This window comes from Phenylobacterium sp., assembly GCF_036677185.1.
Taxonomy (GTDB): domain Bacteria; phylum Pseudomonadota; class Alphaproteobacteria; order Caulobacterales; family Caulobacteraceae; genus Phenylobacterium.
Genome location: NZ_JAKFEN010000042.1, coordinates 167,143 through 222,845, shown reverse-complemented (window position 1 = coordinate 222,845; position 55,703 = coordinate 167,143). Strand labels below are relative to the sequence as shown.

The following is a 55,703-nucleotide window of genomic DNA, read 5'->3' as shown; positions in this document are numbered from 1 at the left end:
GAAAGCCCCCAACAATCGCCTGACTTATCGGTGAGGTGTTCACTGACACAAAGCTCTTCGTCGAGACGACCTCCGTCCTCGTCCGCCAAGTTGCGCCAGTACGCCGAGTTACGGAAAAGCCAACTCGAACGCCTGGAAGGAAGGTTTTAGAGAACGTGCCCAAGTGTACGACGTTTCCAATATCGTCCAATGACAACAACGTGGGGATTTCTTCGCTGTGATACCTAAAAATGCGATAGGCGGCATCTTCCCAAATGGTGATCCGGTGCCGGTCTGCGACATCTAGGAGTTCCTTTCGAGCCTCGACCGTAAGGCAAACGCCGGTTGGATTGGCGAAGTCGGGGATGACGTAGAACGCCAGACGGTCAAGCCCCGTGGACCGGGCGCGAGCGGCGGTGGCGGCGAGCATCGCGCCTGGCGCCTCGGTCGCGGGGAACGTGAAAAGAGGGACGCCAGCAGCCTCGGCTGCGCCAGCAAGTCCGACATAGGTCGGCTCCATCGCAATCACACCGCCGCCAGCACGACGAAGATTCAGCAACTCTATGAGCACGGCTTCTTGAAAGCCGTTCGTTACAACACAGTCAGCCGCATCGACCTCGACACCCTCTTGGGTGCGAAGGTGTTTGGCCACGAGGTCTGTTATCACGCCACTCGTATTTCCGTATTGTCCGATTGTCGCCCAACCCGCCGCCGCATCATCGCCCCGCAGGCTTACGTACTTGTCGAGCCAGTAATGACACAGTTCGGTGGAAAGCAGGTGATCTGGAGGACGCCCCGCCGCGAGCGACACCGCATTAGGGTAACTCTCCGACGCCTCGTTTAGGAAGCGCATGGCGTCTAGCGTGTTCGTGGTCGCGCTTCGTCGGGCCTTGGCGAGCGTGTCCTTGAGCTTCTGATGCTGCCCCTTCTGGTCGCCGTCTATCATCGACATGAACCCTCCGGTTTGTGATCAGGTCGCCCCGACGCGGCCTCAATGGAGGCGCCACGCCCGCCATTTGCGACTAGACATCGGTGGCTGATCTCGGCTGGATCGGAGAAGCCTGCGAGCGCCATACTCGTGGAAAGTTCTGACCTGAACAGTTCGAGGACCGCGCGCGCTCCGCGTTCACCTCTGGCGGCCAGGCCATATAGCATTGGTCTTCCAACCAGGACGGCGTCCGCACCCAACGCAAGGGCCCTGATGACGTCGTCTCCGCATCGGACGCCGCTATCTAGAAGGACCCGCGCTTTGCCGCGCACCGCACTGGCGATTTCCGGGAGAACGCTCAATGAAGCCGGAGCCGCATCGAGTTGCCGGCCGCCATGATTTGACACGACGATTCCATCCACTCCGACCCCTGCGGCGGTTTCGGCGTCCTGGACGTCCAAGATGCCCTTCAAAACAAGGGGCCCTTTCCAGATGTCTCGTATGCGAGCGACATCGTCCCACACGAGCGAGCTGTCGAATTTTCTACTGAGCAATCGTTGCTTCCGACCGGCGTCAGCTGAGTCGTCACCGGTTAGGGGCATTGCGGCCGACCAGCCCCGAGCGCGTAACTGTTGCGCGGCCCAAATTGGGCGCGAGATGGAGTCCGCCACGATGCGAGGTGTGAACTTGAGCGGAAACGACAGGCCGCTTTTAAGATCGCGCAAACGCCGGCCCCCGACCGGCACATCTACGGTGAGCATGAGCACGGGACATTCCGCGGCCTTAGCCCGAGCAATGTGCTGGAGCGCCAGTTCACGCTCCACGATGTACAGTTGAAACCAAGGTGGCTTCGTTGAGGCGCGAACGACCTCTTCGATCGTCGCGTTTGCCGCCGTTGAGAGGATGAAGCGCGTGCCTGCGGCGACAGCGGCTCTCGCAAGCTGTTCGTCCCCCCGTGGCCGCAAGATCCCATTCAATCCGGTCGGGGCGACCAAGACGGGCATGGAAAGCTCTTCGCCAAACAACCGGACACCGGTGGTTCGATGCGACACATCCCGCATCGCCCTTGGTGTGATTGCCCAATCTTCAAACGCCAATCGATTTCGTCGGATGGCGGTTTCGGCCCCGGCGCCGCCCTCCACATAATCGAAGAGGAAGCCCGGTAGCCGCCGTGCGGCAGCCGTCCGCCAATCCCAAATGGAATGAAGTTCGCGCAAAGCCGTGATCGCCTAACCGTACGAGGGGCCGGCGACGGGCTCATGCACATATGAGGCCTCGAAGGCCAGGCATGACGCCTGCGAGCGCCGGTACGGCAATGAACAACGGGCGCGCATGAATTGGCCTCAGAACGTGATTGAATCGCGGCGGCGATCGCGCGGTGCCGATCTCCCTATACGTCAGCGATGATGCGCGACAGTCAACCAAAACGTAAGCGCGCGATCTCTTGCCCGCTATGCGATAGGTATGCATTAATAGCCGCGCGAGGCGGCCATAGACCCGATGGTTGGCGTTCCAAGGCCCCGCCGCGGACTAGGTATGATTGAGCGCAGTGGGGGCGTGTTGGAAGGCTCTGGGTTGTGGCTTATAGCGCTCACATTGACAGTCGCGCCGGAGATTGGATTGGCTCAAACGCCTGGGGCATCCGGTGTTTCCGGTCCCTCCGACCAGGGCAGCGGCTCTGCGCAGCAGCGCCCTGCGCCGAACCACGCGCCTGAGGACGGTTTGGCCGTTGAAGGGGTGACGGTGATGGCTCCCACCAGCGGGCTGCAAACATCGATCGACCGACGAAGCTACGACATCACGAAGGATCTCGGCACCGTGTCCGGATCCATAGCCGATGCGCTTCGAAACGTACCGTCGGTCGAAGTGGACCTGCAAGGTGGCCTAACGTTGAGAGGGGACCCTAGCGTTACGATTCTGGTTGACGGAAAACCATCCAACACCTTTGCTGGCCCTGGCCGCGCAGAAGCGTTGCAGCAGCTTCCCGCGGACCAGATCGAGCGCGTCGAGGTGATCACAAACCCCTCTGCAGCGCTGGATCCCAGCGGTTCGGCCGGCATCATCAACCTAATCACCAAGAAGAGCCGGGGAGGGGGGCTGACAGGCTCGACCTATGTCACGGCAGGTAGCGCGGGGCTAAAACGAGTCGGCGTGAGCTTCGGCTACAACACAAAGACGGTGTCCCTCTCGGGAAGTGTGTCAGGCAACCACCAGAACGCGAAATCAACCGTCAGCGAAATCCGTACTGCGCCGGATCCGACAGGCGCCAGTATTTTTAAGAGCATCGTTGGCACGACCGCGAGCAGCCTCATCCGCGGGCCGTCAGCCCAGCTCTCGCTCGACTACACGTTAAGCCCGATGACGCACCTAACGGCGCAAGGCCAATATAGTGAGGCGTTGCGCCACGTAACATCCTTCAACGACTTCGTGGACGATAGCGCGGGCGTGGAGCCGGATGAGTTCCTGAGCCAACTCGCTTCGCGGCGCTATATAGCGCGGAATGCAACCCTTTCGGCTGGAATTCGTCGCCGTTTCCCAGGCGACGATCATGTATTGTCGGTAGATCTGATCGGCAACAAATCAACGCACCTGGACCGCACGGTCGCAACCGCTATTCGCTCGGTCCCGCCTACTGATGATCCCTTTGAGACGGTGTTGAGCGCTCCCTCATTGCGTCGTGCCGATCTTAGGGTCGCCTATTCCCGCCCCATGTCGGGCGATGCGGTGCTGAAGTCCGGCTACGAGCTGAGGCGCGAGAACAACGACTACGGGTATCGCGTGGCCCGCGGCCCAGCGCCGGACTCGCTAGCGCCCGATCCGCTCGTGAGCAACGACTTCGCATTCCGGCAGACCATTAATTCGGCCTACACAACCTACGAGCGGCCCATCGGCGATCTTGAGGTTCAAGCGGGTCTTCGCCTCGAGAGCGTTCGCACCAACCTCCATCAGCGCACTCTAGGCCGACGGTACGACACTCGATACTTCGACGTATATCCAAGCTTGCATCTGAGCTACCGGCTCGATGATCTTCGCCAGCTCACAGCCAGCTATAGCGAGCGTGTGCAACGCCCGCCGCCGGCGCTGCTCAATCCTTTTCCCATCTATGCGAATCCAAAGACCTTGCAGCAAGGCGATCCGACGCTGCAGGCCATTGACACGCGCTCCGTCGAGGTGGGTTACGAGATGCGTCAAGGCCAGACCTATCATCTTGCAACACTGTATCGCCGCCAGATCGATGGCGATTTCGGGTCCGTCGTCCAGGACCTGGGGAATGGCGTCTTTCAGTACACCTACCGCGCGTTCGGCGAGAGCCGTACGACGGGCTTGGAACTCGTCGCAAATAGACGACTGACGTCGCAGCTCACCTACAGCGCCAGCGTCAATGCGCAATGGCGCGAACTCGATACGGCGAACCTCGGCGTCGGCGGAAAACGGTCAGCCTTCACAATGTCAGGCCGCGCGAATTTCGACTACCAGGCCTCGCCGGATGACCTTGTGCAAATCAACCTTGTCGCCACGGGAAAGAGATTGGTGGCGCAGGGCTATACCGAGCCCACCTGGACGGTGAATTTTGGGTGGCGTCACAAGTTCAACGACCGTGTCACGGCTGTTCTTTCGGTGCAGGATCTCTTCGCAACAAGCCGGGCCCGTCGGATTTTCGAGACACCCACGCTCCGCGGGAGCGTGACCAACGAGGCCGTGACCCGAGCCGTCCTCCTGCGTCTGGACTATCGTTTCGGCGGCCCGGGACCCAGGCGCGAAACCGGCTTCGAATATGGCGCCGGCGCTCCAGCCACACCATGACGTTCCGCCTCCCGTCCACCCAGGCGCCGGTCGCGCCGCCGGTCGCCAGCGCGCCGAGCCAAACGGCAAGCATGGAACCGATTTCAGCGCTGCATCGGCTAGTCACATCCGTTGCACCCGAAAGAGCCGCGGTCGGGATCGCATCGGAAAGTGTAGAGAGCGACTTAGTTTACGCCGAGGAATTGGCGTTTGTGGAGAAGGCGGTTCCGGCACGCAGAAGAGAATTCGTGGGGGGCCGGGCGGCCGCCCGTCACGCGCTGGCGCAACTGGGCTGCCCTCGATCGCCGATCCTAGTGGGCGAAGGCCGTGAGCCATGCTGGCCTCGGGGCTACGTTGGAAGTATCTCACACTGCGAGAAGCTGTGCTGCGCCGTCACTGCAAATGTGGCGGACTGGATGGGGGTTGGGATCGATGTGGAAGTCACGGGAGGCGTGTCTCCCGAATTATATAGTATATTATTCTCGCAAGAAGAATTGGAGCACATCTCCAAATTACCGAATATTTCTGGTGTGCACTGGCCGACAATAGGCTTTAGCGCAAAGGAATCTTTCTACAAATGCTACTTCCCACTCATTCGTGAGCGGATCGATTTTCTGGACGCTGTGCTTCACATCGAGGCGAATAGCGCTCAATCTTCAGGGTCATTTCAAGTCTATACGCGAAATGGATTGACGCGTTTGGATCCTGAACTGCGAAGCACTGGGCGATGGGCCGCCGGAATCGAGCTCTCCGTTACGGCGTACTCTGTACAATAGCGTCTGAAATACATGATAGTATTCCGATCGGTTGAAGTGTCGGCGTGAGTTCGCCTAGCGAAACCTCTGTACAAGTATGCAAGATCAGCGGGCACTCTGTGGAGTCAAAAATGGAATTGCTCAAACCTGCTGATGGCGCGCCTATCGGCAGGGTAATATTCGCCCCATATGCGGGCTCAAGCTGCTACGCCTACTATGGGATAGCGAACACTCTTCCGGCTCGCGTTGAATGTCTTGGTTTTGACTACCCCGGGCGACTGACGCGCCCGTCGGAGGCGTTCGTTTCCGATATTCAAACTTTGGGGACGGAGTTCGCCGAGGTCATTTCCCGCGATGTGAGCATACCTACCGTGTTGTTCGGGCACAGCATGGGCGCGTTTGTCGCGTATGAGGCCGCTAGTCGGCTGGCGGGGGTCCGCGATCAGCACATAGCCGCCGTCATACTGTCCTGTCAGAGACCTCCCCAGGCGGCCTCGAAGCCTCCTTATCTCCACGAAATGGGCGATGAGGATCTAGTCGAAGAGCTAAGGCGTATGGGCGGGGTTCCGGACGACGTAATAGAAGACATAGACGCCTTAAAATATCTTGCGCCCATACTGCGAAGCGATTCGCTCGCATGTGCTACATACAAAAATGTACGCGAAAGGGTTCTACCTTGTCCAATTCATCTATATTACGGAGATGAAGACGAAAGCTTTTCTGAGGAAAATATTGCGCAGTGGTCATCTCTAACGGGTGGCGGCGTTAAGGCGCGCATTTTCGGCGGTGGACACTTTTACTTCAAGGGTTCCTACAAGAATTTCGTCGTGGCGCTCAACGAAGATGTGGCGGCGTCGTTTCGCGGACACTAGCTTCACCAAGAAAATACGGGCGCTATGACGGTCTCTTGCGTGCGAAGCCGCCCGCTCGGAGTTCCACCCGTCGCCGAAGGGGCTGGCGGCGACACTTGTCGGACGCCGCCGGATCTTCCGACGTCTTTCTGAGATTTTGGACGGCCTCTTCCAGGCGGGCGTTCAGCATCGGTCCTCGATCTGGATTCTGCATTGATCGGAGCAAGGCGATCATAGCCTTACGCTTGTCGACCGGCTCCCGCATCATCTCGACTCCTTCCGCCAGCAGAGGCGCAGCGCCACGACCTCTCGGCAGGCGCGAGGCAAGAGATTCTTGATCTGTACCTTCGCGACCATCAGATCCACGCCAATTATCCAGGTGCATCTCGACTAATGGGATTGGCTTCGTTGGCCAACCATGCTTACGACTTCTAGAACAAAAACGGAATCCTTGCGAGGCGTTGATGCGCATTATCGGACTGGATCCCGGTCTTCGCCGTACCGGCTGGGGGATAATTGACACGGACGGCCTGCGTTTGTCCTACGTCGCGAGCGGTGTCATAGCGCCCTCAGATAGGCTTCCGTTCTCCGATCGCTTGTTATGCCTGTTTGAGGAGACGTCGAAGTTCGTGACGCGGTACGTGCCGCAGGAAGCTGCGATCGAGGAGACTTTCGTAAGCACGAACGCCTCCTCAACGCTCAAGCTCGGACATGCTCGCGCAGCCGCAATGATCGCACCGGCGAAGCTTGGACTTCCAGTCTACGAGTACGCAGCCAGAATGGTGAAGAAAGCGATTGTCGGCACGGGCGCGGCCGACAAGTCACAGATAGTCTTTATGATTCGCCGCCTACTGCCGCTCGCCGGCGTGACGCAAACGGATGAGGCTGATGCCTTGGCGGTCGCCATCACTCACGCCCACTCTCGAAGCGCGGCCGTCAGAAGATAGGCGCCGGTCCGGAGTAGCGAACGAGCCGCGCGCCTCGGCTGGGCGTGGATGTAGCGAGGTCGAACTCGCGAGGGAGCTGGCCAGCGCTCTCCACTTGCATGTCGTTTGCGATTGACGCACTGGTTGTGAAGGCCGGTTCGCCTTTGCTGCCGGCTCATTAAGCTGGAGGCCTCGATGCGATTTCTGGTGTCATTTGCCGCATTGGGCCTGGCTGTGTCGCTAGCGGCTTGCGAGACAACGCCAAACCCGACCCCTACATGTACGCGTAACATTCAGGAGCAGAACGACGCGTTCGGGGCTCTGGTAGACAAGCGATTTGGGAAGTCGCCTCTCGGCTATGATATCAGAATGAAAGCGCCTCGCGTCAAGGATGAGCGTGGCAATCTCATCCTTGAGGGAATAAAAATCTATGCCTTGACCAAACCTTACCTCGGTGAACCTCGGGACGCCTACAAGCTCACCGCTGTACTGCATCCTTGTACGCTGACGGTGTTGAAGTCGTCGGAGCCCAGAGGTTGGAATGCCCGCGTCAAGAAGGCCGGGGGGCGGATTGAGCGAGATGATGTTGAATTAGAGACTCCGCCGGACAACGGTTCCACATCCAAATCCTGACGAGTTTTGGCTGGGCCGGCGCTACGCCGCAATCGCGCGGCTGGCCCTTAGCGCTGCCAGCGGAGGATCTCGGCGAGGGGCTGGGTCAGGGCCGATTGGAAGTGACGTGGTCACCTTCGCCGAATGCAGATCACGGGCAGAATTGTTGCGGACGGTGTCTTGGGCGGCGTCCTCAGCTTCCCAAGCTGGAAATGATGCGTTTCTCGGTCAGCCTAACTCTCGGGCTGCCATTTGCGCGAGCGCCGCCGGACGCTGATCAGATGGCAATCGTGCTGGAATCACGTCTGAGTTCATAATCCTTTGCGCCTCCGTTTCGCTGATCACGCTGCCCCATTCGACCGGTTTGAAGCCAATGAGCGGGTAGTGCGTCCATGCGCCCGTCTTCCTGCTCCAGACCTCTTGGGGGAAGCCCTCTGCGAAGCCGCGAAACAGCGCCCCGTCATGCTCGATGTAGACCATGGATCATCCTACTTCCCGCGCTTGTCTGTCGGCGGTCTGCCGCGCCCACTCCTTGGCGTCGGCGTCGCACCTGATGTCTCATCCAACTGCCGCTCCAGAACGGCCAATTCCTGCCTCAGCGCTTCTCGCTTCGCTTCCAGCGCCGCACGTTCCTCCACCTCCTTCGCCCGAGCGGAACGATCGTCGTCCCTTGAGGCGGCGTACTCGATTGTGGATCCGTGAAGTCGGCCTTCGATCCACCTCTCCGCCTCTGACCGCGGATAGCGAATCCGGTTTCCGAAACGAAGAAATCGCGGACCTGGCTCACGCGCGTCGCATCGCCAGTTCGCCAAGGTCTTCGTGGAAACCGAGTGATCCAGGAGCTCTACGAGTTCGTTCGCGGTGAGATACTTCGAGGCGCCGGGCAACGCGTTGCACTCCTAGTTGGGTGGATTGGCGGGAAGGTCGAGGCGTTTTCGGGCCCTCAATGATCCCTAGTATGCCCGCATGTTCCTAAAATGGGAACGGCAAAAAACCAGCGCAGTCCATGGGAGCCGAGAGGGGGCGGCTTCCATGGAGCGAAGTTGGGTCAGCTCAGCCGCGTACCGCGTCATCATCGACCAGCTAATCGCCGCTCGCGAGGGACAGGGCGTTGGCCAGCGCGAGCTCGCGCGCCGCCTTGGCAAGCATCCGTCCTGGCTCAACAAGATTGAGCGCCTGGAGCGCCGGCTGGACCTGTTGGAGTTCATCGCCATCGCCCGAGCGATCGGCCTGAGCCCATCTGAGTTTGTCGCTCGGATCGACGGCGACTTGCCGGCGGACCTCCAAGTTTAGCCGGGACGCGGCGGCCCTGTTCGGAGTAGGTGCGCACGGGACGTGTGCGTCGATGCTTCGCCCGACGGCCCGCCAGCGGCGGGGAGCCGGTGACCAAATATCAGCGAGTGTGGGTCGGCTTTGGGCTCCAAGGGGAAGTTCAGAAGGTCCGCTATGCGGCATTACGCCAGGCACCGGCCATCAACGTGAACTCCTGACTCGTAGGCGACGTTGCGAAGATCCGGTTGTTGGTGTCGGCTCGGGCGCACTGATGGAGCTGAGGAGATGACCTCCGCTCCACTTTCAAGTTCTGCGTTGCTTCCATGGGAGTGCCACCGCCCCTGGATGTCGCGCCTGCCCCAAAGGTTGGGCTGGCAAGAATTGGCGCGCGACGGCGGGACTTGAACCCGCGACCTTCCTGCCCATACATCTGGCGTGCGACCGACCAGTGCATGTCGAAAACAGGAGCTCTATCCGGCTGAGCTACGCCGCGATCTTTTGGAGGGGAGGGCTGGGCCCTCCCCGTCGACTGCAAATTGGCTCGCGGCGGCGGGACTCGAACCCGCGACCTCCCTGCCCATGACGCGGTCGAGCGACCAACCAGCGCATGTCGAAAACAGGGGCTCTATCCAGCTGAGCTACGCCGCGATGGGGGGCTCCTAGGTGACCAGCTTCAGCTTGGGCTTCGGCGCGCCCTTCCGCGTGGCCTTGATCTTGGCGATCTCCTTCTTCTCGGCGATCTCGGCGATCTTTTCCTCGGCGAAGGGCGTGACCGCCTCGATCAGGCCTTCGAGGTGATAGACGTTGGTCTTGCTGCCGGTCTTGGACTCGCGGCGCTCCTCGCGGCGGATGAAGCCGGCGCCTTCCATCTTGGCGATGCGGCGCTGGATGGTGCGGGGGTCGACGTTCATTGCCAGGGCGATCGTACCCTTGGACGGGTGCGGCTTGCCCTCGGCCTTCCACCACTTCGACGCCAGGTGGAGGATGATGTTGATGTCGATGGCGTCGAGACCAAGCTGCCGCTGGTTCTCGACGATGACGCTCGGAAAGAAGGTCCAGCCCGCTTCGACCAGCGGCTTGGTCCACTTCTTCTCGTTCGTGCGCAACTCGGCCTCGGCGGCTTTGTCTTCTTCTTTCGCGCTCATGGCGGCGGCTCCAATTTGTTGAAGCCGATATGAGGCGCCGCCGCCCCGCCTGCAACTTTTAGGGGGAGGCGCGCCGGTCGCCCCCTCTATGGGTCATAGGCATGATAGGGGCGGAATGCAGGATGGCCGGAATGCAGAATGGACGGCCATCTGTTTCGTAGGGCCCCCGGGCCGCCCCCTGGGCGACCATGGTGTCGCCGGCGGCTAGACACTAGCGCCCCCCTGGGGAGGCCGCGGTGCCTGGGGGGTGTCGCAAAAAAGCGACAATAATTGAGGTTCTACCGCGTTCGGGCCTCCAAATCCACCCGCCGAAGGCCGCCCGACGCCGCGCCAGCTTGCAGAACGGGGCTTCGTGCCAAGATCGCCTTGGCGGCGCCGATTCCTGAGCCCCGGTATGAGAACTCCACGATGGGCGAAATCAACATCCCACACGACCAACAGACCGCCCTCGATGCGGTCGACACGCGCGAGTTGGATCGATTGATCGACCAGGCGCTCCGGTCTGAACAGTCAGGCGCGATCCCTGGGCTTCTCCGGAATTGCGGCCCCTGCGTCGCCGGCCGCCTACAGGCTTTCGGACAGGCCCTGGGACAACACCGGGCGGCGAAGGCGGCGCGCAAACGCGAGGAGACTAGGCGCGACCTTCGATCGGCGGGATCCGACTTGGCGCACGCCGTCGACGGCATGAAGCGGCGGCTGGAGACCGAGCGCAAAGATGCAGAGCTGTTCGTCGTCGATGACCTGATCGCGCCGCCTTACCGATTCAGCAAGGCGCTGAGCGTGAAGGTGAACTACCGGTGGCGTCGGTCGGCCGACGACGCATGGGCCTACGGCAGCATCACCTTCACCCATGAGGTCGACACCCGCCCAGACTACACCAAGCCGGCGCCGAAGCGGAAGCCGAGCGCCGCCAAGCAGGAACAGGAGCTGCAGCATCAGCGGTACCTGACGTGGGAGCACCTGATGCGCGGGGCGCTCTACTCCGTGAGAGACTTCTTCCGAGACGGCGGAGATGGCGCCGCGATCCCCGGCACGTTCAAGGCGACGGTCGACTCTCATTCGCGGGGGCTGAACAACTACAGCACACAGTTCTGGCGCCAGCAGCCCTAGCGACTCGGGCACCGCTTGCGGGGCGTATTTCCGACTTAGGTTGCAGGACGCTCGTAGAACGCAAAGCCCTCCGGCAGGACTGCTGACTTCCAGTCCATAGCTACAGCCACGCTGTGCCTCGCGCGGGTGAGGGCGACGTAGAATTTGGCGCGGCTCTGCGCCGCCAGGTCGCTGTCCGGATCGGCGAGCCATTTCTTCATAGGGCCTGTCGGCAGGATGACGACGTGGTCGAACCCACGACCTTTGGATTCTCCGAAGTTCACCGCCGGCGACGAAGGGTCGACCCCGTTGCTGGTGATCTTGTCTCGCAGCTGCACGGGTCTGACGGTTGCCAGGTAGTGGGCGTAGTCCGAAATCCTCAAGATGAAGACGCCGGCGCTGGCGGGGGGAGGACGACGGCACGAGGCGCACTCGCAGGCCTGGGTGGCGGCAAACCCGGGGAATAGGCGGGACGACACCGCGCAAATGGCCGCGCTGTTGCGGTGCGAGCGGTTCAGGCTCGAATAGTCGACCTCGATCTTGAGCTTTTTGGGCAGCGTCCGCAGGAAGTCGGCGATGCCGCCGTTGGCGTATTTTGCGAGGCGGCGCTCGTTGTGGGTCAGGTAGGTCACTTGGCGGGGATCGCCGACCATCAGCAAGCGGACAGGGCTACGCGCCAGCGCCTCCAGGATGTCGAGATCATAGCCGGCGAGGTCCTGGACCTCGTCGACGAAAACGTGGGGGAAAACGCGGCTAAGTCTATCGAAGACCGCGCCGCCGCTCTGTTCGTCGCACCGGATCACCAGCTTCGACAGCTTGTCCGAGAAAACCTGTCCGCGGCCATCGAAGAAATGCCGGGCGATGTCATCGTCGGGCCAAGGCACCCCGATGCCCTGACTATTGATGTAGCGAATGGCTGACTGGGCCTGGACCAGGACCATGCCTTTGACCGGAAAGTCGAACACGGCGCCCTGAAACGGCTTCACCCCATGGGTGATCAGCAGACTGAACCAGGTCATGATCACGACGTTCGTCGGGACGTGGCCAACGACGTCGAAGAACTTCTGGCGGATCTCCGCCTCGTTGGAGTCGGTGTAGGTGGTAATCAGAACCCGCTGGTCCTTGATCTTCAGTGCCTCCTCAACGAGGTAAGTGGTCTTGCCGGAGCCAGCCGCCGCGATGACGAGCCTGTTCTCGCCGATCACGGCGCGATCGCTCGGGCGATGTAGTCCGGATAGGTGATCGCCGTCTTCGAACTGAAGATGGCTAACGCGCACTCGGTCTTGTTGGCGCGCATATGGAGGCGAAGCTCGTCGTCCGTCTTTGCCGACGCGTTGAGCACCGTGTTGAGCGTCGCCAGGCTGTTCGCCTTCAGGATCTTGGGTTCAAGGGTGTTGTAGTTGAAGACTTTGTCTTTGACCTTCAGCTCTCCGGTGTCGACGTCGGGGTCGAAACAAATCCTGATCGAAGCGTCGCCCTTGAACTCGGCGTACTTCTTGTGGAGGGCGGTGGGATCACCGTCGTTGTCGGTGACGACGGCCACGGAGATTTTCAATGCCCGGGCCAGCTCCAGGAAGCGCAGGAAGGCGGTCCCGACCGAGATGACGTCGATACCGTCCTGAATGGGAAGACGCCCGCCGTTGGCGTCCATGTAAGCCCGCTGGACCACGAGCTCGTCGGAGTCGCCTTCAACCAGGATCGCCTTCTTGGCCAATGCCAGGCGCAGGGTGTCGTACCCCGCCAGTTTCTTGAAGAAATCGCTGGCCTGCAGTTCCGAAATCCGGACCACCTTGCCCTCGCGCAGCACGATCAGATGGTCGAGGCCGAGCTTGTTGGCCACGAAGCTGCTGTGGGTCGAGATGATGATCTGCTTCTCGCCGTGCTGGGCGGTCAGATCGGCGATCAGTTCGTTGAGACGCGCGTGCGACAGATGGTTTTCTGGCTCTTCCAGCAGGATGGCCGTGGCCTCGGCGTTCTTCTTGGTGCTGAGGGCGAGCTTGGTTTTGATGACGCACTGCTCGCCCTTGCCGATGTACTGAAAGGGGATGAAGTCGATGTAGGTCATCAGACTGCTCTCCCAGGCGGTCTGGGAGGACAGATCGACCGAGATGCTGACCGACTTCTGACTGATCTTCGCGGCCTTGGTGATCCGCTCGTTGATCAGCTGCAGGTTCTTGTCCTCGACGAAGGCCTCTTTCAGCTTTCGGTGCGCCTGCGAGATCGACGCGCGCTCGGTCTCCTCCAGCACGTCGCGGATGATCCGCGAGACGTAGACGTCAGAGCCGTTCTGCAGCCGGGCGCTGGATGAATCGATCAGGGCGGACTTGATCGGGATGTTGCGCGACGTGATCCCCTTGCGCGCAAACGACCGCATGGTCGCGGTGTAGTACTCCACCGGGATGGAGGTCAGCTCGCCGGCCGCCACGAGCGCTTCGTAGGGGCCCTTGTAGTTCTCCTCGTCGAATTCGACGCGATAGACCACGCTGGTGGCCTTGATCTTCTCGGAGTTCCCGTCGCCCTCCAGCTCAGCCAGTTCGCTCGAGTCTCCCGAGAAGAACAGCTCGATAGTGATTGCCGGCGGCGGCAGGGGTGACCCGGTCTTCAGGCTTGCGACGTACTTCTGCTGGGCGGCCAGATTGAAAAGGTAGCTGGTCAGGTCGTTCTTGAGCGGCCGGCCGTGGAGCATGCCTGTGAGGGCCAGGTGAATCGCCTCCAAGATCGTGGTCTTACCGGACTCGTTGGCGCCGACGATCACATTCAGGGCGTCGTTGAGCGAGAGAGAAAACGTCTCCTCGTAGCACTTGAAGTTGGTGATCTTTACCTTGGCGATCTTCACGCGCGCCCCTCGATGTTCAGTTCGTGAAACGCTGCACCCGCGTTCGCAGTAGGTGAGACTACCACTGCACCGGCCGGCAAGGCTCCAAAACACTACGACCCAGCCTGCTCGGCTCGATCGCGATTGTCTCGATTGCCCAGCCCGCTGTGAACGTCTTGAATCCGGCGGTGCCTGAACTTCCGCAACTGGCGCAAACCCGCTGAAGTCGGAGGTCTTAATCCTCAAGCGAGACGCGAAGTGAGCGAGCCTTGAAGGCATGGGTGAAGGCTCCCGCTTCAGGTCAGCTCAGACAAGGGTCAGGGTAGGGCACCCCAGACCTCGATTTCCGAACCCACGGCGTTAGCTGACAACCGGGCGGCCAGCATCAGTGTGTTCAGCTGCTTCATCCGGTGCAACCGGGCCGGGCCCACTGCAGCTGCCTGGCAGGCGTCGTGTTCGGTTTGAGTCAGGTGCGGCTGGAGGATGACCACGCGCCGCGGGTGGCCGGTCGGCAGAGCAGTAGCCCGTGCGATTATGCCGGTTCGGTCAGCCACCTGGTTGCCATTCTCCCAGGTCCCTGCCGCGATCGCGTGGGGCGCGCTCCGTTGGAGCGCCGTGGCCAGTACGGTGCGGTCCAGATGCCGGAGATTCTTGATCGCTTGCCCGGTGACGACCTCATAAGGCGAAGTGGAAGCTTCGCGGTTGGCGGATCCGGAATGCGCGGCCTTGGCGTGAATAAGCGTTACGGTGTCGTCGTCGGCGATGTGGACGAAGTCGGCCAACTCCATCGACCCGTCATCGCAGGCCAAATGCCCGCTGCCACCGAAGAGCTGCAGGCAGTAGGCGAAAAGGCTGTCGTCGGGCGCGCCGCTGGCTTGCAGTTGGCCGATCGATGCGGCGAGGTCACGACCGCCGGACAGCGCCGGCTTTTCCTTTTGGATGTTGTATCCGGTCAGGTCCACAAAGCGCCAATTGGGGAACCATTGGTCGCGATAGGCGGAGATGTAGCAGCGTCCGCGCGCGATCGTGTGGCTGCTATCGTAGTAGACCTTCAGCCAATCGTGGGAGCCGAGGACCTCGTCCAACTCGTTGCGAAGGGGCGCCGCGGCGGGTGCCGGCAACGGCGACCACCTGTATCTTAAGTCCACTTTGTCACCGTTTATGGCCGGTGTGATGACGAGATCGCCTAGAACCACGTCATCTATCTCGACCGCTGCAGTTAGGGCCGCTCCGGCCCCTGGGGTCACGGTGAAGGTGCTTGCGTAGGCCCACCGAACGGCCAGGTCGTGCAGTTGGGGATCGACGTCGTCCTGCATCAGCTCCGCCGGAACAATCGTCACCGCATAGGCATCGCGCACGGAGGCGAGGTCTGTCACGTGGGTCGCCAGCATCGGGAACGGCGTTGCAGTTCCGGTCGGGGCCCCCACCGCGTCGATCAGACTTTCGACATCGGCAGCGTAACTTGCCCAATCGGCTGGGCGGTACAGCCATAGCCGCCCGTCGTCGGGTGCCGCGCCGATGGTCGGATCGTTGCGGCCGCTACCGAGGGTCAGCGCGACCCGGCTGCGCACTGCCGTGAAGGCGTAGCTTTGGTCGCCGAGTGGGTCGATCGCGTACTCTAACGCGTTGCCCATCAATGTCTTGGCGTCGGCCTTCGCGTCGGTCGAGGTATGGATCCCGGTCAACCACAAGGCCCGGGCTTGGTCCCCGACAAAGGCAGCTTCGATTTCGGCCCGAGTGACAGAGCGATCGGTTAGCAAGCGGCGCAGCTTGTCCCGCAGAGAGGTTTCCGAAGCGCAGATCGCCGCTAGATCGCCTTTGACCGAAATGCTGAGCAGTTGATGGCTGACGTCGATGTGACGACCTGCGGGCGCCCACGCTGGGGCGCTCTGCGCGCGATACTCGACCACGTAGGACCTTAACTCTCCGCGCTCGTCCTCGAATGCCGCTAGCACGGTCCGAGGACCGCCGAGCGGCGGTTCGATGATGTCACGAACCTCTTCGCGCAGCCGGGTTAGAAACGCCTCGTCGGCGCGACCATCGACACTGCGCAGCAACAGTGGAGCCAAGTAGGGGCGAAAGGCCGGGACCGGAAGTAGCGCCATAGATCAAGCTTAACAGTAATTTGGTGGCACGACCACTCGCGCGAGCGTTTTGGGCGCGATAGCGGCCTACGTGTATGGCAACATGAGTTCGATGGAATGCAGCCTGCGAGCGCGTGAGAACGTCCGCTTCCGGCGCCTGTCCGAAGGTCCGCTACTGGCGCTATGCGCTGGTGCGGAGGTACATCTCAAGCACATGCCATCCCATGTAGAAGAGGGCACCCGAGATCAGCAGGCGGAACTGGGCGCGCGCCCATCGCTGAGACTCTCTTCCCTGATCGTCGATTATTTGGCGGAGAGTTTCTGATCCAATCTGCATGGCCTGAGGGTGGCGGCCCGTGAGCGGATGCGCGCCGCTCTCCACCCTAATGAGATCAGCGTTCGTGAAGAGCGAACTGTCGACGTAGTGGAGATGCTGGCAGCCAGAATAGAAGCTTGCGCCCCACAAGGCGACAGCTAGGCCCAACGGGATCTGGGGTATCGCGAGCGCGGCTCCCTTTGTCTGGCTTAGCGCAAATGCAATCGCAGCGCCGGCAGCAGCAAGAAGGAAGTAGGCGTACTTGTCCTGCCCGGCGCGGTGCAGCTTGAATAGCTCGGCTTGGTTGTCAGCCATCCGACTAGGTTGAGGTGAGTCGGGTCGAGCTACGATCACCGAACCGCGGGCTAACGCTGATGTTTCGGACTATCGCAGGCTAGCCTTCCATGGTTGTCCGCTTAACGTCCGCTCATCGGCGAGGCGTCAATTTCCGGTGTTGGCGCAGACCGTCCACAACGGAATCGCTTGGACCTTGCCGCGGCACTCCGCAACTCAAGCGAATCACCGACACAATACGCCAACCGAGTTTGCAAACCCCCGAGAATCCGCATGCGCGTTTTCGTCAACGACGATCTACCCCCAGAAGCGTCGGCTATGCTCCAGGCACTCTACAGTCGCTCGGACGCTAGCGCGCTGGATCACCTAGAGCGCGTGCGTGAACGCGGGGCCGACAAGTTCATGGCGAGTTATTACGTAGGCTATGGCCACGCCTCGATCGGTGACTGCGGCTATACTACGCTCTTCGTCGAAGACGTGTCGCTCCTGGCTTGCAAAGCGGTTCAAGACAATCCCCTGTTCTCGGGACAGGAGACGTCTACGCGGTATATCGATTTCTCGCGGCGACCTGTCGTGGATCCCCTAGGAACCGCAGCGTCACAAGCCATCCTCAATCGCTGGATCGCATTCTACGCCGCCGCCGAACCACAGCTCCGCGCCGCACTTTCGGATACACTCGTCCGCCCGGTGGGCGTGGGGGCGTCGACCTGGTCGAAAGCCATCGCTGCGCGGGCCTTCGATATCGTCCGAGGTTTCCTGCCCGCGGGCGTGACGTCGCAGACCGCCTGGAGCACCAATCTTCGCCAAGCCCAGGAACATAGCCTGCGTTTGGCGAGCCACCCGCTGGCGGAAGTCCAGACGGTCGGCACTCACTGCATTGAGGTCCTTCGCGAGCGCTATCCGAATAGCTTCGGACATGTGGTTTCCGAGGAGGAACTCGCCTACTTGAAGCGCGCGGGCACTGCCGAAGCCTACATTGCCCCCGACCCATCCCGAGGCCTTGCCTTCGATTGCGACGCCCAGGTGGACGCTGCGCGGCTTCACCGCGAAGCGGGCGACCTTCTCCGGAGCCGCCCGCGCAAAGCGTCGCTACCGAAGTCCCTCGGCCGCTATGGCCGCTATGTCTGTCGCTTCACCTTGGACTTCGGCTCCTTTCGCGACCTGCAACGACATAGGGGCGGACTGTGCGCAATGCCCCTGCTGACGGACCAGCTCGGAATCCATCCGTGGTACATCGAACAGCTGCCGCCCGCTCTTCAAGACGAGGCATTAGAACTGCTACGGCTGCAGGCGGCCGCTATCGACGCCTTGCGGGCAGAGGGTGTCCCCGAGGTCGATTTGCAATACTTCCAGCCGCTGGGCATGCGCGTGCAGGTCGAGCTCAACTACGACTTGCCGCAGATGGTATATGTCGCCGAGCTCCGCTCGGGTAAGACCGTACATGCCACGCTGCGCGAAATCGCCTGGGCGATGGGTCGGACCTTGCGGGCCCAGCACCCTGACATGGCGCTGTACCTCGACGAATCTCCTGACGAGATGAACTGGCGGCGCGGCGACCAAGATATCGTGGACCGCTTCTCCGATGCTCGTTCAGCTGCTTGAGCCCACCTCAAAGAGCTGCAGAAGCGAGGCGGCGAGCGCCGTGAGGTCCTCCTCGACGCGCACAATGTGCACGCCTCCTCGCGCGAGTTGAGCGACCGAGAGTTCCGGTACCGGTTGGTTGGTCACGAAAGCGTAACAATAGATTGTGCGCTCGAGTGCCTCTTCGCAAAACTCCTTGTGCTCCAGCAGGTTGAGGAAGCTGCGTCCGGTTGATCGCGGCATCGCTTCCATTTTCAGTTCAACGACCGCCGTCTGTCCTTTGCGGCCGCCGGATGCCGGCACGAAAATCAGGTCCGGCCGCTGCGCGTTCGAGAACGGTTGGAATTCGGCCGTTAGATAGGCGACCGACGCGTTGCCATGCGCCGCGAGTTCCCTGCCGAGCATCTGGACCAGTTGAAGTTCTTGCGGGGCGTTCATAAGTTTAGACCAGCTCCATCGAGCTATTGCGATCCCCTCAGGCGGAGCTGCTTCTAGCGCGAACATTGCGGTTCCGCATCCGCCTTTCCGCGCCTCGGCCAGGTTCTCTACCGCCGCCGCGACGATACACATTTGGCGCGCAGTTGACACCCGCTCAACTTTGGATCTGATCCCGCTGCGACTCTAGGGCGGGCGTCGTACGCTAGACCTTTAGCAGAATGACCGCGTGACCGCCGCGCGGCACGGGTGCGGCATGTCTCCCACGGATGATTTCAGAGAGCTGGCAGCGGCCGAGTTGGCGTCAACGCCGAGCGAGCGCAATGCGGCCTTCGAGCGCGCGCTTATGGCAAAGCTGCTTGAGTATACGCGCTTCGCCGAGCAGGAGGGCACGAGCCGGCCGGACCCTTTCGATGACCCTTATGTCGGAGCGGCCCTGTTCACCAGCGACTATCGTCTGCTTGGTGCCTATCGCAAGCGTACGGCCGGCGAACGGCATTCAGAGCCGGAAGCGATTCTCGAAGCCTTGAAAGCGTTCGCTGGTGGGGCGCAGACCGTACGTGCCATCGAGCAAGCCTATCAGGACAAGATTTGGCTGCGGACCGGCCAACGCGAGGTCTTTGAGGACCATTTCCGCCGGGCGGGCGAACAGATGCTGCAGCTGGCCGCCGCCAAGGGCTTCATCATGCTCTCCTCGCTGGAGCCCTGCGGCCTCTATGAGGCCAATCCGAGCTGCGCGAACATCCTCTGCGCTTGCGGGGTCGGCCGTGTTCTATACGCCTCCGACGATACCAACCCCAAAGGCCGTGGACGGCCGATCCTGCTGGCGGAGGGCGTCAAGGTCGACGCGAACGTGTTGCCAGCTCAAGCGGTGGCCTTGAACAGCCGGTTCTTTGCTACGGTCGAAATCTGCAACGACACCTACACCGACTACTCGCACCGACGCCTTTTCTCCGGCCCCCCGTGCGTAACATTTGTCGAGAAGGACGACCTGTTCACGACCCTCATTGGGCCGGACGAAAGGCTGGTCGTGAAGCCCGTCCGGCCCTTCTTAGTGGAGTATGCGGGCCCCGAGCACGACATCGTCAGCCCCTTCATCACACCATCCGAGCTGAAGGCCTTCGAAATCGACCCCGTGGAGCGGGATTCGACGTTCTTTTACGGTGGTGGATCGCTGGGAGAGCTCGCCAAACTCCTATACCGCCATGTCCGAACCGTTGGCGCTCTGCCGGGTCGCATCGTGACGCCGGACAACCCCTTCCGTGAGCCCGCCAACGACGAGTCCGACCTCGCGGATATCCTGTCCAGCCGACTGAAGATTCACCAGAATGCGTTCCGCAAGCATCATGAAGTGTGGCGCGCCAATCGGCACCTCATGCTGGCCGCCTTCCGTAGCGAGTTGCGCGACTACGTCTCGGCGCTGCTGAAGATCGCTCATCCGCAAGACGCATCGGCGGACGACTCGCCCTACGGGTTCATCTTCGCCGCCCCGGAGGATCTCGAGACTCGTCTACTCGAAAGCGCTCGCCGCCTTCAAGGCGCAGGCGGGCATTTGGCGCGGCTGACCCTAATCGGTAACGCTTCCTCCGGCGCGCGCATGGCGCAGCTGCTCCGAGACGTCGGCCGACGCGGTCGAGCGCAAGCCCTATTCGACAAGACAAGCATCGAGGTGAGGCTGCTGCCCACCCCGGGAGCGGGAGACGCTCAGCGGGCCACTGATATCCTTCGGCAGCAGGTTGACGCGCTCAGCGACCTGGCGCCAGAGGTGCTGCCGCCAGGAAACCTCGGGGTCGACCATACTGCGACCCGGCTGGAGCGCGAGATCCGATCAGGCCGGCGCGACGCGAAGTTCTTCGATCCCGAGTACATCGACACGCTCTCGCGCAGCCTCGATTGGTTGGAGCGAAAGCACGCGGGCAAGATCAGCGGCCGGCTAGCGCAGACAAGCCCCCACTATGCCGAAAGCGGTGTCCTGCGAAGGTTGGAACAGATCGCCAGCTGGAACATGCGTGCGCAGGACTGGACCGAGGCCTGCACCCGGCTGAACGCCTTCCGGAATGCGGCGCCGGCGCTGCGGACTCACCATGCTGACCGAGCGGCGGACGTTCTCCAGAAACTGGCGCGAGCACTAGCGGCCCAGACTGCGGCCGCACCCGCATGGCTAGACGATGTGATCTGGCGCTGGCTGGCCTGCTGGTTCGAGGTCTCCAGCAGAGTGGGACCGGCTGCCCCGCCTCCCGAACTCGCGGCAAGAATCCGCACCAGCCCCTTCCTGCTCGCTAGCGCCGTCCAATACGCGCTTCGCAGTGAGACGCCATGGACGAGGGCTGCCCTGGCCTTGTTTCTGGACCCGACGGACACCTGCGCCGACGCGGCGCGAGCCGCCTCAATCACAGCTGCGCGCGTCCTGGCTCACATCGGAGATGCTGAGCCCGCCTGGCTCGAGACCTTGTCGCGCCTAGGAGACCAGTCCACACTTGAGGTCGAGCTTGAGAGCTGCGAGGCAGCGCTCCGATCTGAACTTCTTGGACTGATGGTCCATTGCGAAACGTCGCCTGACGAGGCGCTCGACCGACTGCCGGACGGAGCCGCGACCTATCTGCGAAGCTACGTGGCCATGCGAGCGCTGGAGGGCGAGCTTGGCGGCGACTCTACCGCGGACGAGAACGCCCCGACGGGGCCGGGCCAGAAGGCATGGCGAGACGATCACAGGCAGATTCTACTCGATGTGCTGTCGCATCTACCCCGCAACTGGCGAGCCGCTGTCCTGCGCGCGCTCGCCACCGACGCTGACCTCGGAATCCGATGGGCTACCCTTCATCTGACCCTGAACGGCGGCTTGGTGCCCGGCCTGTTCAGCCAGACCTCTCCAGCTGCGTATGCGCGGATCGCGTACTTCCGGCAGGAGATCGCGACCGCCGTTCGGGCTGCAGGACCTCACTATTGGCTGGAACGGGAAATCCTAGATGCGTTCCTCGCGGTTCATGAGGACGCCGAGCCCGAACAGCCACGAGTCGAGGGAATGTGCTTCCCCTCCATCGCGGCGCTAGACTTTAGACCACTCCTGTTCGACGAGAGCGTCGCGCGACATCCTGAGCTTCAAGGCCGGCTCGAGCGCCTTCGCGCCCGCGTCGCACGCGTACTTCTGATCCTGCCGCCGATTACCTGGCCCTTGGACTCCGGGGGTGACGCCGTGGTCGAGGAGGGCTCGCCGTCGCTGGGCCTTGGTCAAATCGCCGCGATGCTCGCGGCCCTCGGCCATTATGTCGAGGTCCTGGACGCACACCGATACCAACGGAGTCTCGTTGATGTCGTGCAGCATGCCGCGCACTTTGACGTTGTGGGTCTCTCCACGGTGTTCTCCACAGTGGAGTCGGCCTGCGCGCTTGCCGCGCTCCTAGCCCGCCAGTCGACGCCGAAAAAAACTCGGCCCTGTGTGGTCTTCGGCGGTCACGCCGCCACCTTGTCTCCCGGCAAGCTGCTCGCCTCCAAGGTTCCCTTTGATTTCCTGGTCGAGGGACCGGGCGAGGGGGGGCTCGCCGCAATCGTGCAGGCATGGCGCACCGGCGCGTCTCCGGTAGCAGCAGGCGTGCTCAGCACCGCAGACTTGGCCACTCAGCTGCGCGGCGCCGGCGGCCGCCGCGCGCGCGCCGCACAGGCCTATCAGTCGCAGTGGGACGAATTTCCTCTGGTGGATCGGCAGGTCTTTCGCTCGCCCAACGGCAAGACGTATGAACCAGCGCTCACTCGCAACGGCACCTCTCACGAAGCCCATTTCACGATGTCTAAGGGCTGCGACTGGAAATGTACGTTCTGCACCGAGGCGATCCTCGCGGGACCGCGCGAAGTCAGGCGTGGCGCTGAGCGAGTGCTCGAGGAGGTCGCGTGGGTATGCGGCCCGGACGGGGCGCGGCATGCGCAGTTTATCGACGACAATGTCTTCCCGCCGCTCGCCGCTCCGGGCTTGGCCGCGGGAGAGATCCGAGCGCGGCGCGCTTGGACCGGACACTTCCTCGCGGGGTTGAAGCGGCAGCGTGAACAGCATGCCGGCGAGCGCGACGCCTTTACCTGGCGGGGCCTTCTTCGGCTGGAGGATTTGATCGCCTATGCAGGGGGCGATCCGCGCTTCCTGGAGGACGTCGCAGAGAGCGGCTGCGTTCTACTGGCCTTCGGCGTGGAACATGGAAACGAAGATCTGCGCCGAAAGCTGAAGGGAGGGAAGGGGGGGGCTACAAATGCGGAGATCGCCAGGTGGGTCGAGCGGCTTCGAGCGGTCGGGGTCGCCTCCAAGGCCTATTTCATCATCGGCGGGCCGGACGACACTGAAGCCCTGGCGGAACAGACACTCGACCTTGCGCTCTCCTCCGGAGTCGATCTCGCCTATTTCGCGATCTACAAGGACTTCCGCAGCCTGAGTACCGAGTCCCCGTCGGCCTCCCAAGGCGACCGCCGCTTCCGCCGCTTCCAGTTCGACTTGCGAAACTTGCCAGACCCCGGCGACACGACGCGTTGGTCCGCCATGTTCGGCGAGGGCCTGCGTCAGCCCCCTGAATCCTACCGCGACGCCCTTCAAGCGCTCGACGGACTCGGCTTCAAGTTCTCCAATCTGTTCAAGTATAGCGATTATCACGATGACACCGATCTCGCGCGGCTGTACTTCGATGGCCAAGAGCAGAAGGAGGTCTACTTTCGCTTTCTCAGGCGCGCCTATCTGGAGTTCTATGCGCGCCGGACCTGGGTCGAGAGCTACCGCGACCTCGTGTCGAAGGGGTATTGAGGCTCGCGTGAGACTAAACAGGACCTCCCATCTCGTGGTGTCGCCTTGAAGTCGGAGAGCAGACGCGCCGGACCCTGTTGTGGGTGGAAAGCGGACGTAGAGCCGTTAGGCTGAGCTTCGCGAACGAGCAGTTGGCGGGGGCGACTATGCGCGAGCAGCACGACAACGAGACCTGGCTGATCGACACCGGTCACGATGTAATCGAGAAGAAGGCCGCAACGGGTCCCGCCTCACTGAACCCACGGGAGCGCTTGATTTACTGCCTTTGGGTCGCCGACTACGGCATGAAAAATGCGGGTGACCTTGAGCCGCCGCCGACCTGTATGCTCCCTTCCAAGAGGAAGCCCAGAGGCTGGCGGCAGGCCTTTCGCTGCCAATTACGCTCGCCGCTTTCAGTCTTCGCAGACCTGAGCTGCAGGGAAGCTATTTCACCCTTTTCGATGAGGTGTGCGGTGAGCTGAGAGGCACAGGTTAACGTCCGCAACGGATAGGATCCAGGCGTCGCTATCCTTCCCGCAAGCTGACCTTGGGTAGGGTCCGCTTTCCGGCCGGGAGGCAAGGTCAGCTCCTGGCGCCCATCAGACCTCGCGCCCCGAAGTCATATGCGCTCCGGGATGCGAACCCGGCTAGGTGTCGAGAAGGCAGGTGGCGGACCTACTCGAAACCCACAGTCTCGATATGTGTGATCAGTTCAGCCACAGCCGTTGCGCGCCATACCATCCCCAAGTCGGACTCCGCGTTAATCCGGCCGCTGTGGATGCCGAGGAAGCGAATGCCATGGTCTTTGAGATGGACTAGCTGTCCACTACCGAAGGCCTCAACCCGCACAAAATGCCTTTGAGGGGCGGATCTCGACGCGCACTCTTTCGACCGGCGTCATTCCTCGCGATTGACGTTATCTGCTACGGAGCGATCTGGGTTGTCGCGGGCATACTCCCGGCCATTGACCGTCACGACGTGAGCCCCGGGATGCTCGCCGCGTTTGATCTCAGCTACTACGTTGCGCCGTGGGACATCCTTGCGGCTGCCAATATCGTAGTGCTCGTTTCGCCCGCCCGGGCCATCGTTCCGACCTTTGATTTTAGTCATACCTGCTCCTCAGCTGGGTTGACGCGACTCTATCGTGAGATAGATGTACCACATTTGTTCCGCAGGGCGGAGTCGGCGCTTGCTAAGGTGGGCGCTGGGTGTTCGGTCAGCAGTCCGCTGTCCAAGCTTGGAAGACCCCGATGCCGAGAGCCGCCCTCCTGATCATCGATGCGCAGATTGCACTGTTGCAGGGCGCTTACCTCGCCGACGATGTAGTTGCCGCGATCGACGAGGCGCTGAGACGCGCGAGGGACGTCAAGGCGCCAGTCGTCTATCTCCGCCATTGCCACGCAAGCTTCGCGCCGATGATGAAGGGCGCCGGCACCTGGGAAATTGATCCCCGGGTGGCTCCTCAAGACGGCGATGTCGTCATCGACAAAAGGGCGTCGGATGGGTTCTGGGAGACTGCCTTGGAGGCGACCATGCGGGACCTCGAAGTTAGCAGGGTAGTCGTGGCTGGCCTTCAAACGGAGTTCTGTGTGGACGCGACATGTCGGGCGGCGCTGAGCAAAGGGTTCGATATCACTTTAGTGGCCGACGGCCACACTACTGGCGACGCCGTGACCGATGCAGCGACGACAATCCGACACCACAACTACGCACTAACCCGCCTGGCTCATCCGGAATGTTCGGTCGTAGCGCAGCGCGCAGCTGAGCTCGAGTTCGGCTGACTGTCTCCACGAAAGTCTGCTTTCTGCACCGAGCTCAACGACCGCTCCTGGCGCCGAGCAGACTACAATTGGTCGGGATCTGGGCTGCAGTCCTAATCCCGACTTCCCGCCGATGCGGCTGAGACCCGAGCAGCACCCGTGATTTCCCCGCAATCCTTGAAAGCCTCGCTGCTCGAACGACTAAGCTCAGTCGTCCACCGCGATTGGCTGAGGGAAGATGCGCGCACATGTCACTGACGATCAGATCCGAGAGGCGTGGCTCGGCTCGGACCTAGCTGACCAGACAATCGAACTGGCGGCCGACGACGAGGGACTCGTCGTTCGGATTCGCCGCGGACATTCCCCTGAATGGATTCTGCGGCGGGCCGTTGGCGCCCACCAGCCAGACTCGTCGCACGGTGTCTGGCCTCAGGTGTCCATTTTGGACGCCATAGACATGGCGTGCGCAGTCCAGCGGGCAAGCCGAGCAGGTTGCCTTCACCCGTCGCTGAGCGTGGCCTCGGCGCTTGCCGAATATCGGAGTTGTAAGCTCGTCAAGCTGCGGGCGGGACAGGCGACATGGCGGTCACTGCAGCTGGCCTTGGCAGCGCATATGGGTTGGTCGGTGCATGACATCGACGGGGACGATGTCGAACGCCTGGTCGATCGAATGGCTGCCGATGCGCCGGTCCATGCCAATCGAGCTCTCGCCTACCTGAGCGCCTTCTTCAATTGGTGCATCAAACGTGGATACGTCGATTTCAACGCCACAAGAGGCGTGTCGCCGGTCGTGGCCGAAGCGCCGCGTCAGCGTCAGTTGTCACTGCACGAGATCATCGAGATCTGGTGGGCGACGGCCAACTTGAAGCGCGAATTTAGGCTGGCGGTGAGGTTGCTTATCTTGACGGCCACGCGTCGCGAGGACGTGGCGGCGATGCGCGTCTCGGAATTCCTGGAACTGGAGGAGGGCGTCTTTGTATGGACACGATCGCGGCAAGGTTTGGCTCCGTTCCGTATCGTTCTCCGCGGTCTTGCAACCGACCCCGTCTACGAGGCGATGGCCTACCAGCGTGACGGTGTCGACTTTCTGTTCACGACCACAGGAAAGACGCCGATCTCTGGCTGGTCGAAAACTAAGAAAAGGCTTGATGAGGCCATCTGGGAAAGGCGCCGGCGGCGTCATGGGGATCTTGCCGCCCCAATGGAGCCGTGGCGCCTGAACGACATTCGCGCCTCATTTTACGAGCTTGGACAAGAGGTTCTACGTGAGGATCGCGCCGTGCTTGAGTGCTGCCTTGACCGCATGGGACAGATCACCCGAGGCGAGCTTGCATGGGCCCTGAGCGAGGACATGGATTTGGAGCGTGACCGGGCTCTGGCCAAGTGGGCGCGACTGATTTCGAGCACGTTGGAAGAGACGGGACCCTAGATCGCGACGATATCCGGAAGCTGGTCCGCGAGCTGTCCGAATATCTGCTGCGGATCGGCGCCGAGCGCCTTGGTGATCGCATAGAATTCGATGACGTCGATGCGCCTTCGCCCGCGCTCGAAATTGGAGACGAACGGCTGCGGTTTTCCGAGCCGTTGCGAGAGCTCCACCTGCGTTACGCCGGCATCCTTCCGCAGGGCGACGAGCATTTGCAGCATGCGGGCGTAGGCGTCTGTGAAGGTCGATTTCGGCATGCGTGGCGTCCCAGCGGGGATCGGATCTTGCGAAATATATATGGTTCTTGAATATACCAATTTCGTATAATACGAAGTCGTCAGGATTCGAGACGATAGTGAAAGAGGCAGTGGGTGGCGGTTCGCCTGACCGACGATTTGATCGCCGCGCTGATCAAGCAGGCGGATGGCGGGCGGCACGAAATGGCGGACGCGGCGCTGCCCGACCTCCAACTGCGCATCAGCGGCGGGCAAGCTGCATGGTCGGTCCGCGCACGGGTGATCAATGGCCGCCGGCCAAGAATTCCCCTGGGGGCTTGGCCATCGATCGGGGTGCTAGAGGCCAGAACCTACGCCGAGGCCCTGAGGACTTCTCTGGAGCAGGCGGCCTCCACCGAGGAACCCGCGCTCACGGTTTTCACATTGCTCGATAGATATGAGGCTAGGCGGCTATCTCAGCTACGCAAGGGAGCCGTCATGGGGCGGGCCCTGCGATCGGCCCTCGAAGCCATCGCATATCGCGATGCGACGAAGCTAAGTCGGCGGGACATTGCAGAGGCGATCGACAAGATCGCTGACCGCGCGCCGATCCAAGCCAATCGCTCCTTGGCCTACACAAAGGCGTTTTTCGGTTGGTGCGTCGGGCGGGGTTATCTGGAGGCAAACCCTTCGGCGGGAATTTCAAAGCCAACGCGCGAGCGCACGCGCGAACGGACGCCGTCGCTGGACGAGTTGGCTGATATCTGGAGCGCCGCGGGCGTCTTGGGATATCCGTTCGGCCACGTTGTGCGTCTCCTGATCCTTACCGCCGCTCGGCGCGATGAGGTGGGCGGCCTTCGGATCGATGAACTTGAACTTCCCGCGGGAAGCGACGAAGCGCTATGGGTTATTCCCGCGGAGCGATCAAAGAACGGTCGGGCCATTCGCGTGCCGCTCCCACCACTTGCTCGACAGACCCTCGCCAGCGCACTGGCCTGCCGGAGCGCCGCAGGGCCTTTCGTGTTCAGCACGAACGACGAGAAATCGGTCTCGGGTTGGTCCAAAGCCAAATTGCGGCTCGACCGAGAGATTGCGGCCATACGTGCGAAGCGTGGGGACGCCGCCATGGTGCCTTGGCGGTTTCATGACCTGCGGCGATCGTTCGCGACAAATGCCTGTGACGTCCTCCAGATTGACCCGGCCGTGGCCGATCGGTGCCTGAACCACGTCGGCGCGTCCACCACTTCGACGATCTCACGGGTGTATGGGCGCAACGAGATGTTTGAACAGCGTCGAGACGCGCTCCAGAAGTGGTCCGCCTTCTTCGGCAAGGCCGTGGCGATCGGACCGACGCCACCCGCAAGTTAGGCGTCTCTTAAATTTAGCGAAATGCCAGAACAATTCAGAGGCGAGTTCGCGTCGGATATCGGCCGCGCGGTAAATTCGGACCGCTGACTGCCAATCTGAATTTCCGCCGAGGCATGGGATTTTCCCAGCGGCCCCGCGAGGCCGCGATCAGTGGCGAGCGGTCCGTCCTTCGCGCCCATGTCATCACTGTCAAAGTCGACGCCGCGTGACAGGTCCAAACTGGGTCCGGGCCAAATTCGTGGGGTTCAGCGGGTCCGACCTGTCACGGCGCATGTCAGGTGATCCGGCGGAATTAATCCGTTCGGATGCAAATCATGGCAACTTGGTCTGGCTTATAGTTTTTGACTGACATCGGACGGACATCCGTTGGACCCCAACTTGGACCCCAACGGCGAAGGCTGCTTCGGCGGCCTTCGGGTTACACCAATCTTTTCAAGGAGAAAGATGGTGGGTGCAGTAGGATTCGAACCTACGACCCGCTGATTAAGAGTCAGCTGCTCTACCAACTGAGCTATGCACCCATTCGTCGTTCGGGACCTGTTGAGCCCCGGCGGCGAGGGCGCGGAACATACTTGAAGCGCGGCCGAAAGCAAGGCGTGGGGACAAGGGAAATTTCATGGCCAGGCGAGACCTCACCGGAGCGGTGAATTTCCGTTATCTGGAAGACTTCGCGCGCGGCGACGAGGCGATGATCGACGAGGTCCTGGCCCTGTTCCGCGAACAGGCCGCCATGTGGTCGGGAATGCTGGATCCGGCCTCCGAGGGCTGGCGCGACGCGGTCCACACCATCAAGGGCGCGGCGCGCGGGGTCGGCGCCTTCGACCTGGGAGACGCCTGCGCGGCGGCCGAGGACTCAGGCGCCGCCGGGCTGGATGCTGTGCGCGACGCCCTGGACCTGGCCCTGGCGGATATCGCCGCCTACGCCCATGAGCGGGCGATTCAGTCGCTGCGCGCGCCGCGCAGCTGATCCCAGACGCCGAACTCGTAGGCGATGCAGCGGTCGATCAGCAGCCGCCAGACCGGTTCGGCTATGCCTTCTGAGAGCCCCGCGTCGCGGGCGGAAGCCTTCACCTTGGCCACCACGTCCTCGATGCGGGCTGTGTCCAGCACCGTGGCGCGGTCGGTCTTGATGCGGGCGGCGGCGTCCATGTAGCGCTGGCGCTCGGCCAGCAGCAGGACGAGGGCGCGGTCCAAGGCGTCGACGCCCTTGCGGACGTCGACCATGGTCTCGCAGTCGGCGGGGAGCGGCCGATCTTCAGTCAACAGGGTCATGGGGCTCTAGGACTAAATCCCGGCGCCGTTGTCCAGGCTTCTCAGCGCGGCCTCGTGCGCCTCGGCCTCGGCGGCGATCCAGTTGATGAAGGCCTTGACCTGCGGCAGGCGGCCCTTGGCCTTCGGATGGACCACGTAATAGGCGAAATCCACCGTGGTGGTGATGTCCAGCGGGGTGATCAGCCGGCCGGCGTCCAGGTCGGCCTGGGCCAGGGTGCGCTTGGCCAGCGCCACGCCGCGGCCGTTGAGCGCCGCCTCGATCACCAGGCTCGATTGGTTGAACCGGGGCCCGCGGGCGCCGTCGATGCTGCGCAGGCCCCGCGCCGCCAGCCACATGGTCCAGTCGGGGCAGGAATCGTCGGGTTCCGGCGATCCGTCATGCAGCAGGATGTGGTTGGCCAGGTCTGCGGGCGTGTTCAGCGGCTGGGATTCGGCGAGCGCCGGGCTGAGGACCGGGATCACGGTCTCGCCGATCAGCCGGCGGACCTCCAGGCCCGGATAGCGCCCGGCGCCGTAGCGGATGGCCACGTCCACCTCGCCGGCGGTGAGATCCACCAGCTCCAGGCCGGCCGACAGCCAGACGTCGACCTGCGGATGCAGTTCTTCGAACCGTCCAAGGCGCGGCACCAGCCACTTGGCCGCGAAGGAGGGGGCGGCGGTCAGGGTCAGGCGCCGGCCGTCAACGGCGGCGGTGAGCATGGAGGCGGCTTCGGCCAGGCGGTCGAAGGCCTCGCGCAGGGCGGGCAGGGCGGTCTGGGCCGCGTCGGTCAGCAACAGGCCCTTGGGCGTGCGCTTGAACAGCGCCGCGCCGACATACTCCTCCAGGTTCTGAATTTGCTGGCTGACGGCGCCCGGCGTCACCGAAAGCTCGTCGGCGGCGCGTGAGAAATTCAGGTGCCGTGCGGCGGCCTCGAACGCCCGCAGGGCGTTGAGCGGCGGTAAACGGCGGCGCTCAGTGTTTCTCTCCATCAAGTTTTCCTGACAGCCCCGGCAGAAGTCCTTGGGTTGCGAATTGGGGCCTCGGCGACCAGTTTGCAACCGTCCGCAGTCGTATCGGCCCTTTTCGTCGGCGGGCAAACCGGCGGGGCGGGTGAAAGCTCGTCCCGCTCCGATTTCAGAGTTTAGCCTTTAGAGAACCTAAAGCCTATGTCCCAAGACAAGCCCAAGGCGAAGGAGACCAAGCGCCTCGTCGTCCTCGGCGGACGGGGTGATCGCGCGGCCGGAACCGTCTGGCTGGTGGGCGCGGGTCCCGGCGATCCGGAGCTGTTGACGATCAAGGCCTTGAAGGTTCTGCAGACCGCTGACGTGGTGGTGCATGACGGGCTGGTCTCCGACGAGATCCTCGACCTGGCGCCCTCGCGGGCCCGGCGGATCTCGGTGGCCAAGCGCAAGTCGCGGCACTCCTACGGCCAGGACGAAATCAACAGGATGCTGGTCGCCTTCGCCCAGGACGGCCTGACCGTCGTGCGGCTGAAGGGCGGCGACCCCTTCATCTTCGGCCGCGGCGGCGAGGAACTTGAGGCCTGCCGGGCGGCGGGTGTCGCGTGCAAGGTCGTTCCCGGCGTCACCGCGGCCCTGGCCGCCGCCGCCGACGCCGGCGCGCCCCTGACCCATCGCGGTTCGGCCCAGGCGGTGACCTTCGTCACCGGCCATGCCTCGACAGGGCAGGTTCCGGATTTGGACTGGCCGAGCCTGGCCAAGGCCAACCAGACCGTCGTGATCTATATGGGCGTCTCGACCGCGGCGGGGATCTCCGCGCGGCTGATCGGCGCCGGCCGCGCCGGCTCCACCCCGGCCCTGATCGTCGAGAACGCCAGCCGGGCCGATGAGCGGCGCGTGGTCACAACCCTGGCCGGCCTGCCGGACGCCGCCGCCCAGGTGGCCGGACCGGCCTTGTTGATCGTGGGCGAGGCCATGGCGCTGGCCCAGGCCGGGACCGCCGAACTTGTCGCACATGTCGAAGCTCGCGGCCGCGAGCGGGGAGTGAAGTCTTGAAAGCCCTGACCGCAAACCGCCTGGACGACGGCGAGGTGGTGTTTTGGAAGACCGGGCGCTGGGTCGAGCGGTTCGCCGAGGCCGAGCTGTTCGCCGACCCCGAGACCGGCGAGGCGGCCGAGGCCCACGCCAAGAACCAGCCGACTACCGTGGTCGACGCCTATCTGATCGACTTGGTGGAGAGCGAGGGCCTGTGGGCGCCGCTCAGCTACCGCGAACGCATCCGGGCGCTCGGCCCGACCAACCACCTCGGCCACGGCAAGCAGGCCGAGGGCGGGGCGGCCATCGAGGCCCTGCAGCACGCTTCCGGCGCGGCGCGCTCGACCGGCCGCGTCAACCTGATCAAACGCTAGGAAAGGAGGGAGCCAATGTACCAGTACGACACCCTCGATAAGGAATTCCTGGCCGACCGGGCCGCCGAGTTCCGCGAACAGGTGGGCCGCCGCCTGGCCGGCGAGATCACCGAAGACCAGTTCAAGCCGATCCGCCTGATGAACGGGCTCTATCTGCAGCTCCACGCCTATATGCTGCGGGTGGCGATCCCCTATGGCTCGCTGAACCCCATCCAGCTTCGCGCGCTGGCCGAGATCGGCCGCAAGTACGACAAGGGCTACGGCCACTTCACCACCCGCCAGAACCTGCAGTTCCACTGGATCAAGCTGGCCGACACGCCGGCGATCCTGGACGAGCTGGCGGCGGTGGACATGCACGCCATCCAGACCAGCGGCAACTGCATCCGCAACGTCACGGCCGACCCCTATGCGGGCGCGACGGCCGAGGAGATCGACGATCCCCGCGTCTGGTCCGAGGCGATCCGCCAGTGGTCCAGCCTGCACCCGGAATTCTCGTTCCTGCCGCGCAAGTTCAAGATCGCCATCACGGCCTCGGCCAAGGACCGCACCGCGGCCAAGGTGCATGACATCGGCCTGATGGTCCGCCGCGCCCGCGACGGGACCCTGGGCTTCGAAGTGATCGTCGGCGGCGGCCTCGGGCGCACGCCCTATGTCGGCCCGACCATCCGCGAGTTCCTGCCCGCCAACCGGCTGTTCTCGTACCTGGAGGCGGTGCTGCGGGTCTACAATCGCCACGGCCGGCGCGACAACAGCTACAAGGCGCGGATCAAGATCCTGGTCGCCGCCCTGGGGGCCGAGGAGTTCGCCCGCCAGGTCGAGGCCGAGTGGGAGAAGGTGGGCGCCGCCGGCGACCTGCCCGACACCGAGATCGCCCGCATCCGCGGCGCCTTCGCCCCCACCAGCTTCGACACCCTGGTCAACCGCTCGGAAGCCTTCGAGGAAGCCAAGGCGGCCGACCCAATCTTCGCTCGCTGGGCGCGCAACAACCTGCGCCCGCACAAACGTCCCGGCTATTCCATCGTCGAGATCTCGCTGAAGGGCATCGGCGACACCCCCGGCGACGCCACCAGCGACCAGATGGACCTGGTCGCCGACCTGGCCGAGCGCTACGGCCAGGACGACATCCGGGTGACCCACGAGCAGAACCTGGTCCTGCCGCACGTGAAGCTGGACGACCTCGCCGTGGTCCACGCCGAACTGCGGCGCGCGGGCCTGGCCACGCCGAATGTCAACCTGATCTCCGACATCATCGCCTGCCCGGGGCTGGACTACTGCGCGCTCGCCAATGCGCGGGCGATTCCGATCGCCCAGGACATCGCGCGCAAGTTCGAGAACCAGGACCGCGCCGAGCTGATCGGCGAGCTGAAGATCAAGATCAGCGGCTGCATCAACGCCTGTGGCCACCACCACATCGGCCACATCGGCATCCTTGGCGTCGATAAGAAGGGCGAGGAGTTCTACCAGCTCACCCTGGGCGGCTCCGGCGCCGAGGACGCGGCGGTGGGCTCCATGCTGGGTCCGGCCCTGCCGGCCAACCGGGTGGCCGAGGCCATCGATGTCCTCGTTGACGTCTATCTGCGTGAGCGCCAGGGCGAGGAGCGCTTCCTCGACACGGTCCGCCGCACCGGCGTCGCCCCGTTCAAGGAGGCCGTCTATGCCGACGCGCATTAAGCTTCAGGCCGACGGCGCCTTCGTCCTGGCCGAGGACCCCTTCACCCACGTCGGTGACGACGCGGGCTTGCCTCCCGGCGACGTGATCATCTCGCTGACCCGCTTCCAGGCGGAGGGCGACCGGCTGCTGTCGGAAGGCCGTTCGGTTGGGGTGCGAATCGAGCCGGCCGAGGAGGTCGAGACCCTGGCCTACGATCTGCCGCGGATCGCGGTGGTGGCGGTGGCCTTCCCCAAGTATCGCGACGGACGGGCCTATACCGCCGCGCGCCTGTTGCGCGAGCGCTACGGCTTCAAGGGCGAGATCCGCGCCGTGGGCGACGTCCTGCGCGAGCAGGCGGGCTTCATGGTTCGCACCGGTATGGACGCCTTCGAGCCCGCCGACGGTTCGACCCCTGAGCAGTGGGCCCACGTCGCCCACCGTCAACGTCATGTCTATCAACGCGCCGCCGACAGCCGGCTTCCGGCCTTCGCGGAACGGGAGTGATGCGTATGGCTTTCGATAATATCGAGCGTCCCTCGCTCGCCGCCCGCCTGGACGCCGAACTGCGCCATGCGCATCCGGTCACCGTGCTGGAATCGGCGGTCGAGGCTTTCGGCGACAGGCTGGCCCTGGTCTCGTCCTTCGGGGCGGAGTCGGTGGTGTTGCTGCACATGATCTCGAAGATCAAACCGGACACGCCGGTGCTGTTCCTCGACACCGGCATGCTGTTCGGCCAGACCCTCGACTATCGAAAGACCCTGGCGGCCAAGCTCGGCCTCACCGACGTGCGCGACCTGCGCCCGCACTATCAGGACCTGGCCACCACCGATCCCGAGGCCAAGCTCTGGCAGACCGACACCGACGCCTGCTGCAATGTCCGCAAGGTGATCCCGCTGGATCGCGCCCTGGCCGATTTCGACGCCTGGATCACCGGGCGCAAGCGCTTCCACGGGGGCGACCGTCTGTCGCTGCCGGTGGTGGAGCCGGCGGAAGCCCAGGTGAAGTTCAATCCCCTGGCCAACTGGGGTAAGGCCGAGCTCGACGCCTATATGGCCGAACACGACCTGCCGGCCCATCCGCTTGTGGCGCAAGGCTTTCCGTCCATCGGCTGCTGGCCCTGCACCAAGCCGGTGGAGGAGGGCGAAGACGTCCGCGCCGGTCGCTGGGCGGGCCAGGACAAGACCGAGTGCGGCATCCACGTCGCCCGCGCGCCCGGAGCCGTGACGAATGTCGGTGGCGACATCTAGCCCGCTGATCAGTTAAAGACGCATCATGACCGAGACCATCGCCCCGGCCGCGCCGGCCAAGAAAGCCGGCGCCTTCTTCACCGAGACCGTCACCTGGGTCCAGCACTGGACGCCGGAGCTGTTCTCGTTCCGCACCACCCGCGACCCGAGCCTGCGCTTCCAGAGCGGCCAGTTTCTGATGGTGGGCCTGGAGGTCGACGGCAAGCCGCTGGTGCGCGCCTATTCGGTGGCCTCGCCGGCCTGGCACGACGAGCTGGAATTCTATTCGATCAAGGTCCAGGACGGCCCGCTGACCTCGCGCCTGCAGAAGATCAAGGTGGGTGACCAGATCCTGATCGGGCGCAAGCCCACCGGCACCCTGGTGCTGGACGGCCTGAAGCCTGGCAAGCGGCTCTACATGCTGGGCACCGGCACGGGCCTGGCGCCGTGGCTCAGCCTGGCGCGCGATCCCGAGGTCTATGATCGGTTCGAACAGGTGATCGTCACCCACACGGTCCGCGCCGTCGCCGACCTGAACTACCGCGAGCTGTTCGAGCACGAATTGGCGCAGGACGAGATCCTGAGCGAGGTGATCGGCGACAAGCTCACCTACTACCCGACCGTCACCCGCGAGCCGTTCAAGACCCAGGGCCGGATCACCGACCTGATCGCGTCGGGTAAGCTGTTCGAGGATCTGGGCCTGCCGCCGCTGGACCCGGCCGTCGACCGCCTGATGCTGTGCGGCGGCCCCTCGGTCCTGGCCGACCTCAAGGCCTTGCTGGAAGCCCGCGGCTATGTGGAAGGCTCCCTGGCCAATCCCGGCGACTACGTCCTCGAACGCGCCTTCGTCGAGACCTGATCGACGACCTTCAGCACGAACTCCGCCCGGTCCTCGACGCTGGCCAGGGGCAGGATCACCGGCTCGTAGGCCAGCTCTCGGCAGTTGGCGAGGATGAGGCCGTGAACCTGTACGGCTTCGTCGAAAGTCTGTTTCCTTTCAGTGTCCTGGCCGTAGATCTTGAACCAAGGCGGCGGCACGAAGACCGTTCTGTTATAGCGTCGCGTCCATAGCGCCTCGAGATGCCAGGGCGGCGGGGTGAAGTCCGGTCCGCCGGTGTCGGGGATGCCGCGATCGAAGAACAGCCGGTCCTCCACATCGATCATCGAATCGAAGATGGCGATGTCCTCGCGCGCCGTGCGTTCGCCATAGGCCTGGACGTCGATCCAGGGCAGGGCGGAGCCGCCAACCGCGACCTCGTCGCGGATCACCCGGCGATGGGTTTCCTCGACGCAGCGCTCGCCGCGGGCGCGCAAGTGCTCGATCAGCGTGGTCTTGCCCACGCCGGGGCCGCCGGTGAAGAGGAAGAAGTTGGGTTTCGAGACGATCATGGAAATGCCTTTTCCCTCCCCTTCATGGGGAGGGACGGTCGCGCAGCGACCAGGGTGGGGTATTCCGGGGAAATGGGTGGAAGCGCCAGACTTCCCCACCCTCGACCGCTACGCGGTCTGCCCTCCCCATGAAGGGGAGGGAAAAGAGGGTGTCAGGCCGGGGGGCAGCCCTTGAACTCGCCGACCTTGGCGACGGTCAGCTTGGCGAGGTTCAGCGCCATCAGCGGCCGCATCGAGGACGAGCCATGGCCGGTATAGAGGTCGATCTTCTCGCCCTTGATCGCCCCGCCGGTGTCGGAGGCGTACCAGTAGCCGTCATGCTTGGAGCCGTCGGGCATCGGCAGGCCGACGGTTTCCTTGATGTAGAGCTTTGTGCGGCGGGGGATCAGGTTGCGATCGATGGCCACGGTGCGCATGGCGACGACCTTGCAGCCAAGCGAGTCGAGCGCGCCCACGCCCTTGGCGCCGGCGTGGTAGAGCGTGGCCTTCAGGCGGAACTCGGGCGTGCCCGGCAGGGTCCCGGTCAGGGCCGAAACAATCAGGTCCCCAATGGGGTCCGAGGATGGCTCAGCCTGTGCGGTGGTGGAGGCCCCGAAGAGAAGGGGAAGGGCGGCAAGGGCGGCGAGGCGACGTCGCATGACGGCGGCTCCTTCGTCGTTGATCTGTGCAGCAGGGTTCTGGGTACCCGGACTCAGGGTTGCGAGTCAAACCGGCTTGCAGGCCAGCTAACACCCACCCGTAGAGACCATCGCTTGCGCGCGACCTCGGCTGGGCTATCCCATCCCTTGTCCAGCAAGGGAATCGCGGCATGCGCATCTACGGCGACTCGATCTCCGGAAATTGTCTGAAAGTGAAGTGGGCCGCCGACCATCTGGGCCTGGCCTATGACTGGATCGAGACCAGCGTCCTGCGGGCCGAGACCCGCACGCCGGAATTTCTGGCGCTCAATCCGGCCGGCCAGGTGCCTGCCGTGATTCTCGCCGATGGCCGGCCGCTGGCGCAGTCCAACGCCATCATCCTGCACTTGGCGGAGGGCTCGGACCTGATCCCCGCCGACGCCTATGAGCGGGCGCGGATGCTGGAATGGATGTTCTGGGAGCAATACAGCCACGAACCCTATGTCGCCGTGGCCCGCTTCCAGGCGCACTATCTCGGCAAGCCCGTCGCCGAGCTGGAGTCCAAGCTCGTCGAGCGCGGGAACGGCGCGCTGCAGCGCCTGGAGGACGCGCTCGCGGACAACGGCTTCCTGGTCGGGGGCCGGGTGAGCCTCGCCGACATCGCCCTGGTGGCCTATACGCGGGTCGCCGACGAGGGCGGCTTCGACCTGGGCCGCTACCCGAACGTGCAAGCCTGGGTGAAGCGGGTAGAGGGCGCGCTCAAGATCGCCTAAACGGAGAGGCATGATCCGAGCTCTCGCCGCCGCCCTTCTCCTTGCGCTCGCGCCGGCCCAGGCCCTGGCCTGGGGCAATATGGGCCACCGCATCGTCGGCGAGTCCGCCATGCGCGCCTTGCCGGGCGAGGTTCCGGCCTTCCTGCGCAGGCCGCAGTCGGTCCGCGACGTGGGCGAGCTGTCGCGTGAACAGGATCGTTCCAAGGGCTCGGGACGGATTCACGACCACAACCGCGACGCCGGCCATTTCCTGGACCTGGACGACGAGGGCAAGCTGCTGGGCGGACCATCGTTCCTGCCGCTGCCGGCGACGCGCGCCGACTATGAGAAGGCGCTGCAGGCCGCTGGGATCGACAGCTGGAAGGCCGGCTATCTGCCTTTCTCGATCGTCGACCAGCATCAGCAACTGGCCAAGGACTTCGGCTATTGGCGGGTGCTGAACTACGCCGCCGGGCGGGAGCGGAACAAGGTGCGCCGGGCCTGGCTCAACCGCGATCTGGCGCGGCGCGAGACCCAGATCCTGGCGACCATCGGACACCTGTCGCACTTCGTCGGCGACGGGGCGCAGCCGCTGCATGTCTCGGTGCACTACAACGGCTGGGGCGAGTACCCGAACCCCAAGGGCTACACGACCGCCAAGGTCCACGGCCCGTTCGAGAGCGAGTTCGTCTTCGCCAATATCGACCCGTTGAGCATCGACGCCAAGATGGCGGCGCCCGTCGACTGCAGGTGCCCGGTCGAGCAACGGACGACAGACTACCTGATCGCCACCAGCCGTTTCGTCGTCCCGTTCTACGAGATGGAGAAGGCCGGCGGGCTTCGGCCCGGCGACCCGCGCGGCGTGGCCTTCGCCAGCGAACGCCTGGCGGCCGGCGCCTCCGAACTGCGCGACCTGGTGGTCTCGGCCTGGCGGGCAAGCGCCAGGGTCACCGTCGGCTGGCCCGTGGTGCGTGTGGACGAGGTGCTGGCCGGCAAGGTCGATCCCTATGACGCCCTCTACGGCAAGGACTGATGCGCGCCGTGCCGCAGTTCGGCGAACGGGTGGGCGGCCGGGTCTATGCCGACCGCCCGGCCGCCTTCGGGCTCGCCGAACGGGGCGGCAGGATCGCCCTGGTGCGGATCGAGAAGCCTGACGGCGCGGTGTGGCGCGACCTGCCGGGCGGCGCGGTCGATCCCGGCGAGACCGCCGAGCAGGCGGTGGTCCGCGAGTTCGGCGAGGAGGCGGGCCTGAGGATCGCGGCCGGGCGGAGCTTCGCCGAGGCCGACCAGTTCTTCCTCAACACGGAGGGCAAGGGCTTCAACAATCGCGGGACCTTCTTCGCTGTGCGAATCGAGGCCGAAGCCCCCGGCCTCAAGGTCGAGGACGACCACACCCTGATCTGGATCGATCCGATGGAGGCGATCAGGACTTTGCGGCACGAGGCGCACGCCTGGGCGGTGGGCGCCTGGCTGCGCCGTTAGACGACAGCGCGGCGGCCACCTTGGGATGGCCGGACACTCTGGCGCTGGGATGGCGGATCTTGTGGGGCGCCGTCGAGCTGCGAAGCTCCGGCGCCAGGGCGTCGAGTTCCTTCAGGAGCAGTTCAAGCTCCTCTTGCGGCAAGTTCTCGATGCCGATGAAATAGTTATCGCACTCCGAGACCCGGATCAGCTCATCCAGCTTGGCGTGGATGGCGTTGTTGTCGCGGTTCTGGGTGTTCTGGATCAGGAACACCATCAGGAAGGTGATGATGGTGGTCCCGGTGTTGATCACCAGCTGCCAGGTGTCGGAAAAGCCGAAGATCGGCCCGGAGAACGCCCAGAGCACCACGATGGTGCAACAGCCGATGAACACCACGGGGTGTCCGGTCCAACGCGAGATCGCCGAGGCGAACCGCGTAAAGGACTTGCTCAATTTCGATATCATACGCGGCGCCCCTCGTCATTGCGTGGCCGGGCCTGAACGGCTAGTGCACGGCCCAGTTCCGACCGCGCGAGAGGGTGAATGTCGCAGGCTCAGATCATCGACGGCAAGACCACGGCCGAACGCATCCGGGCGGAGGTCGCCGTCGAGGTGGCCGCGCTGAAGGCGGAGTACGGCTTGACGCCGGGGCTGGCGGTGGTGCTGGTCGGCGCGGATCCCGCCAGCCAGGTCTATGTGCGCTCCAAGGGCGAGCACTCGAAGGCCGTCGGCATGCATTCGGTGACCCACCTGCTGGCGGCCGACACCCGCCAGGACGATCTGCTGGCCCTGGTGGAGACCCTGAACCGCGATCCGGCCATCCATGGCATACTGGTGCAGCTTCCCCTGCCCAAGGGCCTCGACGAGAAGGCGGTGATCACCGCCATCGATCCCGCCAAGGACGTCGACGGCCTGCATCCGATGAACATCGGCTTGCTGGCCCAGGGCCAGAAGGCGCTGGTCCCCTGCACGCCGCTGGGCTGCATGATCATGCTCTCCGACGCCCTGGGCGACCTGACCGGCAAGCGCGCGGTGGTGGTGGGCCGTTCCGTGCTGGTGGGCAAGCCCATCGCCCAGCTGCTGCTGGCCGCCGACTGCACCGTGACCATCGCCCATTCGCGCACCCGGGACTTGGCGGCCGTCTGCCGCGAAGCCGACATCCTGGTGGCCGCCGTGGGTCGGCCGGGGATGATCAAGGCCGACTGGATCAAGCCCGGCGCGGCGGTGATCGATGTGGGCATTAACCGGGTGCCGTTCCGCGACCCGGTCAAGGCCGCCGCCGGCAAGACCAAGATCGTCGGCGACGTGGCCTACAAGGAGGCCTCGACCGTCGCGGGTTACATCACGCCGGTGCCCGGCGGCGTCGGCCTGATGACCGTGGCTTGCCTGCTGAGGAACACCCTCACCGCGGCGAGGCGTATCGCTGGTCTCGACGCCTAGGCGGGCGCCGACCCAGTGCGGTTGGTCCAGGCGACCAGGCCGTTCAGCGCTTCGCCCACGGCTTGATCGAAGGCCGCCACGATGGCCGAGACCCGGTTGTCGCCGGCCCGCACCTGAGCCTCGATGAGATCGGCGCCCGCCAGGGCGCGGTCGGCTCGCGTCAGGGCGACCCGCAGGCTCACCACCACCAGCGGCGCGGCCTTGGGACCGCGGTCATAAACCGCCTCGAAGCGGGTGACGTCGACGCGCAGGGAATAGTCGGCCTTGGCGGTCTGGCCGCGGGAGATCAGCCGCGCGGCGCCGCTGTTGGCGTCGAAAGCCTGGGCCAGGGCTTCGTCAAACAGGGTCACGGCCGGCGCCACCCAGCGCGAATTGGCCACATAGGCCACCTCGCCGCCATCGACGGTCAGGATCCGGTCGCCGGAGGCGGCGCGGGTGAAGCTCCCGCCGCCGCGAACCACGCCGAATTGGCTGGCCGGTCGGGCCGCGCTCTGCTCCGCGGACGGCGCGGCAGCGTCGAACCTGTAGAGCTGGGCCGGGTCGCTCTTCGGGAACAGCGAGACGCAGCCACCGAGCGAAAGGGCGAGCGCCGCGGCGCCCAGCGCCCCGAGAGAGCGGGTGAGGGCGCTCATGGCTTGATCTCCACTTCCTGGGCCGCCGGCTTGCCGACTAGGCCGCGGGGGTTGGTTTCGATGTCGCGGATCAGCCGGTCGAGGGACTCGGCCGTCTGCTGCAAGGCTGCGACCGAGGCCGTGAGCTGCGGCAGTCCGTTGGTGGCGAAGTCGCTGGTGGGGCCCTCCAGCTTGCCGACCACGATGCGCAGATCCCTGGCCGCGGCCCGGGCCTCCTCGGCGGCGTCGGCGACATTCTTCATGGTGCGCTTGCCGTCGCCGTCGACCAGTTGCTGGCTCGACTGCGACAGGGTGGCGATCTGCTGGGCCGCGGCGTCGATGCTGCGCAAGGCGCTTTGAGCGTCGGCGATCACCGCCTTGCGCTCGCGCAGCTCGGCGGTGAACGACTGGGTGTCGCCGACCACGCCGCTGAAGGCCCTGATATTCTGGTCCGAAAGCACCCGGTTGACCCGGTCCAGGGCCTCGACCGTTCGGGTCAGCACGGTGCCGCCGCCCTCCAGAAGGTCGGCCAGGGCGCTGCGCTGGGTGCGCAGTTCGGGGACCTCGTTGGGCGGGTAGACCTCCTTGAGCAGCTTCTTCGCCGGCGTCCCTGCCGTGATCTGGATGTAGTTGACCCCGGTGATGCCCTGGGGCTCCAGCGTGCCGTAGGAGTCGACGCGGATGGGCACGTCGGAGGAAACCCGGGCGCGGGCGATCACCCGGTTGGGGTTGGCGGGATCGAGCTGGATCTTGGTGACCTCGCCCACCTTGATGCCGTTGAAGTGCACCTCGCCGCCTTGCGACAGGCCGCGCACGGGGCCCTGGAAGACGATGTCGTAGAGGTCGTAGTCCTGGGCGAAGCTCAGGCGCGCGAGCCAGACGCTGAAGATCACCAGTCCAAGGAACAGGATCAGGGTCGAGAGGCCCACCAGGGCGTAGTTGGCGTCTTTTTCCATCAGTTCACCATTGCGGATTTGTGCGCCTTGACCGCGGCGCGCCCGCGCGGGCCCAGGAAGTATTCACGGATCCAGGGGTGGTCGGAGGTCTCCAGCGTCTCCACCGGCGCGTGCGCCACGACCTTCTTGTCGGCCAGGACCGCGACGCTGTCGGTGATCGTGTAGAGGCTGTCCAGATCGTGGGTGATCATGAAGACGGTCAGGTCCAGGCTGTCGGAGAGGTCCTTGATCAGCTCGTCAAACGAGGCCGCGCCGATGGGGTCGAGGCCGGCGGTCGGCTCGTCGAGGAACAGCAGCTCGGGGTCCAGGGCCAGGGCGCGGGCGAGGCCGGCGCGCTTGCGCATGCCGCCCGACAGTTCCGACGGTTTGAGGCTTCCAGCCTCCGGCGGCAGGCCCACGAGGGCGATCTTCAGGTCGGCGAGCTGGGCCACGATGCGGCGGGGGATGTCGGTATGTTCGTACATCGGCGCCGAGACGTTCTCGCGCACCGTGAGGTTGGAGAACAGGGCGCCTTGCTGGAACAGCACGCCCCATTGCCGCTCGATGGCCGACCACTTGCGGCGCGAGGCCCGCTGGATGTCCTGCTCGAACACCCGGATCGTCCCGCCGTCGGGGACCTTCAGCCCGATGATGGTGTTCAGCAGCACCGACTTGCCGGTGCCCGAGCCCCCGACCACGCCAACCACGTCGCCGCGCTTGACGACGAGGTCGAGGCCGTCGTGGATCACCCGGTCGCCGAACCTCGACACCAGGCCGCGGACCTCGATCGCCGGACCCGTGGTCGGCAGGACGTCCTCCGGATGTGGCTCGGCGCTCAAAGGTCCAGCTCCATGTAGATCAGGGCGAAGACCGCATCGATCAGGATGATGGCGAAGATGGCGTGGACCACCGCGGCCGTCACGCGCCGGCCGAGAGATTCCACGTCGCCCCCGACCTCCAGGCCTTGGCGGCAGCCGATGCCGGCGATCACCGCGGCCATGACCGGGGCCTTGGACAGTCCGATCCAGAACTGGGTCACGCCGACATTGTCGACGATCCGCTGCAGGAAGAACGAGGGGCCCAGGTCCAGCGCCGTCCAGGTCACCAGCAGGCCGCCGAACAGGCCGGCCAGGGTGGCCACGAAGGTCAGCAGGGGAATGGTCAGCAGCAGGGCCGCGAAGCGGGGGAAGACCAGGGCCTCGAACGGATCGACGCCCAGCACCTGCATGGCGTCGATCTCCTGGTTCATCTTCATGGAGCCGAGTTCGGCGGCGAAGGCCGAGGCCGACCGGCCGGCCAGCAGCACGGCGGTGATAATGATGTTGAACTCGCGCAGCACCGCGATGCCGATCAGCTCCACCGCGAAGACCTCGGCCCCGAACTGGCGCAGCATATTGGCTCCCAGCAGGCCCACCACGGCGCCGATGAAGAACGCGGTGGTGGCGACGATGGGGATGGCGTCCAGGCCAGCCCGCTCCATCAGCGAGACGATCGGCGCCCAGCGGACCCGCTTCGGATTGGTGAACAGGTAGACGAAGGTCCGCCCCACCGCGACCAGCAGGTGGCCCACGAAGACCAGGGTCTCGAAGATCTCCCGGCCGAGGTTGAACACTCCCTTGCCGATGCGGATGGTCATTTCGTGGAAGCCGCGCGGCGGCGGCCGGGCCACGGGCTTGGCCGCCGCCGCGGCGCCGACCAGCTGCAGCAGCCGCAGCGATTCCGGGCGGCCGGAGATGCGGTCCGGGTCGATGTGGCCATCGGCCGCGCGAATCACCGCGAACGCGCCGGCCGTATCCAGCCGGCCCACCCCGGTCAGGTCCAGGGACTTGGCGGCCTGCTTGACGATGGCTTCGTAGAGGTCGCGCGCCGCCTCACCGATAGAGGTCGCTGTCCAGTCGCCAGCCAGGACGGCCCTGGGACCGTCGGCGGCGTCGACAAGGCTGAACTCGGCGGGGCGTTCCATACGACGGTGTATAGCCTCGAACCTGGGGAGCGGGGTTGAGTCGACGCCCCTCGGCGTCAACCTAGCAGAGCTGCGGCCGGACCCGGAACGCCTTATGGCGCAGGTTGTTCCGCGCGGTGGATAAGCTGCCCGCCTCGCGACTTGGTGATGGTTTGTCGCGGCGGTTGGTCTATATTTCGCCCCACTCGCACGGTTATCACGAGCCGGGGGCGGGTCCGTCCGACCCCGGAGTGTCCGTCCAGGTCGGGAGCGTGGTTTGACCCGTCAAATCGAGATCGTCGGTAAGTCCGGCAACCGTTATCGTTACACATCGCTGGAAGAGGATCGCATCCTGCCGCCCGCGGGCGCGAACTACATCATCGCCAAGCCAGGCTCGCAGGGGGTCGATATCCTCTATGTGGGCGAGACCGACAGCCTGGCGCGCACGGTCTGGCGCGACCAGCTGGCCCGCGCCAAGGACACCTATGGCTCCGAGGTCGACGTCCTCACCCGCCTCAACGTCCGCAGCGCGGTGCGCATGGCCGAGCGCGAAGACCTGATCGAGGAATACCAGCCGCCGATGAACGCCCAGGCCTAGGCTGCCTCCGGCAGGTCGTAGGCGATCACCTTGAAGCCGGCCAGGTTCGCCTGGCCGAAGGTGTTGGCTATGGCCACGTCGACGGCGTCGCGACCGCGGGCGATCAGGACCCTGCCGATGCGGGGGCGGTTGTTGCGCGCGTCGAAGGCGTACCAGCGGTCGCCCAGATAGACCTCGAACCAGGCGCTGAAATCCATCACGCCGATGGTCGGCACGCCGATGTCGCCCAGATAGCCGGTGCAATAGCGCGCCGGGATGTTCATGCAGCGGCAGAAGGCGATGGCCAGGTGGGCGTAGTCGCGGCAGACGCCGACAGCTTCCGCGTGGGCCTCGTAGGCGGTCTTGGTCGGCCGCGCGTGCTGGTAGTCGAACCGGATGTGGTTGTGGACATAGTCGACGATCGCCTGGACCCGACCCCAGCCGGTCGGGGTGTCCTGGAACAGGGTCCAAGCCATGTCGCTGAGCCGGTCGGTCTCGCAATAGCGGCTGCCCAGCAGGAAGATCAGGACGTCGTCCGGCAGGTCCTGGACCGGGATCTGGGGCGCGTCCGGAGCGTGGTCGTCCACCAGGCCGGAATCGCGGATCACGAAATCCGCCGACAGGGTCAGCCGGCCGGCCGGGGCCAGCACCCGGCTACAGATATTGCCGAATCCGTCGAGGTACTGGCGCACGTCCAGCGGCGGATCGGTCCTGACCCAGTCGGGGGTCTCCAGGTCGCCGCGGCGCGAAGGATGCACGCTCAGGGTCAGCATCATGGGGACCGGCGCCGGGCAGTCGTAGGTGATCTCGAAGCCCGTCTGGATGCGCATCGATATCTCCCGGTGGGGTTAGCAGGCCGCCCCAACGGTTCGCTGGGGCGCAGGTTGCACCACCAGCTCGCTTTCGGCGCGGACGTCCACCTCGACCTCCATGCCCAGATAGTCCGACGGCCGGCCTGCCCAGGTTCCGTACAGCGGAACCGCCTGGCGCGGATCGCGCGAGACCGCCACCCGGACGAGGTCGGCGTTGCCGACGATGCCGTTGGTGGGGTCGAACTCCACCCAGCCGCAAGCCGGCAGATAGACCCGCACCCAGGCGTGCGTGTGGCCTCCGCCGATCCGGGCGTGCTCGGCGTTCGAATAGGGACTGTAGATGTAGCCGGACACGAACCGGGCCGCGAGGCCGAGGCTGCGCACCGCCTCCATCATCAGCACGGCGTAGTCGCGGCACGACCCGCTGCGCAGGGCCAGGGTCTCGAGCGGCGTCTGGATCCCGCTCTCCAGCCGCGTGCTGTACTTGAAGTCGGCATAGATGGCCTGGGTCATCTCGCTGAGCAGCCGCTGCAGGCTGGTGGCCCCGGCCTTGCGCACGAAGCGCCGCGCCCAGTGGTCGATCAGGCCCTCCGGATCGGGATGCTGCCGCTCCATGGAGAGTCGCAGGTCCGGCAGGTCCTCGGGGCTGTAGGCGAAGGGCATGGCGCCCGTATAGACCTCGATCTCGCCGTCGATGTCGGCGAAGGCGGGCAGGGGTGTGTGGTCCAGGCGCGCCCTGCTCTCGACGACCAGTTCGGTGGTGCGACCGTCGAAACCCGCCACCTCGACGCAATTGCCGAACACGTCGTGCATCGAGCGCAGGCGCGTGGGCGAGGGCGTTATGGCCAGTTCGCAGGCCAGCAGGCGCTGATCGTAGCTCTCGCGCGGCCGCAGCATCATGCGATGCTCGCCGAGCGCCACGGGATTGCGATACCGATAGCGGGTCACATGACGGATCGAGAGGATCGGCATTGAGCAAGAGCTGGGCCGATTCAGCGTCGCCGTCGAACCTATTGCTCGGCCAGGACGATCTGTCGCCGGTGGTCGTGGCCAATCCAGGCGGTCGCTCGCCCTTCCTGCTGCTCGGCGATCATGCGGGCCGCACGATCCCCAGGGGGCTCGGGGACCTCGGCCTGACACCGGCGGCCATGGACCGGCACATCGCCTGGGACATCGGGGTGGCAGGACTGGGCGTGCGGTTGGCTGAGGCGCTGGACGCCGTCTTCATCCGCCAAGCCTATTCGCGTCTGGTCATCGACTGCAACCGAAGACCGGGCGCGGCGGGTTCGATCCCCGAGGTCAGCGACGAGGTGGCGATTCCCGGCAATGCGGGCCTGGGCGCGGCCGAGATCGCCGCCCGGCACGACGAGATCTATCTGCCCTATCAGGACGCCATCGCCGCCGAACTGGACCGCCGGGCGCCCGGAGCGACCCTGCTGGTGTCGCTGCACAGCTTCACGCCCGTGTTCCAGGGCCAGGCCCGCCCGTGGCGGATGGGCGTGCTGCATCGAGGCGACTCGCGCCTGTCGGACCGTGTGCTGGCCCTGCTGCGACGCGAGTTCGGCGAGGCGGCGGGCGACAACCAGCCCTACCGGATGGATGAGGTCGACAACACCGTGCCCCTGCACGCCGATCCGCGCGGCCTCGACTATCTTGAGCTGGAGGTCCGCCAGGACCTGATCGCCGACCCGGACGGCCAGGCCTGGGCCGCCAGCCTGCTGGCCCCTCTGCTGGCCGAGGCCGTCCAGGCCTAGGGCGCACATGAGCGTTCCTTCTCCCCTTGCGGGAGAAGGTGTCGGGCGAGAAGCCCGACGGATGAGGGGTCTCTCAGAACTCGCCGGCTAGCCTCGGCGCCAGCTTCAACTCAGATGTCAGACGGATAGGGCCATCGACCCCTCATCCGACCCCGCTCTCGCGGGGCCACCTTCTCCCGCAGGGGGAGAAGGACGCCGCGAGCCGACTTGCCGTTTTTCCTATCCCGCGACCTGCGACGCCCACGAAACCCGTGCGCGGAGAAAATCTGTTAGTTGACAGAATGCAGAAAATAGATCGAAAACGTGATCAACAATAGTTTGCGGTCGAAACCGTGCGGGGAGGGTTCCAATGCATCGATCCAGAGAGTGGCGCGCCGGGCTGCTGGCGACAGTGGCGGTGATGGCCAGCGCGGGCGCCGCCTTCGCCCAGACCGCGGGCGACACGGTCGACGAGGTGGTGGTCACCGCCCAGAAGCGCGAGGAGCGGCTGCAGGACGTGCCGCTGTCCGTGGCGGTGGTGTCCTCCGAGACGCTGCAGGCCTTCAATCTGAACGAGACCACCGACATCCAGCACCTGGTGCCGGGCGTGACCCTGATCAGCGCGGCGGGGCCCCGTAATTTCGGATTCTTCGTGCGTGGGATCGGCACCAGCTCCTTCTCCTCGGAGTCCATCGAAGGCAGCACCGCCTATGTGCTGGATGGGGTGGTGCTGGGTCAGTCGGGATCGGCGCTCTCCGACCTGCCCGATGTGGAGCGGGTCGAGGTGCTACGCGGACCGCAGGGCACCCTGTTCGGCAAGAACGCCTCGGCCGGGGTCATCAGCGTCACCACAGAGCGGCCCTCGGCGGAGTTCACCGCGCGGCTCAGCGCCAGCTGGGCCGATCCGCAGGACGAACGGCGGATCACCGGCGTGGTCAGCGGACCGTTGGGCGACAAGGCCCGGTTCCTCCTGTCGGCCCGCGCCAATCAGCGCGACGGCTACGTGCGCAACGTGTTCGACGGCCGAAAACTCAATGATCGCGAGGACGGCGGCGTGCGGGCCAAGCTGGAGCTGACGCCAGTCGAGAAGCTGGATGTGACCTTCATCGCCGACTACTGGAAGCGCGACGCCAAGTGCTGCATCTGGACCCTCTATAAGACGGGGCCCAACCCCTCGCTGGCGCCCGAACGGCAGTCCATCGCCGCGGGCATCGTCCCGGGCCCCAACAATCTCAGCCAGAACATCAACGGACGCCTGTTCTCCAAGACAGAGAGCTATGGCACCTCGGTCCAGGCCAATTACGAGCTGGCCGCCGGCCACACCTTGACCTCGATCACCGCCTACCGGCGGTTCATCGACCATGACGGCCTGGATTCCGACTCGAGCCCGCTCAATCTGCTCGACGCCAACTTCGCCGACTTCAAGCAGGCCCAGGTGACCCAGGAGTTGCGGATCACCTCGCCCCAGGGCGGGTTCGTCGACTATGTGGCCGGGGCCTTCTATTTCGACGGGGACGTGACCTCCCATTCGGTCCAGGTGTTCCCCAGCGTGCCGCTGCCGTTCTTCAGCAAGCTGGTGACCAACCGCGCCTCGACCACCAACCTGGCGATCTTCGGCCAGGCCAATTTCAACCTGAGCGACGATCTGCGCCTGATCGCCGGGGCCCGGGCCATCCACGAGGAGGCCAAGGCCCGCAAGGACCGGCGCGATCCCGTGCTTGGGTTGACGTCCACCGCCAGCGCCTCGAAGACCGACGACGCCCTGCTGTGGCGGCTGGGCGCGCAATACGACTTCACCGGCGACATCATGGGCTTCGCCACCGTCACCCGCGGCTACAAGGGCGGCGGCTACGACACCAATATCGGCATCCCGACCCTGCCGGACGTCCAGCCCGAGGAGCCGACCAACTTCGAGCTGGGATTGCGGACGACCTGGCCCGAACAGCGGCTGATCCTCAACGTCACGGCCTTCCACACCAAGATCGACGGCTATCAGGCCGGCGCGCGCGACCCCGGTCCGCCGCCGATCACCCGGGTGTTCAACGGCGAGGGCAAGACCAAGGGCTTCGAGTTCGATCTCATGTGGCGGCCGGTCGCGGGCTTGAACTGGACCCTGATCGGCTCGGGCGCCTATGTGGACGCCCGCTGGGGCGACTTCGCCAACGCGCCCTGCTTCCCAGGCCAGACCGTGGCCCAGGGCTGCGTCGGCGCCCAGCAGGACCTGACCGACGCGCGTCTGCCGTTCTCGCCCAAGTGGAGCGGCAATGTGGGCTCTCACTTCGAGACCGAGGTGGCCGGCGATCTGACCGGCTCGTTCGACCTGGGGCTCAACTTCCGGACCAAGGCCGCCATCGCCTTCCCCAACGACCCCAACACCGTCCAGGGCGGCTACACCCTGGTGAACGCCGCGGTGGGGCTGGCCTCAGCCGACGACCACTGGAAGGTCTCGGTGTTCGCCAAGAACCTGACCGACGAGCGCTACAGCCTGGTCTATTTCTCCACCCCGTTCGGCACGGCCCCGGGCGCCTATAGCCAGTTCATCCCCTACGAGGCTCAGCGCGTGGTCGGCGCCTCCATCGATCTCGCGTTCTAAAGCGCGTTTCCTCCCCGACGACCTGGGGGACGCCCGACCGGCGTCCCCCTCTTTCGGCAAGGTGATCTGCATGCGTGTCCTCGGTCTCGCCCTCGCCCTCAGCCTCGCCCTGGCCGCCTGCGCCCAAGCCGAGCCGCGACCGCCGCTCGCGGGCGAACGTGCGAGGGCCTTGGTGGACGGCGGGCCGATCGAGGGCCGTTCCGCCGGCGGCGTGGCGGCCTTCCGCGGCGTGCCCTATGCGGCGGCCCCAGTCGGCGACCTGCGCTGGCGTCCGCCCCAGCCGGTTGCGGCCTGGACCGCGCCGCGCGACGCCAGCCGGTTTGGTTCCGACTGCCTGCAGCATCCGCTGCCGACCTTCGTCGATCCGGGTTCGGGCCAGCCGAGGAGCGAGGACTGCCTCTATCTGAACGTCTGGGCGCCGGAGCAGGCCAAGGGCCGCCCGGTGATGGTCTGGATCCATGGCGGCGGCTTCACCATCGGCTCCGGGGCCATGGCGGTCTCGGACGGCGCGGCCCTGGCCCGCCAGGGTGTCGTGGTGGTGACCCTGAACTACCGGCTGGGGCGGTTCGGTTTCTTCGCCCATCCGGCCCTGGCCCGCCCCGGCGAGCCGACGGGAAACTATGCGATCATGGACCAGATCGCCGCCCTGCAATGGGTTAAGCGCAATATCGCGGCCTTCGGAGGCGACCCGACGAATGTCACGGTATTCGGGGAGTCGGCCGGGGGCGGATCGGTGCTGGCCCTGATGGGCTCGCCCGCCGCGCGCGGCCTGTTCCATAAGGCGATCGTCGAATCCGGAGGCGGCCGCGACGTGCTGGCCAGCCTCGAGGCCTCAGGCGCCGATGCTCCGGCGGGCTACGCCGCGGGAGAGGCTTTCGCCGAAAAGGCGGGGCTGAAGGCGCCCGACGCCGCGGCCCTGCGCGCCTTGCCGGCGGAGAAGGTGCTGGGCGACCTGGCCTTCTTCAACAACCGCAACCGCGACGACTATACGGGTCCGATGATCGACGGGCGGGTGGTGACCGGAAATCCCAGCGCCATCTTCGCGCGCGGCGAGCAGGCGCCGGTCCCGCTGATCATCGGCTTCAACAGCGCCGAGCTTGCCGGCGCAAAGGCTGTGACCGGCGGCTGGGCCAAGCAGGCCGCCGCAAAGTTCGGTCCGGCCGAGGCGGGGTTGCGCAAGATCTACGACCCCAACGGCGGGGACGACGGCCTGGCCGCGAACTTCCTCAGCGACCTGATCTTCGTGGAGCCGGCTCGCTTCCTGGCGCGCGCCCACGCCAGGGCCGGACACCCCGTCTTCCTCTACCAGTTCGACTATGTGGCCGAGGCCAAGCGCGCCACGACCCCCGGCGCTGGGCACGCCACCGAGATCGCCTATGTGTTCGACACCGTGGGCCAGGTCGATTCAAAGGTGAGCGCGCAGGATCGGGCCATGTCCGCCGTCGTCAGCCGGTATTGGACGGCCTTCGCCGCGTACGGCGACCCCAACGGCGCGGGCCGCCCGTCCTGGCCGGCCTACCGGCCCAAGGCCGACACGCTGCTGAACTTCATGGCGTCCGGCGGCGCGCCGCTGGCCGGACGCAGCGCTGCGCGCCTGGACTATATCGAGGCCAGCTGGCCAAAGCCCTGAGTCGGTTTCCCTGAATGCCGGAACCGATCTAGGCTGTAGGAAATATTCCGTTTCCGATTCAGCAGGATCCATCCCGCGTGCCGACCCAGATACCCTCCGTCGCCACCTTCACCGCCCCCGGCGTGGTGTTTCCCGGCGACCCGCGCAAGAGCCCCACCGAAGCGGTGGTCTTCTGGCTGCGGCGCGACATCGTGCGCGGTGTGTTCGAACCCCTGGAGCGGCTGAAGGTCGAGCAGCTCAGCGAGTTCTATGGGGTGGGACACACCCCGATACGCGAGGCGATCAACCGGCTCTCGGCCACCGGCCTGATTGTCCACGAACACCAGAAGGGCCATCGCGTCGCCCCGGTCTCGGTGGAGGACTATAACGACGTCCTGCTGGTCTATCAGCGGCTCCGCATGCTGGCCCTGGACCTGGCCATGGAGCGCGGCGACGACGCCTGGGAGGAGCGGGTGGTGGTCCAGCTGCACCGGACCATGAAGGTGCGCCCCGTGCCGCGCGACCAGGACCCGGAGGTCCGCGAGCTGTGGCAACGGGCCTATGGCGACCTGCAGGGCGAACTGGTCAATGGCTGCGGCTCGCCCTTGCTGGTCAGGTTGTTCCGCAATGTGGGCGCGCGGGCCGAGCGCTACGGCCTGCTGTTCGCCGACCTGAGCAGCGACCTGGAGCGCGACCATGCCGCGGAAAGCCAGCGCATGGTGGAGGCCCTGATCGCCCGGGACGCCGCCCGGGTCCAGGCCCTGCTCGACGAGTCCGGCGCCCTGGCGCGTCCGGTGCGGGACTCGGTGGTGGCCGCCCTGAAGCGTCGTGGCGAGAGTTCGCGCAAGCCACGCCGGGTCGCCAAGCCTTCTGGGGAGGGCGCACCCCGTCCGCGCGGCCGGCCCCGCTTGGCGGAAGCCGACAAAAAGGCGTCGAAGAAATAGATCGGAAATTGCCAGTCGTCCGATTCTAGATATTGTTGATCCAGGGCGATGCGCGGCCTGGGGGGATGATCTTGGATCGCGATGCGTCGCTGAGTTGGGGCCGCCGGGTCGGCTTCGCGGCTGGGGACTACGCCTGCAATCTCTATTGGCAGAGCGTCTCGCTGTTTCTGCTGTTCTTCTACACCGACGCCGTGGGCCTGCCGGCGGCCACGGCCGGTCTGATCTACATGGTCGCCTCGATCTGGGACGGAGCGATCGATCCGGTCATCGGCGCCTTCGCCGACCGCACCCGGACCCGGTTCGGACGCTACCGGCCCTATCTGCTGCTGGGGGCGGTCCCCTTGGCCCTGACCTTCTGCCTGCTCTATTACCGCCCGCCCTTCGAGGGCTGGGGCCTGGCCGCCTGGATGCTGGGCGGGCACATGATCTTCCGCTCCTGCTACGCGATGCTGTCGATCCCCTACACCTCGCTGAACGCCCGGATCACCCGCAGCTCCAGCGAGCGCTCGACCCTGGCCGGCCTGCGGATGATGTTCGCCACCCTGGCGGGCCTCACCGTGGCGCTCTCGACCCAGCCCATGGCGGCGCGGTTCGGGGCAGGGGACCCGGCGCGCGGCTACCTGGCCGCCGCGGCCGTGCTGGCCTTGGTGGCCACGGTGATCTTCCCAATCGTGTTCCTCTCCACCCGAGAGCCGGCGGAGGCGGCTGAGCAAGGGCCGCCCATGCGGATGGCCGACTACTGGCGGGCTCTGCGCGGCAACCGGGCGTTTTGGATCGTCATGGCCGGCATCGGCTCAGCGGTGGTCTGCTCCACAGCGCTGGGCAAGTCGGTGCTCTACTATTTCAAGTACTACCTGCACGCCGAGGCGGCGGCGCGGACGGCGCTCTCGCTGGGCGCGGCGTCGGGCCTGCTGATCGTGCCCTTCTGGCTGGTGGTCACCCGCTTCACGGGCAAGCGGAACGCCTGGCTGGTCGCGACCGCCTGGGGCCTGGCGGGGCTCGCGGCCTTCGGGATCGGAGAAGTCCGCTCGCCGGCGGTGATGATCGCCTTCCTGCTGTGGATGCAGATCGCGTCGCTCGGCCTGGCCATGACCTTCTGGTCGATGCTGCCCGATACGGTGGAGTACGGCGAATGGGTCAGCGGCGTGCGGACGGAGTCCTTCGTCTTTGGCCTGGGGCAGTTCTTCCTGAAGGTGGCGCTGGGCGTGGGCGCGGGCCTGTTCGGCCTGACCCTGGACCTGGTCGGCTACCGGCCGAACCTTGAGCAAAGCGCCGAGACCCTGGAGGGCATGAAGACCATCATGGTGGCCTTCCCGGCCGCCGGCCTGATCCTGGGCGGGGTGGCCATGCTGTTCTACCCCCTGCGGCACGGGACCCACGAGGCGATCGTCGGCGAACTGGCCCTGCGCCGCCCGACTGTTGCGGAGGCCGGATGATGGCTGCGGCGCCCCCCAACACCAATGACGGTTCGAACCGGGCTCCGCGCCTGTTGGCCGGGGTGAGCTTCGTCACCCTGGCCGAGCTGCCGGAATGGTCGGCGGGCCCGCGCGGGTCGGACGACCTCGTCTATGCGGCCCTGAAGGCGGCCGGCTACGAGGCAATCCAGACCCTGCAGCCGGCCCTTGCCCTGGCCCACGGACTGCGGCCCACCGGCATGGCGCGCGCCTTCGACGCGCATCAGCTGCGCGCCACGGCGATCAGGTGGCGCGACGCCGGCTGCGACTGCACCACGGCCCATCTGGGCACCGGCCTGGAGACCGACGACGAGCTCTTTCGGCTGGGCGAGGCCCTGCTGGAGATCGCCGAGCAGGAGCGCCATCCGATCTATCTGGAGACCCATCGCGCGACGATGACCCAGGACATCAAGCGCACCCTCGACCTAGTCGAACGCTTCCCGGAGATGCGCTTCAACGGTGATTTCGCCCACTGGTACATCGGCCACGAGATGACCTATGGCGACATGGAGATGAAGTTCGAGAAGCTGCGCCCGATCTTCCAGCGCACCCGCTTCATGCACCTGCGCGTCTCGTCCAACGCCTTCGGCCAGGTGACCGCCAGCGACCCGGCCGAACAACGGCACCTGGACTACTACCGACGCATGTGGACAGCGGTGTTCGAGAGCTATCTGGCGTCGGCGGCGCCGGGCGACTATTTCGCCGTCCACCCCGAACTGCTGCCGGCCAGGGCCTTCTATCCGAAGATGGTTCCGGGACCTGACGGCGCGCTACGCGAGGAGAGCGACCGCTGGACGGAGTCGCTGTTCCTGCTGCAGGTGGCGCGCGAATGCTGGGCCGCCGCCGCGCTCAGCGCCCCTGGATGATCACTCGCACCGAGCCGGCGTCGAGGGCGGTGATCCGCACCCGCTGGGCGTCCGGCGCGATGTCCAGGTCGGCGGCGGCGCCCTCGACGCGGGTGTTGACGCCGTCCGGAAACTGCCGCTTGGGAACATAGATCTCGGTCGATGCGGCGATCGCCGGATCGGCTTGGTAGTCGATCTCCAGCCGGCGTGCGGCGCGATCGAACCTCACCCGAGTCAGGCGGCCCTGCACCGCATGGGCGAACGGCCGGCAGAAGCCTTCGATGGCGCGACCGCCGCTGTCGGGATCGGCCGGGTCCTCCTGCTGGTCGCGGGAGAAGATCGACAGGTCCTCCTGGTTCCAGCCGTCGCCGATGCGCAGGTCGTTGCGGTTGGAGGCGGTGTAGTTCCACTGGGTCGAGTGCAGGCCAAGCGCGTCCAGGGCGTCGTACATCAGGCCAAGCGCGGCGGTGTGCCGGGCCCAGATCGCCTCGTCCCGCCGGCCTTGGGCAAAGAGCTCATAGGCCGCGCCGTCGTCGAGGTCGTAAGGGATGCCGAACTCGCCGATCAGGCTGGGCGCGTCGCCCGGGAAAGCCTCTCTGTACGACTGGCGTCCCGCCAGCTGGCGGACATAGCGGTCGCGGATGGCGCCGGGGTCCCGCTCCGGGGCGCCGGTCATGAAGTCGTAGTGGTTCGTAGGGTCGAAGCTCTTCAGAAAGAGTGTGGTGGCGTCGTACCAGTGGCTGGCGTTGACCGAATTCTCCGGCATGGGCGTGGGGAAGGGCCGGCCCGCGGCGGCGCCGAAGGCGTCCAGTTCCGCGAAGATCGGCCAGGTCGGCTCGTGCTTGCGGATGACCCGCGCCACCTCATGGAACAGCGGCCCGAAGCCGTCGTCGGAGATGTTGACGGGCCGCCCCTGGGCGACCTGGAAGAAGTCCTCGCGAAGGGGCTTGGCGCGACCGCCCTCGACCGCATAGGCGCCGGCCCGTTCGAACGGGCAGTCGGTCATCCAGATCGAGACCCCGTCCGGGTTCATGGTCCGCTGGCCGGCGGGCTCGGCGATGCTGGTCTCCATGTTGCGCTTCAGGACCGGGACCTCGACCG

The 55,703-nt window shown here is 65.0% G+C and carries 54 protein-coding genes and 3 tRNA genes (2 of these 57 only partly in view); 31 read left to right on the top strand and 26 right to left on the bottom strand.

The window, feature by feature from the left end; all coding sequences use genetic code 11:
- Window positions 1-931, bottom strand: partial view of an aminotransferase-like domain-containing protein gene (locus tag V6M51_RS22860; protein ID WP_332770534.1) — the 5' portion only. The gene continues 362 nt to the left of window position 1, outside the view; 931 of the gene's 1,293 nt are visible here — the first part of the coding sequence; its start codon is at window positions 929-931; its stop codon lies off the left edge, out of view.
- Complete coding sequence (locus V6M51_RS22855; RefSeq protein WP_332770533.1) at window positions 922-2,124, bottom strand: alpha-hydroxy acid oxidase; 1,203 nt, start codon at window positions 2,122-2,124, stop codon at window positions 922-924. Before V6M51_RS22855 ends, V6M51_RS22860 begins: the two co-directional genes overlap by 10 nt.
- Window positions 2,125-2,527: 403 nt before the next feature.
- Between V6M51_RS22855 and V6M51_RS22850 the strand changes: the two genes are divergently transcribed.
- The 5 genes from V6M51_RS22850 (at window position 2,528) to V6M51_RS22835 (ending at window position 7,855) form a co-directional block, all read left to right on the top strand.
- Entirely contained in the window at window positions 2,528-4,711 is a 2,184-nt protein-coding gene (locus V6M51_RS22850; RefSeq protein WP_332770532.1) for an outer membrane beta-barrel family protein, read from the top strand.
- Window positions 4,708-5,466 carry a 4'-phosphopantetheinyl transferase family protein gene (locus V6M51_RS23950; protein WP_442957875.1) on the top strand — a complete coding sequence of 253 codons (759 nt, stop codon included), beginning with the start codon at window positions 4,708-4,710 and terminating at the stop codon, window positions 5,464-5,466. Before V6M51_RS22850 ends, V6M51_RS23950 begins: the two co-directional genes overlap by 4 nt.
- A gap of 110 nt (window positions 5,467-5,576) precedes the next feature.
- Entirely contained in the window at window positions 5,577-6,317 is a 741-nt protein-coding gene (locus V6M51_RS22845) for a thioesterase II family protein (RefSeq protein ID WP_332770531.1), read from the top strand.
- A gap of 443 nt (window positions 6,318-6,760) precedes the next feature.
- Window positions 6,761-7,243, top strand: a complete 483-nt coding sequence (ruvC, locus tag V6M51_RS22840; protein WP_332770530.1) for a crossover junction endodeoxyribonuclease RuvC — start codon at window positions 6,761-6,763, stop codon at window positions 7,241-7,243.
- 174 nt (window positions 7,244-7,417) lie between these two features.
- Window positions 7,418-7,855, top strand: a complete 438-nt coding sequence (locus V6M51_RS22835; protein WP_332770529.1) for a hypothetical protein — start codon at window positions 7,418-7,420, stop codon at window positions 7,853-7,855.
- Window positions 7,856-8,062: 207 nt separating this feature from the next.
- Here V6M51_RS22835 and V6M51_RS22830 read toward each other — a convergent pair whose 3' ends face one another.
- A complete protein-coding gene (locus tag V6M51_RS22830; protein WP_332770528.1) occupies window positions 8,063-8,314 on the bottom strand; it encodes a hypothetical protein in 252 nt (83 codons plus the stop codon).
- Window positions 8,315-8,866: 552 nt separating this feature from the next.
- On the opposite strand from V6M51_RS22830, the gene V6M51_RS22825 reads away from it, so the two are divergent.
- Window positions 8,867-9,127, top strand: coding sequence for a helix-turn-helix domain-containing protein (locus tag V6M51_RS22825; protein WP_332770527.1), 261 nt, complete (start codon window positions 8,867-8,869; stop codon window positions 9,125-9,127).
- A 365-nt stretch (window positions 9,128-9,492) separates the two neighbouring features.
- On the opposite strand, the gene V6M51_RS22820 is transcribed toward V6M51_RS22825, so the two are convergent.
- The 3 genes from V6M51_RS22820 to V6M51_RS22810 form a co-directional block, all read right to left on the bottom strand.
- Window positions 9,493-9,599 (bottom strand) — tRNA-OTHER (locus V6M51_RS22820).
- A 48-nt stretch (window positions 9,600-9,647) separates the two neighbouring features.
- Window positions 9,648-9,754, bottom strand: a tRNA-OTHER gene (locus V6M51_RS22815).
- An 11-nt stretch (window positions 9,755-9,765) separates the two neighbouring features.
- Window positions 9,766-10,251: a helix-turn-helix domain-containing protein gene (locus V6M51_RS22810; RefSeq protein ID WP_332770526.1), complete on the bottom strand. Its 486-nt coding sequence runs from the start codon at window positions 10,249-10,251 to the stop codon at window positions 9,766-9,768.
- A gap of 408 nt (window positions 10,252-10,659) precedes the next feature.
- On the opposite strand from V6M51_RS22810, the gene V6M51_RS22805 reads away from it, so the two are divergent.
- A complete protein-coding gene (locus V6M51_RS22805) occupies window positions 10,660-11,361 on the top strand; it encodes a hypothetical protein (protein ID WP_332770525.1) in 702 nt (233 codons plus the stop codon).
- 35 nt (window positions 11,362-11,396) lie between these two features.
- Here V6M51_RS22805 and V6M51_RS22800 read toward each other — a convergent pair whose 3' ends face one another.
- The 4 genes from V6M51_RS22800 to V6M51_RS22785 all read right to left on the bottom strand — a co-directional run bounded on the left by V6M51_RS22800 (window position 11,397) and on the right by V6M51_RS22785 (window position 16,870).
- The gene (locus V6M51_RS22800) at window positions 11,397-12,545 is read right to left on the bottom strand and encodes a UvrD-helicase domain-containing protein (RefSeq protein ID WP_332770524.1); all 1,149 of its coding nucleotides are present in this window, start codon (window positions 12,543-12,545) and stop codon (window positions 11,397-11,399) included.
- Entirely contained in the window at window positions 12,542-14,176 is a 1,635-nt protein-coding gene (locus tag V6M51_RS22795) for an ATP-dependent nuclease (RefSeq protein WP_332770523.1), read from the bottom strand. The genes V6M51_RS22800 and V6M51_RS22795 overlap by 4 nt, the downstream gene beginning before the upstream one ends.
- A gap of 296 nt (window positions 14,177-14,472) precedes the next feature.
- Window positions 14,473-16,212 carry a hypothetical protein gene (locus V6M51_RS22790; protein ID WP_332770522.1) on the bottom strand — a complete coding sequence of 580 codons (1,740 nt, stop codon included), beginning with the start codon at window positions 16,210-16,212 and terminating at the stop codon, window positions 14,473-14,475.
- Window positions 16,213-16,420: 208 nt separating this feature from the next.
- Window positions 16,421-16,870 carry a hypothetical protein gene (locus tag V6M51_RS22785; RefSeq protein ID WP_332770521.1) on the bottom strand — a complete coding sequence of 150 codons (450 nt, stop codon included), beginning with the start codon at window positions 16,868-16,870 and terminating at the stop codon, window positions 16,421-16,423.
- Window positions 16,871-17,122: 252 nt separating this feature from the next.
- Between V6M51_RS22785 and V6M51_RS22780 the strand changes: the two genes are divergently transcribed.
- Window positions 17,123-18,451: an FAD-dependent thymidylate synthase gene (locus V6M51_RS22780; protein ID WP_332770520.1), complete on the top strand. Its 1,329-nt coding sequence runs from the start codon at window positions 17,123-17,125 to the stop codon at window positions 18,449-18,451.
- Here the strand turns inward: V6M51_RS22780 and V6M51_RS22775 are convergent.
- Window positions 18,440-18,868 (bottom strand): hypothetical protein, encoded by a 429-nt coding sequence (locus tag V6M51_RS22775; protein ID WP_332770519.1) that lies wholly within the window; start codon window positions 18,866-18,868, stop codon window positions 18,440-18,442. The two genes, V6M51_RS22780 and V6M51_RS22775, sit on opposite strands and share 12 nt — an antisense overlap.
- 226 nt (window positions 18,869-19,094) lie before the next feature.
- Between V6M51_RS22775 and V6M51_RS22770 the strand changes: the two genes are divergently transcribed.
- Both V6M51_RS22770 and V6M51_RS22765 read left to right on the top strand, forming a co-directional pair.
- On the top strand, window positions 19,095-23,642 hold the full coding sequence (locus tag V6M51_RS22770; RefSeq protein ID WP_332770518.1) for a B12-binding domain-containing radical SAM protein: 4,548 nt from the start codon (window positions 19,095-19,097) through the stop codon (window positions 23,640-23,642).
- 146 nt (window positions 23,643-23,788) lie between these two features.
- Window positions 23,789-24,103, top strand: coding sequence for a hypothetical protein (locus tag V6M51_RS22765; RefSeq protein ID WP_332770517.1), 315 nt, complete (start codon window positions 23,789-23,791; stop codon window positions 24,101-24,103).
- Window positions 24,104-24,518: 415 nt separating this feature from the next.
- Here V6M51_RS22765 and V6M51_RS22760 read toward each other — a convergent pair whose 3' ends face one another.
- Window positions 24,519-24,731, bottom strand: coding sequence for a hypothetical protein (locus V6M51_RS22760; protein WP_332770516.1), 213 nt, complete (start codon window positions 24,729-24,731; stop codon window positions 24,519-24,521).
- A 140-nt stretch (window positions 24,732-24,871) separates the two neighbouring features.
- Between V6M51_RS22760 and V6M51_RS22755 the strand changes: the two genes are divergently transcribed.
- Window positions 24,872-25,402, top strand: coding sequence for an isochorismatase family protein (locus tag V6M51_RS22755; RefSeq protein ID WP_332770515.1), 531 nt, complete (start codon window positions 24,872-24,874; stop codon window positions 25,400-25,402).
- A gap of 217 nt (window positions 25,403-25,619) precedes the next feature.
- A complete protein-coding gene (locus V6M51_RS22750) occupies window positions 25,620-26,810 on the top strand; it encodes a hypothetical protein (RefSeq protein ID WP_332770514.1) in 1,191 nt (396 codons plus the stop codon).
- Here the strand turns inward: V6M51_RS22750 and V6M51_RS22745 are convergent.
- Window positions 26,807-27,064, bottom strand: coding sequence for a helix-turn-helix domain-containing protein (locus V6M51_RS22745; RefSeq protein WP_332770513.1), 258 nt, complete (start codon window positions 27,062-27,064; stop codon window positions 26,807-26,809). The genes V6M51_RS22750 and V6M51_RS22745 overlap by 4 nt on opposite strands.
- Before the next feature lie 114 nt (window positions 27,065-27,178).
- Here V6M51_RS22745 and V6M51_RS22740 point away from each other — a divergent pair, with 114 nt between their 5' ends.
- Entirely contained in the window at window positions 27,179-28,390 is a 1,212-nt protein-coding gene (locus V6M51_RS22740) for a tyrosine-type recombinase/integrase (protein ID WP_332770512.1), read from the top strand.
- Between the two features lie 445 nt (window positions 28,391-28,835).
- Here V6M51_RS22740 and V6M51_RS22735 read toward each other — a convergent pair.
- Window positions 28,836-28,911: transfer RNA gene (locus V6M51_RS22735), tRNA-Lys, on the bottom strand.
- A gap of 95 nt (window positions 28,912-29,006) precedes the next feature.
- Between V6M51_RS22735 and V6M51_RS22730 the strand changes: the two genes are divergently transcribed.
- Window positions 29,007-29,357: an Hpt domain-containing protein gene (locus tag V6M51_RS22730; protein WP_332770511.1), complete on the top strand. Its 351-nt coding sequence runs from the start codon at window positions 29,007-29,009 to the stop codon at window positions 29,355-29,357.
- Here V6M51_RS22730 and V6M51_RS22725 read toward each other — a convergent pair.
- Together V6M51_RS22725 and gcvA are read right to left on the bottom strand one after the other, a co-directional pair.
- Window positions 29,330-29,662, bottom strand: a complete 333-nt coding sequence (locus V6M51_RS22725) for a chorismate mutase (protein WP_332770510.1) — start codon at window positions 29,660-29,662, stop codon at window positions 29,330-29,332. The genes V6M51_RS22730 and V6M51_RS22725 overlap by 28 nt on opposite strands.
- A 12-nt stretch (window positions 29,663-29,674) precedes the next feature.
- Entirely contained in the window at window positions 29,675-30,631 is a 957-nt protein-coding gene (gene gcvA, locus V6M51_RS22720; RefSeq protein WP_332770509.1) for a transcriptional regulator GcvA, read from the bottom strand.
- A 177-nt stretch (window positions 30,632-30,808) separates the two neighbouring features.
- Here gcvA and cobA point away from each other — a divergent pair, with 177 nt between their 5' ends.
- From cobA to V6M51_RS22690, 6 genes are read left to right on the top strand one after another with little or no spacing between them, the layout of a single operon-like run.
- Entirely contained in the window at window positions 30,809-31,657 is an 849-nt protein-coding gene (gene cobA / locus V6M51_RS22715) for a uroporphyrinogen-III C-methyltransferase (protein WP_442957874.1), read from the top strand.
- Window positions 31,654-32,010 (top strand): DUF2849 domain-containing protein, encoded by a 357-nt coding sequence (locus V6M51_RS22710; protein WP_332770508.1) that lies wholly within the window; start codon window positions 31,654-31,656, stop codon window positions 32,008-32,010. Before cobA ends, V6M51_RS22710 begins: the two co-directional genes overlap by 4 nt.
- A 15-nt stretch (window positions 32,011-32,025) precedes the next feature.
- On the top strand, window positions 32,026-33,681 hold the full coding sequence (locus tag V6M51_RS22705) for a nitrite/sulfite reductase (RefSeq protein ID WP_332770507.1): 1,656 nt from the start codon (window positions 32,026-32,028) through the stop codon (window positions 33,679-33,681).
- On the top strand, window positions 33,665-34,165 hold the full coding sequence (locus V6M51_RS22700; protein WP_332770506.1) for a DUF934 domain-containing protein: 501 nt from the start codon (window positions 33,665-33,667) through the stop codon (window positions 34,163-34,165). Before V6M51_RS22705 ends, V6M51_RS22700 begins: the two co-directional genes overlap by 17 nt.
- A 5-nt stretch (window positions 34,166-34,170) precedes the next feature.
- Window positions 34,171-34,908, top strand: coding sequence for a phosphoadenylyl-sulfate reductase (locus V6M51_RS22695; RefSeq protein ID WP_332770505.1), 738 nt, complete (start codon window positions 34,171-34,173; stop codon window positions 34,906-34,908).
- 25 nt (window positions 34,909-34,933) lie between these two features.
- Window positions 34,934-35,746, top strand: coding sequence for a ferredoxin--NADP reductase (locus V6M51_RS22690; RefSeq protein ID WP_332770504.1), 813 nt, complete (start codon window positions 34,934-34,936; stop codon window positions 35,744-35,746).
- Here V6M51_RS22690 and V6M51_RS22685 read toward each other — a convergent pair.
- On the bottom strand, window positions 35,713-36,276 hold the full coding sequence (locus V6M51_RS22685; protein ID WP_332770503.1) for an AAA family ATPase: 564 nt from the start codon (window positions 36,274-36,276) through the stop codon (window positions 35,713-35,715). The two genes, V6M51_RS22690 and V6M51_RS22685, sit on opposite strands and share 34 nt — an antisense overlap.
- Window positions 36,277-36,428: 152 nt before the next feature.
- Window positions 36,429-36,914 (bottom strand): 3D domain-containing protein, encoded by a 486-nt coding sequence (locus tag V6M51_RS22680; protein ID WP_332770502.1) that lies wholly within the window; start codon window positions 36,912-36,914, stop codon window positions 36,429-36,431.
- Window positions 36,915-37,084: 170 nt separating this feature from the next.
- On the opposite strand from V6M51_RS22680, the gene V6M51_RS22675 reads away from it, so the two are divergent.
- Genes V6M51_RS22675 through V6M51_RS22665 form a run of 3 tightly spaced genes read left to right on the top strand, consistent with a single transcriptional unit; the run spans window position 37,085 to window position 39,127 of the window.
- Window positions 37,085-37,666: a glutathione S-transferase family protein gene (locus V6M51_RS22675; protein WP_332770501.1), complete on the top strand. Its 582-nt coding sequence runs from the start codon at window positions 37,085-37,087 to the stop codon at window positions 37,664-37,666.
- A gap of 10 nt (window positions 37,667-37,676) precedes the next feature.
- Window positions 37,677-38,678, top strand: coding sequence for a S1/P1 Nuclease (locus V6M51_RS22670; RefSeq protein ID WP_332770500.1), 1,002 nt, complete (start codon window positions 37,677-37,679; stop codon window positions 38,676-38,678).
- On the top strand, window positions 38,678-39,127 hold the full coding sequence (locus V6M51_RS22665; RefSeq protein ID WP_332770499.1) for an NUDIX domain-containing protein: 450 nt from the start codon (window positions 38,678-38,680) through the stop codon (window positions 39,125-39,127). The genes V6M51_RS22670 and V6M51_RS22665 overlap by 1 nt, the downstream gene beginning before the upstream one ends.
- On the opposite strand, the gene V6M51_RS22660 is transcribed toward V6M51_RS22665, so the two are convergent.
- Complete coding sequence (locus V6M51_RS22660; protein WP_332770498.1) at window positions 39,069-39,560, bottom strand: low affinity iron permease family protein; 492 nt, start codon at window positions 39,558-39,560, stop codon at window positions 39,069-39,071. The two genes, V6M51_RS22665 and V6M51_RS22660, sit on opposite strands and share 59 nt — an antisense overlap.
- A gap of 90 nt (window positions 39,561-39,650) precedes the next feature.
- Here V6M51_RS22660 and folD point away from each other — a divergent pair, with 90 nt between their 5' ends.
- Window positions 39,651-40,547: a bifunctional methylenetetrahydrofolate dehydrogenase/methenyltetrahydrofolate cyclohydrolase FolD gene (folD, locus tag V6M51_RS22655; RefSeq protein WP_332770497.1), complete on the top strand. Its 897-nt coding sequence runs from the start codon at window positions 39,651-39,653 to the stop codon at window positions 40,545-40,547.
- Here the strand turns inward: folD and V6M51_RS22650 are convergent.
- Genes V6M51_RS22650 through V6M51_RS22635 form a run of 4 tightly spaced genes read right to left on the bottom strand, consistent with a single transcriptional unit; the run spans window position 40,544 to window position 44,056 of the window.
- Window positions 40,544-41,179, bottom strand: a complete 636-nt coding sequence (locus tag V6M51_RS22650; RefSeq protein WP_332770496.1) for an ABC-type transport auxiliary lipoprotein family protein — start codon at window positions 41,177-41,179, stop codon at window positions 40,544-40,546. The genes folD and V6M51_RS22650 overlap by 4 nt on opposite strands.
- Entirely contained in the window at window positions 41,176-42,114 is a 939-nt protein-coding gene (locus V6M51_RS22645) for an MlaD family protein (RefSeq protein WP_332770495.1), read from the bottom strand. The genes V6M51_RS22650 and V6M51_RS22645 overlap by 4 nt, the downstream gene beginning before the upstream one ends.
- Window positions 42,114-42,932 (bottom strand): ABC transporter ATP-binding protein, encoded by an 819-nt coding sequence (locus V6M51_RS22640; RefSeq protein WP_332770494.1) that lies wholly within the window; start codon window positions 42,930-42,932, stop codon window positions 42,114-42,116. The genes V6M51_RS22645 and V6M51_RS22640 overlap by 1 nt, the downstream gene beginning before the upstream one ends.
- Complete coding sequence (locus V6M51_RS22635) at window positions 42,929-44,056, bottom strand: ABC transporter permease (protein WP_332770493.1); 1,128 nt, start codon at window positions 44,054-44,056, stop codon at window positions 42,929-42,931. The genes V6M51_RS22640 and V6M51_RS22635 overlap by 4 nt, the downstream gene beginning before the upstream one ends.
- A 256-nt stretch (window positions 44,057-44,312) precedes the next feature.
- On the opposite strand from V6M51_RS22635, the gene V6M51_RS22630 reads away from it, so the two are divergent.
- Window positions 44,313-44,633 (top strand): hypothetical protein, encoded by a 321-nt coding sequence (locus V6M51_RS22630; protein ID WP_332770492.1) that lies wholly within the window; start codon window positions 44,313-44,315, stop codon window positions 44,631-44,633.
- On the opposite strand, the gene V6M51_RS22625 is transcribed toward V6M51_RS22630, so the two are convergent.
- Both V6M51_RS22625 and V6M51_RS22620 read right to left on the bottom strand, forming a co-directional pair.
- Window positions 44,630-45,442, bottom strand: coding sequence for a transglutaminase-like domain-containing protein (locus tag V6M51_RS22625; protein WP_332770491.1), 813 nt, complete (start codon window positions 45,440-45,442; stop codon window positions 44,630-44,632). The two genes, V6M51_RS22630 and V6M51_RS22625, sit on opposite strands and share 4 nt — an antisense overlap.
- A gap of 18 nt (window positions 45,443-45,460) precedes the next feature.
- Window positions 45,461-46,396: a transglutaminase family protein gene (locus tag V6M51_RS22620; RefSeq protein WP_332770490.1), complete on the bottom strand. Its 936-nt coding sequence runs from the start codon at window positions 46,394-46,396 to the stop codon at window positions 45,461-45,463.
- On the opposite strand from V6M51_RS22620, the gene V6M51_RS22615 reads away from it, so the two are divergent.
- From V6M51_RS22615 to V6M51_RS22590, 6 genes are all read left to right on the top strand, one after another.
- On the top strand, window positions 46,396-47,178 hold the full coding sequence (locus V6M51_RS22615; protein WP_332770489.1) for an N-formylglutamate amidohydrolase: 783 nt from the start codon (window positions 46,396-46,398) through the stop codon (window positions 47,176-47,178). The genes V6M51_RS22620 and V6M51_RS22615 overlap by 1 nt on opposite strands.
- Window positions 47,179-47,527: 349 nt before the next feature.
- Entirely contained in the window at window positions 47,528-49,750 is a 2,223-nt protein-coding gene (locus V6M51_RS22610; protein ID WP_332770488.1) for a TonB-dependent receptor, read from the top strand.
- 70 nt (window positions 49,751-49,820) lie between these two features.
- Entirely contained in the window at window positions 49,821-51,380 is a 1,560-nt protein-coding gene (locus tag V6M51_RS22605; protein ID WP_332770487.1) for a carboxylesterase/lipase family protein, read from the top strand.
- Between the two features lie 77 nt (window positions 51,381-51,457).
- The gene (locus tag V6M51_RS22600; protein WP_332770486.1) at window positions 51,458-52,303 is read left to right on the top strand and encodes a GntR family transcriptional regulator; all 846 of its coding nucleotides are present in this window, start codon (window positions 51,458-51,460) and stop codon (window positions 52,301-52,303) included.
- A 71-nt stretch (window positions 52,304-52,374) separates the two neighbouring features.
- Window positions 52,375-53,739, top strand: coding sequence for an MFS transporter (locus V6M51_RS22595; RefSeq protein ID WP_332770485.1), 1,365 nt, complete (start codon window positions 52,375-52,377; stop codon window positions 53,737-53,739).
- The gene (locus V6M51_RS22590) at window positions 53,739-54,623 is read left to right on the top strand and encodes a hypothetical protein (protein WP_332770484.1); all 885 of its coding nucleotides are present in this window, start codon (window positions 53,739-53,741) and stop codon (window positions 54,621-54,623) included. Before V6M51_RS22595 ends, V6M51_RS22590 begins: the two co-directional genes overlap by 1 nt.
- Here the strand turns inward: V6M51_RS22590 and V6M51_RS22585 are convergent.
- On the bottom strand, window positions 54,607-55,703 hold the 3' portion of the coding sequence (locus V6M51_RS22585; protein WP_332770483.1) for a glycoside hydrolase family 5 protein. Its footprint extends 874 nt past the window's final position; only the last 1,097 of its 1,971 coding nucleotides appear in the window; its start codon lies beyond the right edge, outside the window; it ends in the stop codon at window positions 54,607-54,609. The genes V6M51_RS22590 and V6M51_RS22585 overlap by 17 nt on opposite strands.

Coding starts and splice junctions, on each gene's coding strand:
- ruvC (WP_332770530.1), top strand. CDS start 6,761: ATGCGCATTATCGGACTGGATCCCGGTCTTCGCCGTACCGGCTGGGGG.
- V6M51_RS22805 (WP_332770525.1), top strand. CDS start 10,660: ATGGGCGAAATCAACATCCCACACGACCAACAGACCGCCCTCGATGCG.
- V6M51_RS22635 (WP_332770493.1), bottom strand. CDS start 44,056: ATGGAACGCCCCGCCGAGTTCAGCCTTGTCGACGCCGCCGACGGTCCC.
- V6M51_RS22670 (WP_332770500.1), top strand. CDS start 37,677: ATGATCCGAGCTCTCGCCGCCGCCCTTCTCCTTGCGCTCGCGCCGGCC.
- V6M51_RS22700 (WP_332770506.1), top strand. CDS start 33,665: ATGCCGACGCGCATTAAGCTTCAGGCCGACGGCGCCTTCGTCCTGGCC.
- V6M51_RS22845 (WP_332770531.1), top strand. CDS start 5,577: ATGGAATTGCTCAAACCTGCTGATGGCGCGCCTATCGGCAGGGTAATA.
- V6M51_RS22685 (WP_332770503.1), bottom strand. CDS start 36,276: ATGATCGTCTCGAAACCCAACTTCTTCCTCTTCACCGGCGGCCCCGGC.
- V6M51_RS22690 (WP_332770504.1), top strand. CDS start 34,934: ATGACCGAGACCATCGCCCCGGCCGCGCCGGCCAAGAAAGCCGGCGCC.
- V6M51_RS22610 (WP_332770488.1), top strand. CDS start 47,528: ATGCATCGATCCAGAGAGTGGCGCGCCGGGCTGCTGGCGACAGTGGCG.
- V6M51_RS22775 (WP_332770519.1), bottom strand. CDS start 18,868: ATGAACGCCCCGCAAGAACTTCAACTGGTCCAGATGCTCGGCAGGGAA.
- V6M51_RS22750 (WP_332770514.1), top strand. CDS start 25,620: ATGCGCGCACATGTCACTGACGATCAGATCCGAGAGGCGTGGCTCGGC.
- V6M51_RS22745 (WP_332770513.1), bottom strand. CDS start 27,064: ATGCCGAAATCGACCTTCACAGACGCCTACGCCCGCATGCTGCAAATG.
- V6M51_RS22650 (WP_332770496.1), bottom strand. CDS start 41,179: ATGAGCGCCCTCACCCGCTCTCTCGGGGCGCTGGGCGCCGCGGCGCTC.
- V6M51_RS22830 (WP_332770528.1), bottom strand. CDS start 8,314: ATGGTCTACATCGAGCATGACGGGGCGCTGTTTCGCGGCTTCGCAGAG.
- V6M51_RS22825 (WP_332770527.1), top strand. CDS start 8,867: ATGGAGCGAAGTTGGGTCAGCTCAGCCGCGTACCGCGTCATCATCGAC.
- V6M51_RS23950 (WP_442957875.1), top strand. CDS start 4,708: ATGACGTTCCGCCTCCCGTCCACCCAGGCGCCGGTCGCGCCGCCGGTC.
- V6M51_RS22620 (WP_332770490.1), bottom strand. CDS start 46,396: ATGCCGATCCTCTCGATCCGTCATGTGACCCGCTATCGGTATCGCAAT.
- V6M51_RS22705 (WP_332770507.1), top strand. CDS start 32,026: ATGTACCAGTACGACACCCTCGATAAGGAATTCCTGGCCGACCGGGCC.
- V6M51_RS22680 (WP_332770502.1), bottom strand. CDS start 36,914: ATGCGACGTCGCCTCGCCGCCCTTGCCGCCCTTCCCCTTCTCTTCGGG.
- V6M51_RS22665 (WP_332770499.1), top strand. CDS start 38,678: ATGCGCGCCGTGCCGCAGTTCGGCGAACGGGTGGGCGGCCGGGTCTAT.
- V6M51_RS22590 (WP_332770484.1), top strand. CDS start 53,739: ATGGCTGCGGCGCCCCCCAACACCAATGACGGTTCGAACCGGGCTCCG.
- V6M51_RS22725 (WP_332770510.1), bottom strand. CDS start 29,662: ATGACCCTGTTGACTGAAGATCGGCCGCTCCCCGCCGACTGCGAGACC.
- V6M51_RS22625 (WP_332770491.1), bottom strand. CDS start 45,442: ATGCGCATCCAGACGGGCTTCGAGATCACCTACGACTGCCCGGCGCCG.
- V6M51_RS22785 (WP_332770521.1), bottom strand. CDS start 16,870: ATGGCTGACAACCAAGCCGAGCTATTCAAGCTGCACCGCGCCGGGCAG.
- gcvA (WP_332770509.1), bottom strand. CDS start 30,631: ATGGAGAGAAACACTGAGCGCCGCCGTTTACCGCCGCTCAACGCCCTG.
- V6M51_RS22675 (WP_332770501.1), top strand. CDS start 37,085: ATGCGCATCTACGGCGACTCGATCTCCGGAAATTGTCTGAAAGTGAAG.
- V6M51_RS22765 (WP_332770517.1), top strand. CDS start 23,789: ATGCGCGAGCAGCACGACAACGAGACCTGGCTGATCGACACCGGTCAC.
- V6M51_RS22835 (WP_332770529.1), top strand. CDS start 7,418: ATGCGATTTCTGGTGTCATTTGCCGCATTGGGCCTGGCTGTGTCGCTA.
- cobA (WP_442957874.1), top strand. CDS start 30,809: ATGTCCCAAGACAAGCCCAAGGCGAAGGAGACCAAGCGCCTCGTCGTC.
- V6M51_RS22695 (WP_332770505.1), top strand. CDS start 34,171: ATGGCTTTCGATAATATCGAGCGTCCCTCGCTCGCCGCCCGCCTGGAC.
- V6M51_RS22810 (WP_332770526.1), bottom strand. CDS start 10,251: ATGAGCGCGAAAGAAGAAGACAAAGCCGCCGAGGCCGAGTTGCGCACG.
- V6M51_RS22605 (WP_332770487.1), top strand. CDS start 49,821: ATGCGTGTCCTCGGTCTCGCCCTCGCCCTCAGCCTCGCCCTGGCCGCC.
- V6M51_RS22780 (WP_332770520.1), top strand. CDS start 17,123: ATGCGCGTTTTCGTCAACGACGATCTACCCCCAGAAGCGTCGGCTATG.
- V6M51_RS22645 (WP_332770495.1), bottom strand. CDS start 42,114: ATGGAAAAAGACGCCAACTACGCCCTGGTGGGCCTCTCGACCCTGATC.
- folD (WP_332770497.1), top strand. CDS start 39,651: ATGTCGCAGGCTCAGATCATCGACGGCAAGACCACGGCCGAACGCATC.
- V6M51_RS22755 (WP_332770515.1), top strand. CDS start 24,872: ATGCCGAGAGCCGCCCTCCTGATCATCGATGCGCAGATTGCACTGTTG.
- V6M51_RS22730 (WP_332770511.1), top strand. CDS start 29,007: ATGGCCAGGCGAGACCTCACCGGAGCGGTGAATTTCCGTTATCTGGAA.
- V6M51_RS22760 (WP_332770516.1), bottom strand. CDS start 24,731: ATGACTAAAATCAAAGGTCGGAACGATGGCCCGGGCGGGCGAAACGAG.